Source organism: Pseudomonas sp. GB2N2 (assembly GCF_054897705.1).
In genome coordinates this window covers 1,205,971-1,261,678 of record NZ_CM142701.1, presented here as the reverse complement: position 1 = coordinate 1,261,678, position 55,708 = coordinate 1,205,971, and the positions used below count along the sequence as shown (strand labels likewise).

Below are 55,708 nucleotides of genomic sequence, written 5' to 3'. Positions count from 1 at the left end.
CATATACCTGTGGCGCTGGTCTCGGCGACGTCTTCCCAAGGCGTGGATTTCGACTGGCTGGACAGTCGGAGCATGGACCCGGTGGGCTACAAACGCGTCAACAAAGTCACCGGTAAAGAGGTGACCAAGGAAAACATCGTCAAAGGTGTGCAGTACGAAAAGGGTCGCTATGTGGTACTCAGCGAGGAGGAAATCAAATCGGCGCACCCGCTGTCGACGCAGACCATCGACATTTTCTCCTTTGTCGACAGCGATCAAATCCCTCTGCAAAACATCGACACGCCCTACTACCTGGCGCCGGACAAACGCGGCGGCAAAGTGTATGCACTGCTGCGCGAAACGCTGAGCAAAACCAACAAGGTCGCCCTCGCCCACGTGGTTTTGCATACCCGCCAGCATCTGGCGGCGCTGATGCCGCTGGATTCGGCGATGGTCTTGGTGATGCTGCGCTGGCCGGCCGAAGTGCGGAGTCTGGAGACGCTGGAATTAGGCGCCGAGGTGACCAAACCGGAATTGGCCAAGGGCGAACTGGACATGGCCAAGCGTCTGGTGCAGGACATGAGCGGCGACTGGAACCCCGATGATTATCGCGACAGTTTTGAAGACAAGATCATGGCGTTGGTCGAGAAGAAGGCCAATGAAGGCAAGATTGAGGATGTCGAGTCGGCGACGGGTGAGGAAGAGCGCAAGACAGCGGATGTGATCGATTTGACCGAGCTGCTGAAGCGCAGTCTGGGGGGTAAAGCGGGTGGGAAGTCGCCGGCTAAACCGAAGGCAGCGGAGAAACCGGCCGCAAAAAAAGCGACCAAACGGTCGAGTGGTTGATGAAGTTTTTCGGTGAATTCGGAGCCCCCATCGCGAGCAGCCTCACTCCTACAGGTTGGAATGTATTTCCATGTAGGAGTGAGCCTGCTCGCGAAGGCAATTCAAGCCTCAACAGACCATTCAAATCCAGACAATCACTGCCAGCAACCCGACAAAAATCGCCCACTTCTCCAGATAGTAGAGATTACGATTGCGCTTCTTCAGCGCCTTCCCGCGCAAACGAATCTTGTAGATCCTGGCAAACAGCCGATTGATGGCTCCGGTCTTGTCGCCCACATCATTCGGCGCGCCCGCCGCCGACATCACGTTACGGCTGAACCAGCCGTTGAACGCCGCCGCCCAGCGATACTTCATCGGCCGCTCAATGTCGCAGAACAGAATGATGCGATTCTGATCGGTGGTATTTTCCGCGTAATGAATGAACGTCTCGTCGAACATCACCGCCTCTCCGTCGCACCAGTGATAGTGCTCGCCATCGACGTTGATGTAGCAACCGGCGTCGTTAGGTGTCTCCAGCCCAAGGTGATAACGATAAGAGCCGGCGTACGGATCACGATGGCGCACCAGTCTGGAACCCGGTGGCAACTCGGCGAACATTGCGGCTTTGATCGAGCCGATGCTCTGCACCAGTTCGGTGGTGCGCGGGCAGAGTCTCATCGCCGACGGATGGCTGTCGCCGTACCACTTCAGGTAGAAGCGCTTCCAGCCGGTTTTGAAAAACGAGTTGAAGCCCACATCGTCGTACTGGTTCGAACGCTTGATCTCACCTGCCAGCAGCAAATTCCGGCCTTCTTCGCGAATTTCCTGCCAATGCGCCTGCAACGGATTCAGGTCCGGGAAATCGGCAGGATCGAGATAAGGCCTGCTGGGGATTTTCGAGAACAGGTAAAGGAAGCAATTGACCGGTGCCAGAAACGACGAGTGATCACTCAGTTGACGGCCCAGTTTGTGGCGCACACGACCCCGCAGGTGAACGTACGCAATGCATACAACATAAACAGCGGCAAAGATGAGTTTCACGGAAATCGTCACACGTCAGAATTGAACAGACTACGTCCATGCCTGTCGGCATCACATCGGAAGATGGCAGTTTAGCCACGATTTGTAACCAATAGTTCACCTGCAAATGTGAAAATCTGTCCGCTGATACTGCCAAAGCGCCCGCGTGGCCTCAACGCCCTATCGTTTAAGGTGCCAGACCAGTACAATCGCCGCCAAACATTACGCGCCCCCCTTGGTTGATGACGGGAATGACCCCCGCCTCAGCGCACTTCGACTCGGGCCAAGCGCTCCATATGCTGCTGTCCACTTATTGCCAGATGGACCTTCCGCTTCTGACCGGGATGCATTTCCCGTGGTTCAAATACGGAAACGGGTACTGAATCGGTACTGCCGCAACCCTAGCTACTCTGAATGCTTCGCAGGAAAAACCTTTGATCTCTACAGCTAACATCACGATGCAGTTCGGCGCCAAGCCGCTATTCGAAAACGTTTCGGTCAAATTCGCCGCGGGCAACCGTTACGGCCTGATCGGCGCCAACGGCTGCGGCAAGTCGACCTTCATGAAAATCCTCGGTGACGACCTTGAGCCGTCCGGTGGCCAGGTCATGCTCGAGCCGAACGTGCGCCTGGGTAAATTGCGCCAGGACCAGTTCGCCTACGAAGAATTCACCGTGATCGACACCGTGATCATGGGTCACGAAGAGCTGTGGAAGGTCAAGGCCGAGCGCGACCGCATCTACTCGCTGCCGGAAATGACCGAAGAAGACGGCATGGCCGTGGCCGAGCTGGAAACCGAGTTCGCCGAAATGGACGGCTACACCGCCGAATCCCGCGCTGGCGAACTGTTGCTGGGCCTGGGTATCGGCATCGAGCAGCACTTTGGCCCGATGAGCGAAGTTTCCCCTGGCTGGAAACTGCGCGTATTGCTGGCGCAGGCGCTGTTCTCCGATCCTGAAGTGCTGTTGCTCGACGAACCGACCAACCACCTGGACATCAACACCATTCGCTGGCTGGAAAACATCCTGACCCAGCGCTCCAGTCTGATGATCATCATCTCTCACGACCGTCACTTCCTGAACAGCGTGTGCACCCACATGGCTGACCTGGATTACGGCGAGCTGCGCCTGTTCCCGGGCAACTACGACGAGTACATGACCGTGGCGACCCAGTCCCGCGAGCAATTGCTGTCGGACAACGCCAAGAAGAAAGCGCAGATCTCGGAACTGCAATCGTTCGTCAGCCGCTTCTCGGCCAACGCCTCGAAAGCCAAGCAGGCCACTTCCCGCGCCAAGGCGATCGACAAGATCCAGCTGGCCGAGGTCAAGCCGTCGAGCCGTGTCAGCCCATTCATCCGTTTCGAGCAAACCAAGAAGCTGCACCGTCAGGCGGTCATCGTCGAGCGCATGGCCAAAGGCTTCGACGGCAAGCCGCTGTTCAAGGACTTCAGCTTCCAGGTTGAAGCCGGCGAGCGCGTGGCGATCATCGGCCCGAACGGTATCGGTAAAACCACCCTGCTGCGCACCCTGGTCAATGAACTGACCCCGGACGCCGGCACCGTGAAGTGGACCGACGCCGCGGAACTGGGCTACTACGCCCAGGACCACGCGCACGATTTCGAAGACGACTGCAACCTGTTCGACTGGATGGGCCAGTGGACCCAGGGCGGCGAGCAAATCGTTCGCGGTACCCTCGGCCGCATGCTGTTCTCCAACGACGAAATTCTGAAGTCGGTCAAGGTGATTTCCGGTGGTGAGCAAGGTCGCATGCTGTTCGGCAAACTGATCCTGCAAAAACCAAACGTGCTGATCATGGACGAACCGACCAACCACTTGGACATGGAATCCATCGAGGCGCTGAACCTGGCACTGGAAAACTACCCGGGCACGCTGATCTTCGTCAGCCACGACCGTGAGTTCGTCTCGTCGCTGGCGACCCGTATCATCGAGCTGAGCCCGAGCGGCGTGATCGACTTCAGCGGTACGTATGACGACTACCTGCGTAGTCAGGGTGTTGTGTTTTAAGTAAGCCTTGCTGCAACTGAAAGCCCTGTCCTGGTGACGGGGCTTTTTGCATTTCAGCATCAATAAACATAAGCCTGCGGTACCCGGATTCTGTAGGCGCCGGCTTGCCGACGATAGCGTCCGCGAGATCGCCATCGCCGGCAACCCGGCTTCTAAACTAGGCCGTATTCCAAGGCCGGAACGCCGGGCATTTGATCGTTAGCCTGCTTTCTTTTATCAAGCGACCGCGCCATGATGCAGGTCTCCCACCGCCGCCCGCGAACGAGCTCCCATGTCTGCGCAGCAACTGCCTCTGCCAAGCTCCACGGCGATCACCTTGCAGATCGTCTCCATCGTTTTCTATACCTTTATCGCCTTCCTCTGCATCGGCTTGCCGATTGCGGTGCTGCCGGGTTACGTGCATGAGCAGCTGGGTTTCAGTGCGGTCGTGGCGGGGCTGACCATTGGCTCGCAGTACCTTGCCACGCTGCTCAGCCGTCCGATGGCCGGGCGCATGTCGGATAACATCGGCACCAAGCGTGCGATTGTTTACGGGTTGTCGGGGATCGTCCTCAGCGGCGCGCTGACGTTGCTGTCGACGCTGCTGCAAAGCTTTCCACTGACCAGTTTATTGATTCTGATCGCCGGCCGTTTGTTGCTGGGGATCGCCCAAGGCTTGATCGGCGTCGGCACCATCAGTTGGTGCATGGGCCAGGTCGGCGCCGAACACACCGCGCGTTCGATCTCGTGGAACGGCATCGCGTCCTATGGCGCCATTGCCATTGGTGCACCACTGGGCGTAGTGATGGTGGCCGAATACGGTTTTGCCAGCCTCGGGATCGCGCTGTCGGCGCTGGCTGCGCTGGCGCTGGTGCTGATCCGCAACAAACCCTCGGTGCCGGTGGTGCGCGGTGAGCGTCTGCCCTTCTGGGCGGTGTTCGGGCGCATTGCGCCATTCGGCGCGAGTTTGAGCCTGGCCTCAATCGGTTACGGCACGCTGACTACTTTTATCACCCTGTATTACGTCAACCGTGGCTGGACCGGCGCCGCGTACTGCCTGACGGTGTTTGGGGTGTGCTTCATTCTGGCGCGTTTGTTGTTCATTTCAAGCATCAGCCGTTTTGGCGGATTCACCTCGGCGATTGCTTGCATGAGCATCGAAACGGCGGGCCTGGTATTGCTGTGGCTCGCGCCTTCGACCGGTTACGCCCTGATCGGCGCGGGCCTCGCCGGGTTCGGATTGTCGCTGGTGTACCCGGCGCTGGGCGTGGAGGCGATCAAACAGGTACCCAATTCCAGTCGCGGTGCGGGACTGAGTGCTTATGCGGTGTTTTTCGATCTGGCGCTGGCAATTGCCGGGCCGTTGATGGGCGCGGTGGCGCTGAATTTGGGGTACTCGTGGATTTTCTTCTTCGCCGCGATGCTGTCGATCACCGGGCTGGGGCTGACCCTGCTGCTGAAACGCCGCTCAATCACCTGACAACACTACCTTTGTAGGAGTGGTGTTTATTGATCGGCAGTTTGCATGCCCGCGCGGGTTGGCTTGCCCAGGGCATGGGAGAAGAAGCGCCCCGCTTCGGAAATCATGTTGCGGTGAATGTCCTCGCGGTCGACGCCATCTGCGTCAGTGCACAACGCCGGCATGGCCGCGATTTGCTCTTCGTTGCACGGCGCCATGAAGACGAAGTGCCCTGCCCCGGCCAGCAATTTGAAGTCCGGCGCGGTCGGCAGTTTGCGCGCCAGTGCCGCGGCGTTTTTATCGAAGGCCACCAGTTTGTCGCCGTCGCCGCTGTAGAGCAGCACCGGCACATGCACATCGGCCAGGGTATGACGGCCGAACTTCAGGCTCAACGGCGCCATCAGCAACAACGCGTGAACCCGAGGATCAGCCACCGGTTGCAGGTCATCACGGTCGACGATCAGCTCGCCGTGGGTATTGCAGGCATCGCGGTCGTCCGGACGCTCTTCGCAATAGCGGCGCAGGCGATCCAGGTCAGGCGTGGCGCCGGACAGGATCAACGCGGTCTCGCCGCCGGCTGAATACCCGATCACGCCCACCTGATCGGCATTGACGAACGGCGAGAGCATGGGGTCGCCCAGGGTCGCGGTAATGGCTTCGGAAATCTGGATCGGCCGACCGTACAGGTTGCTCAAGGTGCCAAGGCGGCTGTGGTCTTTGGAGTTGTCGCCGGGATGAATCACCGCCACCACCACAAAACCTTTACGCGCCAGCGAGGTGGCAAGGTCGTGCAGGGCCAGCGGGGTTCCGGTGTTGCCGTGGGATAGCATCAACATCGGGAAACGGCCGATGGCGACGCGGGTATCTTCGCCCGCCTCGACGGCGTAGCCCTCGAGTTTGCTCGTGTGTTCCCGGTCGCTGGAGGGATAGAACGCGATGGCGCGCATCGGCTGCAAATCCAGCGGATCAAGAAAGCTCAGCTCGTGGTAGCCGACGCTCCAGTGCGGATGTGGCGCAGGGGCTGCGTGCACTGAATTCAGGCTGCCGAGCAGGCAAATCAGTAACGTTGCACAAAGACGCACCATGGGATGCCCCACCTTTGTTACTGGACCGGGAAGCCCGTTCTCCTGCGACACATCGAGGAAGCGGCCTTGTACCAGCAAATGCGGCCACCAAGGTCGATACAGAACGGGGACGTTAACCCTCGACTGCATAACCTGGGCCACAACATGAACTGCGCATCAAAAAACTTGCAATGATCAGAAATAAAAAACTCCGCATCTGACACTTGCGTGATCAGAATACAGAGTTTTTTGGGGTGTTGCCCGAGCTCATTTACATCTTTACGCAAGCCTTACGCAGCGGCGAACAGTTGCTCGCTGATTTTGGTGCGAGCGTCACTCATGGCTTTGGTGCGCACTTCGTCACCGTACGCCAGGCCTTCAGCACGGACGAATTCGATGTCGGTGATGCCGAGGAAACCGAACAGCAACTTCAAGTACTCTTCGTGGGCAACGCCAGACGCCTGACCGGCATGCAAACCGCCGGAAGTCGAGACGATCACGAGTTTCTTGCCACCGCACAGGCCTTCAGGACCGGCTTCGGTGTAATGGAAGGTCTTGCCGGCAACGGCGATGCGGTCGATCCAAGCCTTGAGTTGGGTCGGGATGGTGAAGTTGTACATTGGCGCGGCGATGACAATGGCATCGGCGGCGAGGAATTCGGCCAGCGTCGAGGCGCTCAGTTCAGCTTCGTGCTGCTGTGCGGCGTTGCGCAGTTCAGCCGTGGTGCCGGCGGCGACCAGGGTGGTGGCGGAGAAGTGGCTGATGGCATCGCTGGCCAGGTCGCGGTAAGTGACGACGGCAGCCGGCTCGGCGGTTTGCCAGGCTTTGACGACTTCGCCGCTCAACTGACGGGAAGCCGAGTTGTCACCAAGAATGCTCGAATCGATGTGCAGAAGTTTCATGTGGGATCTCCAGGTGAGGACCGCCACGGGGCGATCTGATGGAAACAATCCTACAGACGAAACGAATAGGTGATTAGACTGCAACAATGCGATAGTTCGTCTCACTGATAGAACAGTCGAGCACACAAAGCCATGCAAGACCTGAATGACCTTTATTACTTCGCCAAAGTGGTCGAAGCCGGCGGTTTCGCCGCCGCCGGGCGTTTGTTGGGTATTCCCAAGTCGCGGCTGTCACGGCGGATCGCCGAACTTGAGGAACGACTGGGCGCGCGCCTGCTGCAACGCACCACGCGGCAGCTCAAGTTGACGGCGGTGGGTGAACGCTATTTGCGGCATTGCCAGGCCATGCTGCTGGAAGCCGAGATGGCCGATGAAGCCGTGGCCAGCATGTCCAGCGAGCCTCGCGGACGCTTGCGCGTATCTGCTCCTGTCGGGCTGGCCCATGAAATGCTGCCCACAGTGATCAGCCGGTTTCTCGAGAAATACCCGCATGTTCAGCTGGAAGTCATGCTGGTCAACCGCCGGGTCGATCTGGTGACCGAGGGCGTAGACGTGGCGCTGCGGGTTCGCGAGCCGGGTGACGAAGACCCGTTGCTGGTCACTCGACGCCTGCGTCAGGCGCAGATGCTGTTGGTCGCCAGTCCGGACTTTCTCCATGGCCGGCCGATCAATCATCCCGAGGACCTGAAGGGTTTGCCGGTGCTCGGCGCACTTGAGGCAGACCGCATGGTGCACATCCGCATGCTCGATCAGCAAGGCAAGAGCCATGAGTTCGCACTCGAAGCGCGACTGGGCATCGACGATTTCATCGTGCGCAGGGCCTGCACCCTCTCAGGCCTTGGCTTTACCATGTTGCCAATGATGTATTGCGAGCAGGAGCTCGAAAGTGGCGCGCTGGTGCAGTTGCTGCCCGACTGGTCGTTGCCGGGCGGCTGGCTGCAAGCGGTCTACCCTCACCGGCGCGGCGTAATGCCGGCCGTGCGCGCCTGGCTCGACCATTTGATCGAATCATTCAATGCCTGTGGGGACCGTTTGATATGAAGGCTGGACGCATGAGCGAAGAGGACGTCGCGCAATTCTGCCTTGCACTACCGGGTGCGCGGGAAGACTACAAGTGGGGCGGCGTGCGGGTGTTTTCGATCGCCGGCAACAAGATGTTCGCCCTGCAAAACCTTAGGGGCGACTCCCTTGCCTTCAAGGTCGACAAGGATCTGTTCCTGGGCCATTGCGACCGCCCGGGCATTCACCCGGCGCCGTATCTGGCGCGAGCCCAGTGGATCATCATGCAGACGCCCTACCCACTCGGCGCCGAAGAACTGCACAACCTGCTGCAACGCTCGCATCAATTGGTGGTAAGCAAGTTGCCCAAGCGCACTCAGGTCGGATTGCTGCTTTAAAGCGTTTTTAAAATAACGCCAGCAGGTTCGACCCGATGAACAGTTGATCGATCCAGAACACCTGGTGCAGCAGCACGATCATCCAGAACAACAGTTGAAAGGACACCTTGCGCGTCTTGTGCCGGAACACTTGTTGCGCCACCAGGGCGCCGGGCCAGCCGCCCGCGAGTTCGACCGCATGCAATACGTTTTCGGGCGTGCGCCAGCGATCGGTGCGGGCCTTGCGCTTGTCGCTCCAATACAGGAAGAACGCCAACACGCTGACGATGCCGTAGGCCGCCAGCGGAATCAGCGAAATCCCTCGCAGCCAGAACGACACCGACCCAATCAGCGGCAGCGCGCACACGATGGCGAACACCAGCAATTTCAGCCTTGGATTCTGAATCTGCCCACCGGAGTTGCGTCCGGGAATGTTGCGCGCGCTGGCCTCATTCATGCCTTGGCCGCGCTCCAGTCGATCCAGCCAAACTGCCAGGTCGCCAGAATGACCAGGCCGAAAGCAATGCGATACCAGGCGAAAGCCGCATAGCTGTGGCTGGCAATAAACTTCAGCAACGCTTTGACTGCAATCATCGCGAAGATGAACGCGGTGACAAAACCGACCGCAAACACCGGGAAATCAGCCGCCACGAACAGGTGCCGATATTTGAAGCCCGAGTACACCGCCGCCGCGACCATGGTCGGCATCGCCAGGAAGAACGAGAACTCGGTGGCCGTCTTGCGCGACAGGCCGAACAGCAGGCCACCAATGATGGTCGAGCCCGAACGCGAGGTGCCGGGAATCATCGCCAGGCATTGGGCGAAACCGACTTTCAGTGCGTCTTGCCAGGTGATCTCGTCAACGGTTTCGGCGTGCACCTCATGCTGACGTTTTTCCGCCCACAACATGATGATCCCGCCCACGACCAATGCCGCTGCCACCGTTATCGGGTTGAACAGGTAATGGTGGATCAGATCGGAAAAAATCACCCCCAATACCACGGCTGGAATGAAGGCAATCAGCAGGTTGGCGGTAAAGCGCCGGGCACTGGGTTGTGTCGGCAAGCCAGTCACTACATCGAGGATCTTGCGGCGAAACTCCCACACCACGGCCAGAATCGCGCCCAACTGGATAATGATGTTGAACGCGATAGCGCGCTCACCGCCGAAATCGAGCAAGTCGGCCACAATAATCTGGTGTCCGGTACTGGAAATCGGTAAAAACTCCGTCAGCCCTTCTACAACCCCAAGTATCAATGCCTGCACAGCGGTCCAAAGATCCATCAATCCCCCAGGAAGCGATGCGCGACGGCATGCCCCGTTAATATTTTTTCAAGTCGTTCGCTGCAACCAGCGTAGCTAAAAGTCCCGCGCACAGAATCCGGACGGAACGGTAAAAATTCCGTGAAACGTCGACATGGATTCAGGTTTTTCCGTGCGGGGCCGAAATCCTATCAGACAAGCCCGATTTACGCTGCCACGTTGTTGGACTTGGGTCGGGTAGGCCCGATCAGCAAAATGTGATCGGATGCTGGCGATCATTTATTACAAGAATAAGACACCGGAGTGACCGCGTTATGAACAGCTTGCGCAATATGTCAATCAGCCGCCGTTTGTGGCTCATTCTGATCGTGGCCGTCATGATGCTTTTGACCTTGGGCGCGTTGATGCTCAAGCAGATTAACGAAGACCTGTATCGCGCCAAGGCGCAGAAAACCCAGCATGTGGTGCAGACTGCCAGCGGCATCCTCGCCTATTTCCACGACCTGGAAACGGCCGGCACGCTGACGCGCGACGCGGCGCAGAAGCAGGCACTGACTGCTGTTCGCGGTCTGCGCTATGACCAGAACGACTACTTCTGGATCAATGACCTGACGCCGGTGATGATCATGCACCCGGCCAACCCGAAACTCGATGGCCAGAACCTCTCGGCGATTCGCGATCCGGACGGCTTTGCGGTGTTCAATGAAATGGTGGCCATCGCCAAATCCAAGGGCGCCGGGGCGATCAATTACCGCTGGCCGAAACCGGGTGCCAGCGATCCGGTGGGGAAAACCTCCTACGTCAAACTGTTCGAACCCTGGGGCTGGGTGATCGGTTCAGGTGTGTACATCGATGACGTGCAGGCCGAGTTCACGGGCCAGGTCTGGAAAGCCACCGGCGTCGGCCTGGTGATTGCGGCGATCATGGCGCTGCTGGTGATTCTGATTGCCCGCAGCATCGTGCGTCCGCTCCAGGACACCGTGAACGCCATGGCCAACATTGCCAGCGGCGAAAGCGACCTGACCCGCAGCCTCGACACCCATGGCCAGGATGAAGTCACGCAACTGGCGCGCCACTTCAATGCGTTTACCGCCAAGTTGCGGGGGGTGATCGGTGAGTTGCAGGTGTCCGCCAGCGCCCTTGGCCAGTCGTCCAGCGAGTTGGGCAACGACGCCGCCCAGGCCCAGCAACGCAGCCAGCAGCAATCCCAGCAGATGGAACTGGTGGCCACGGCTATTAATGAGGTGACCTACGGCGTGCAGGATGTGGCGAAGAACGCCGAGCACGCGGCCAGCGAAATGCGCAATGCCGAATCCCAGGCGCAACAAGGTCAGGTCAACATTGACAGCAGCCTGCAGCAGATAGACAAATTGTCTTCGACGATTGATCAGGCCGTGGAAGTCATCCGCACCCTGGCGACCGAAAGCACGCAGATTGGCAGTGTGCTGGAAGTGATCCGCTCCATCGCCGAGCAGACCAATCTGCTGGCACTCAATGCCGCCATCGAGGCCGCCCGTGCCGGCGAGCAGGGTCGTGGATTTGCCGTGGTGGCCGATGAAGTTCGCTTGCTGGCCCAGCGTACACAGAAGTCCACCGCCGAAATTCAGTCGATGATCGAGCGCCTGCAATCCCACTCCGAGGCTGCGGTCAAGGTCATCAGCGACAGCAGCCGCGCCTCCCAGCTGACCATCGAACAGGCCGGCCTCGCCGGTGCCAGCCTGAACGCCATCGCCCAAGCCCTGCGCAACCTCAACGGGCTGAACGCCTCCATCGCCAGTGCGACGCTGCAACAGGCCCATGTGGTCGAGGACATCAACCAGAACGTCACCCAGGCAGCGGGGTTGTCCCACCACACGGCGCTGGCGGCGGAGCAGTCGAGCGTGGCGAGCGTGCGGTTGAAAGCATTGAGCGAGCAGTTGAATGGGTTGCTGAAGCAGTTCCGGGTGTAGGCACCTTCACGGCCTCGTAGCAGCTGTCGAGCAGCGCGAGGCTGCGCAGCAGTCGTAAAATCCTGCACCCCGGTTTGCCAGACATTCCGCGGCGCCTGATTGACGACTGCTCCGCAGCCTCGCAGGCCCGACAGCTGCTACAAATACCGCGCATGGCGGCTTGCCTACCCGGTACAATCTGCCCCCCTTTTCCGCAACTCCCCAAGGAACCTCCATGTCCGGGCTTGAACTGTTTGCCGCCGCCCTCGGTGTCATTGCCGTCTGGTTGACGGTCAAACAGAATCCTTGGTGCTGGCCGATCGGTCTGGTGATGGTGCTGGTTTACAGCGGGGTGTTTTTTGAGGTGAAGCTGTATTCGGACATGCTGTTGCAAGTGGTCTATGCCGCGTTGCAGGTTTATGGTTGGTGGCAGTGGACGCGCGCGGGGAAGGCACGGCAAGGGCGGCAGGTCAGTCAACTCACGGGGCAATCGATCGCGGCAGGCCTGGCCATCGGCGCCCTCGGCAGTTTGTTGCTCGGCGCGGCGATGGCGCTCTGGACCGATGCCGCCCAACCCTGGCTCGATGCCGCGTTGACCGGCTTCAGCCTGGTGGCGCAGGTCTGGATGGCGCAAAAGCGCGTTCAGTGCTGGCCACTGTGGATCACCCTGGATGTGATCTTCGTCGGGCTCTTCATCTATAAGGGCATGTACCTGACGGCAGGACTCTACGCATTGTTTACCGTGATTGCCGTGGAAGGCTGGCGAGAATGGCGTGCTGATCCGGCGCTGCGCACATGAAAGTCCTGGTGCTGACCGGTCCCGAATCCAGCGGCAAGAGCTGGCTCGCGAGTGAGATTCACGCCAACTTCGGCGGCATAGTGGTCGGCGAATATGTTCGGCATTTCATCGACACTGAGGCGCGTGTAACTTGCTATGAAGACATCACGCCCATAGCCGATGGCCAGCTCGGGTGGGAAGACACGGCACGGAACGAACAGTCCTCACTGCTAATTCTCGACACGCACCTGCTAAGCAATATCCTGTGGAGTCGCACGTTGTTCGGTGATTGCCCGGACTGGATTGAGCAGGCCTTGCTCGCCAGGCACTACGACCTGCATTTATTGCTGAGCCCTGACGCCGTGGGCTGGCATGACGACGGACAGCGTTGCCAACCGCAACTGGCAGAACGCCAGGCGTTTTTCCAGGCCAGCCACCAGTGGCTTGACCTCCACCGCCAGCCCTATCAGGTGGTGCAAGGTGACTGGAAACAACGCAAGCAGGCGGCGTTCGAGGCTGTCGCTCGCTTGCTAATTGCCTGACAGGCGCCCACCGGCCTGGCGAAATGTCCATTCCTGAAACACTCCCCCTTGGCAAAACCCCCGGACTAAAGCGGCCCGGGTCCTCTAACAAGAATTTGTTAAACCACTGATACAAACTTCCTTCGGGACCTCTAGCCCGCTAGTACGCCCGCGTGGACGGCGATTCAGCGCAGCCGTGTCTCAGCGGCGTTACAAAATTTTTTGACTATTTCGACAATAAATTCCAACCCGTTGTTTTTTCGACAAAAACCAAAACCGGCACACCTTCTGCTCTCTTCACTCGCAACGCTGATCAGGGCCAGCGTTCCACTTACAGAAGGAATTGCTGCCGTGGGGACATTCAACAACAAAATCTATAGCCTCGTGCTCAGCGGATGTGCACTCGGATCACTCGTGTGCCTGCCCGTACAGGCTGACAACGGCATCATCATTATCAAACGTGATGTCCAGGTACGAAACGCCGTGCAACCGCCGTTGACCCCCGATCCTAATCCCACCACCGTCAACGCCAACCCATCCAGACAAATTCTCAGTCAAACCAGCGAACTGAGCGATGGCGATTTTGCCAACGTCGCCAGTGGCGCGGGCATCTCGCGCCTGGTCGTTCAGAACAACAATCTGGGCGGAAATATCAGCACGCAGAATCAGCTGTCCAACCAATCCGCCGGACGCTCGGGAAATTCAGGCGGCGGCATTGCCAACATGGTCAATTCAAACGTCCAGCAAGGCTTGGGCGCTCTGAAAATCATAACGGGAGACCGTTAAGATGAATCGTTCACTGCTGATTATCGCCATGTTTTTCAGTGCATCGACCTTGGCTCAATCTCTCGTTCCCGTGATTAACAACGCCGATATCGACAATTCAGGTGCGCAGTACGACGGCAACGTCAGCGTCAACCAGGCGGCCGGCGATCAACAGCAACAGGCCAACGCCCGGGCGATCGCCAATGGCCCTGGCGCCAGCGCGACCACGCAGATTCGCCAACGGTTGAATACGGTGGCCGACCCCAGGATGGATGCCAAAGCCAGCATCCAGGGCAACTCCTTCAGTAACGGCAACGGCGCCCTGGGCGTGAATCAGAGCGCGGGTGCCAATACCCAGCAAGCCAATGCGCTGCGGATAAGCATCAGCACACAGCCGCAAAGTATCGACGACAGCGTCCTCATGCAACAGAACGTGGCGCTGCTCAACAACTCCGATCCGACTGATTCTGCGCCGGGCTTTCGCCAGGTCACTACCAGCGACCAGGCCTTCACCGGGAGCCGTGGGGTAATTCAGTTGAATCAGAGTGCAGGGGTGGGAAACCGAATGGGCAACACCCTGAGCATACGGGTCGCGGATTGACCCAAACAGGAAGTACAAACGGGTAATAACAACACTTAACCTAAAATAAGTACGGAGAATCACCATGAAACCTTCGATGGCACTAAAGCCTCTGGTTTTCGCAATTGCTGCGCTCATGGCTGTAGCTGTACAAGCTAACGGAAACGATAACGATGACCACCACAATGGTCATCACCATAACGGAGGCAATCAAACGCCTCCTCCAAAAATGATACCTATCAGCGCAACTGCCAACGCGAACGACAAGCAAAGCAGTACCGGCAACCGTATCTACAACCAGGGAACTGAGAACTCAGCCGAGATGAGCAGTTCTGCAGCAGGTGCCAGCGGCAACGTCGGCGTCAACGTGGCGGCCGGCTCCGGCAACCAGCAGGACAACGCCGCCGCCATCGCAAACGCTGCTTCCGACAACGCTTCCATCGATAACAGCTTCGTGTTTGGCACTGCCAGCGCAACATCCAAAGTTACGCAAGTCAGCAACAACAACCGGGTCGAAAACTACTCCACCACTAACTCTGCTGTGATGAGCGGTTCGGGTGGTGGTGCCAGCGGCAACATGGGCATCAACATTGCTGGTGGCGACCTTAACCAACAGAAAAATACCATGGCAATTGCCAACTCCAGTGCGCCACTCGGTAATGCTTCTGCCACCGCCTCTGCCGATCAAAGCGGCCCTGGCCTGACCGTGGTTAACGGCGCCGACAGGACTTACAGCCTCGACACGCTGTCGTTCACCACAACTCACACCGGCAGCGCCTCTTTCAACAAAGATTCCAATTTGAGCGTTGATAAGAGCAAGTCGAGCAACTGGGCTGCGAGCGGTTCTAACAGCTGGGATGCCAGTGGTTCGAAATCTTCCAGTGCGAGCGGTTCCGCAAGCACGGATTCGAGCGCCAGCAGCAGTGCGTCTATAAACGCTACTCTGGCCGCATCGGCGGATGCTGCCGTCAGCTTTACTCGCAATAACGGCAATGGTGATCGCACTCGCAGTGCGAGTGGTAACGCGTCGTTGAACGCATCGCTCGATGCCTCTGTCAACACGTCAAACCAGAGTTCAACCGATTCTTCGTACGAAAAAGCGCATGCGTCTGAATTCGCGAAATCGTTTGACTCGTCCTACGATAAATCTGGCGAAAAATCGTCCTCGTCGTCGAAGGACGTAACGAAAAGCTTCAGCGAAAGCAGTTCATTTGATCTGAGCAACACCTACTCTTATCAAGTGCTGACTCCAACTGGCTGGGCCAACCCTGTGACCAACACTGCAACCCTGAGCGGTTCGGTGAATGGCGGCAGTGGCAACCTCGGCGTCAACGTAGCCGCCGGTGTGGGCAACCAACAAAGCAACTCGTTGGCCATTTCCAACCAATCGTTCTGATTGCTGGCTCTGGAGGCCCCCTTACGGGGGCCTTTTTCCACACCACCAGAAGGCATCCCACCATGCGCATGATCGCTTTGGCATTTCTGCTTTGCGTAGCCAGCGTGAGCGAGGCTGCACAAATGCCGCTTTCCGTCCTGCCGGGCGGTGCAGTGGTTTACAAGCCGATCCAGAGCCTACGTGAGCGTAAATTCGCCGACCTGGTGCAGCAGAAAACCGACTTCAGTTGCGGCGCAGCGGCGCTGGCAACTATTTTGCGTCAGGCCTATTGGCTGGACGTGAATGAAGAACAGATCATCGAGGGCATGCTGGCTCACTCGGACCAAAACCTCGTCCGGACCCAGGGCTTTTCCATGCTCGACATGAAGCGTTATGTGGAAAGTATCGGCATGCGAGCCCGTGGCTATCGGGTCGCGCCGGAAACGCTGAATGACATCAAGATTCCGGTTGTTGTGCTCATGGATATCCGCGGCTACAAGCATTTTGTGGTCATGCAGAAAGTCGATAAGGGCTGGGTCTATATCGGAGATCCGGTACTCGGTCACAAACGCTACAAAGTCGAAGACTTCGTCAAAGGCTGGAACGGCATCATCTTTGCCATCATCGGCCAGGGCTACGACAAAACCAATGCGTTGATCGACCCGCCTCTGCCACTGACCGCCAAGAGCCGCATCAACAACTTCACACCTGTGCAGGACGCAGAGCTGATGGATTTCGGATTCATTCGAAGCGACTTCTTCTAATAACAAAAGGAGCACGACGCTCCGGGAGCATTCAATGAAGACTTCAACCTGGCTGGCCCTGGTTTGCCTGACCGCCAGCCTGCCGACCCAGGCAGAGATATTCAAACCCATTGAACTGAGGGATTCGGAGTTGGCGACCCTGCGCGGACGCTATGTCATGCCGGGGAGGATCGTCAGTTTCGGCATTGTCATGACCAGCACCTGGCAAAACGCCAAGGGTGATGTGATCGGGGCCACGTCCTCGATGCAGGTTCAGCAGTCGACCATCAAGCCACAGTTCTATGTGTCGTTGATCGACCAATCGGGCGCAAGCTCAACCATCAAGCAAGGTGCCAGCTCCCAGCAAGCAACTCAGCAAGTCGCCCAGCAAGGTACCGGCGTCGTCTCCGGCGGCAACGGTCTGAACAGCACCGAAGGCGTCACTCAAGTCGTGCGTGCGGCTGGCGACAACAACACTGCCTATAACAACGTCGATATCAATGTCGCCAAGGGCAATGAGGCTCCGACAGTTCAGCCACAGGGCCAGGCACTGGTCGACGGCTCAACGGTTGTCGGCGCCAATGGCGCGGGCTCGATGAGCGTTTCCTCGACCGGAGCTGGCGTGCAACTCAACGTCCTCGCCAATAATAACCAGGGCAGCTCGGTACAGCGCCTGGCCCAGGGCGGACTGATGCAGAACACGACATTGCTGGGTGCCGGCAATCAGGTGCGCAACCTCACATCACTCAATGTGGTGCTGCGTGACAACGTGCCGACAGCCGGGGCGCTGAGTGGCAACCTGGACCAACTTAAAGGCATTCGCGCTCTCGGATTCTGATCTACGCTCAGTCTCATCAGATGTTGTCAGAAGGGACGGCTAACCCATGCACCGATCTACAACGTTCAAAGTAATCGTTTGTTTGAGTAGTCTGGCTCCGGCCTCTTTGCTTTACGCGGCACCGGACCCCCAGGTCGAAGCACTAAAACAAGAACTCATGGAGCTAAAAACGCGTTACGAAGCACAACAGAACGCGCTGATGGTACTTGAGCAGCGCGTTCGCCAAGTCGAAGAAGCACCTGCGAGCCCCGCGCCCAAGCGCCTGACCAAATCCCCTGCCGAAGCCCCCAAGGGTGGTCAGACGGTGGCCGGGGCTGCGGCGGGAGCCAGCGGCAGTTCTTATGGCCAATCGCTCAAAGATGATTCCGAGCCGGCGCAAAGCGTTTCCAATCTGTATGACGAAGCCAGCGGATTCTTCGGTGGTGGCAAGTTCAGTGTCGAAACCGGCCTGACTTACACGCACTACGATACCCGGGCATTAACGCTCAATGGCTTTCTGGCACTGGACTCGATTTTTCTCGGCAATATCAACCTCGACCGCATCAAGGCCGACAACTGGACCCTGGACCTGACCGCGCGCTACAACGTGGCACAGCGCTGGCAGTTCGACATCAACGTGCCGATTGTTTACCGCGAATCGACGTATTCCTCCGGTGGCGCCGGTGGCGGCGCTTCGGTAACGTCTGATGCAACCGTGACCCGTGATCCCACCATCGGCGATGTCAACGTTGGCGTTGCTTACAAGTTTCTGGATGAATCGGCCAACCTGCCCGACGCCGTCGTCACCCTGCGCGTCAAGGCACCCACCGGCAAAGACCCTTACGGTATCAAGCTGGTCGAAGACCCGAACAACAGCAGCCTCGCGGTCCCCGAGGACTTGCCTACCGGTAACGGTATCTGGTCGATCACTCCGGGCCTCTCGCTGGTCAAGACCTTCGACCCCGCCGTGCTGTTTGGCACCCTGGCCTACACCTACAACGTGCAGGATTCTTTCAGCGACATCGACCCTCGGGTAGGCACCAAGGTCAAAGGCGACGTGAAACTGGGCGATTCATGGCAGGTCGGCGCCGGCATTGCATTCGCCTTGAACGAGAAGATGAGTATGTCGTTCTCGTTCACCGATCAGTTCGCCCGCAAGAGCAAGATCAGGCCTGACGGCGGCGATTGGCAGTCAATCTCCAACAGCGATTACAACGCGGCCAACTTCAACATCGGTATGACCCTGGCAGCCTCCGACAACCTGACGATTGTTCCCAACCTGGCCATCGGCCTCACCGACGACGCGCCAGATTTTTCCTTCAGCCTGAAATTCCCTTACTACTTCTGATCCACGCACAAAAGCCCCGCTGCGATTTGATCGAAGCGGGGCTTTTCATTGCTTGAAGATCAACGGATCTGATGTTTGTGCAACAACCGGTAGAAGGTTGGCCGGGAAATGCCCAGCACTTTGGCGGCGTTGCTCAAGTTATCGCTGTGACGGTTCAGCACATCGCACAACGCCTGGCGCTCTGCCCGATGCTTGTAGTCTTCGAGCGTGCCCATTGGCGCGGCGACGGCCTGATGGCTGATCAGCCCCAGGTCCCGCGCTTCGATCTGCCGGCCCTCGGCCAGGACCAGGCCGCGCCGTACCCGGTTCGCCAGCTCGCGAACATTGCCCGGCCAGTCATGCTTGCCCATGGCAATCAAGGCGTCTTCACTGAAGCTGCGCGGACGGCGGCCGGTTTCGTGGCTGTAGAAATGGGAAAAGTGGTTGGCCAGCATCGACAGATCCCCATTGCGTTCACGCAGGGGCGCGGTCGAAACCTGCAAGACGTTCAGGCGGTAATACAAATCTTCGCGAAAGCGTTTTTTCTCGATCGCAGCCTCGAGATCGACGTGGGTCGCGGCCAGCACCCGCACATCCACGGGAATCGGCTGGCTGCCGCCCACCCGCTCGATGTGCTTCTCCTGAAGAAAACGCAGCAGGTTCGCCTGCAGTTCCAAGGGTAGATCACCGATCTCGTCGAGAAACAGTGTGCCGCCGTGAGCCGCCTCGATCCGTCCGACCTTGCGTTGATGGGCGCCAGTAAAGGCACCCTTCTCGTGGCCGAACAGCTCGGACTGGATCAGGTGCTCGGGGATCGCGCCGCAATTGATCGCAACGAAAGGTTTGCTGTGGCGCAAGGATTGCCGATGCAGCGTTCGAGCCACCAGTTCTTTGCCGGTGCCGCTTTCGCCGCGAATCAACACTGGCGACTCGGTGGGCGCCAGTTTGCTCAACAGCTTGCGCAGTTCGCGGATCGGCTTGCTGTCGCCCAGCAGTTCATGTTCGGGCTGATCGATGTGCAGCGTGCCCTGCCCGCGCAGGCGCGCCATGCCGAAGGCCCGACCCAGTGTGACCTGAACCCTGGAGACATCGAACGGCAAGGTGTGAAAATCGAAAAACCACTCGCAGACAAAGTCCCCGGCGTTCTGTAGTCGCAGGACTTCCTGGTTCAGAACGGCGATCCACTCGGTCCCGCTACGGCTGATCACCTCTTTGACGGCATCCGGGTGCTCGAGATGCCAGGGCTGTAAACGCAGCAAACCCACATCACAGTTGCGGTCTGCGGCGTTCTCCAATGAACAGCTATCAACGTCCCAACCTACCGAGCGCAGTCCCGGCAACAGGCGATAGCAGTCGTCGCAGGGGTCAACCACTAATAGACGGCGTAATGCAGGCGCTTCGCTCATGACTGTTCCTTGGCGCCAAATTTTAAGAAATATTATCAAAAACAGTAATTTGGCAGACCTGGCTGTAACGTTAGCAATAATTTGACGCGTGCTTGTACCGTTTGACTATAGCCGTTGCACTCAAGCAGTTATAAGACGCCAGTTTGATAGTTAACTATCGATCCGAATCTTTCATTCAGCTTTCAGAAACCGTCAGAACCCTGAACGAGCAAAAGAATATTGAAATTTCTTTTAATTGTATGTGACCCACCCCGGGGTTGCGGGCATCAGTACAAGTAACCAGCCGAACGGTAAGCCCAACCGACGGCACATCACTTGATTGGGCATACAGAGAGAAGACCCCATGACCGCCCCGCTCCGTATCAACGAAGCTCTTTTGATTGCCGACCGCGCGTTCAAGCCATTTCAATGCGTGGCCTGGGCCCCACAGGACGGCAATGGCGAACTCTGCCTGAGCGTCATCGACCGTACCAATAACCGTATTGGCCGCACGCAAATTCCGAGCAGCGCTTATACCGACCCCGCGCAACTTGAGCATGTTCTGGAAGAAGCCCGCAAAGAGCTGAGCCAGGAAGGCTACACACTGCAATCGTGGTCCATGCCGCACTAAGCGTTTGCGGATTACCTCAAGGTAATCCGCAACTTCCCTTTATCGTTAGTTCGCTGGCGTTGACAGCCAGCGACACTTTCGATATTCACTTATTCGAACTTCCACCCCGCCGATTAATTGGCTGGCTTTCCAGTGGTTCGAAAAGTCATTGTTCTGGCACATAACGACCCTCCACCTGATAGCTTTGACAGTTGTGCGCACAGTCATTCAGGCGTTGAATGACTCCCCAGTCGCCACCCCTGCTTATCCTGGATCACGACGACTCGCAAGGAGATGCGTGCATGTCAATCCAGACAATTCTTGCCTCACCGGTAGCGCTTGCTGGCGCTGGCGAACTCGACGAGTCCTTTGCCGGCACCGGCAAAACCCAAGTGTATTTCGCCGGCAGCACCTCCAGCATGGCCAATGACGTCGCGATTGATCCGGCAGGCCGGTTGTTGATCGCGGCAAAAGTCGGCACCCAGGGTGGCAGTCGGCTTGGCCTTGCCCGCCTGCGCGAAGACGGCTCGGCGGATCTTGAATTCGGCCAGCAAGGCAGCGTCATCACCCAGTTCGAACGCGGCTTCGAGGCCATGGCGGGCAAAGTCCAGCTGCTTGCCGACGGCCACATTCTGGTGGCCGGCCTGCAGTATGAAAATGCCCACCGCACACTCCCCGCCCTCGCACTGTTCGATCAGCTTGGCAAACCGGTCCCCTCATTCGGCGAACACGGGCGCTGTGTCGTGCGCCTGCCGGGCAATCTTTCCCAAGGCGTACGCGACACGTGGTTGCCGCCCGGCGTACCGGGTGCCGAAGCCTGTGACGTTTATGTGCAGGACGATGGCAAGATCCTGGTGCTGGCCAATCATCATTTTGAGCTGGCGGATCACGTCGGCGTCATCATGCGGCTCAACCCGGACGGCTCCCTGGACGACACCTTCAACGGACGTGGCTTTGTGCTGGTCAGGCATTTGCTGATGAACACCTGGCTGAGCAACCTGCTGGTCCAAGGTGACGGGCGGATTCTGGTGGGTGGTTCGATCAATTTCCCGGAAGAAGGCCTGCTCGCGCGTTATCACGGCGATGGCAGCCTCGACAAAAGTTTCGCCGTGGACGGCTTCATGAGTTTCATGGCGCAGGGACGGCCTGCTCAAGTCAGCCGGATCGTTCAGCAAGATAACGGCGATTTGCAGAGTTTTGGCAGCAGCCGCGACCCGATGCACTGCATGTCACTTAAGGTCCATGGCAACGGGCGCCCGCACAATCATTGCAACGGCGGCCACCCGCAGTTACTGGACATCGGCCACAGCGGTTGCCAGTGGACCGCCGCCCAAAGCCTCGCGGACGGGCGCGTGCTGACCGTGGGCACCACGGCTGGAGGTGTCGAAGCTGATTTCATTGTGGCTCGGCATCTGCCCGGCGGGCAGCTCGACCGCAGTTTTGCCAACGGCATCGGCTGGGTCCGCACCCGCCTTAGTCGCAGCCCAAACGCTGCAACATCGGTGGCCGTGCAGGCCGATGGCAACATCGTCGTCGCAGGCCATTCGCTGGAGGGTAACTATCGGGCAATCGTCGCGCGTTATCTGGGCTAAGCGCGTCCATATTTCCTACGCTTGATCTTGCCTTCGTCTTACGGCAACTTGCGCGCTTCTTAATACAAGGAGTAGCCGATGTCCGGTTCCATGGCTCAGGCGTTCGCGAGTAATTTTCTAGGCCACTCGCCCCGCTGGTACAAGGCCAGCATCGTCGGCTTCCTGATTCTCAACGCGCTGGTGCTGTGGACCTTGGGCCCGGTAGCGGCGGGTTGGTTGCTGGTTCTGGAGTTCATTTTCACCCTGGCCATGGCGCTTAACTGCTATCCACTGGCTCCCGGCGGCTTGTTGCTGATCGAAGCGCTGTTGTTGAAGATGACCACGCCCCAGGCGCTCTACGACGAACTGCTGCACAACTTCCCGGTGATCCTGCTGCTGATGTTCATGGTGGCCGGCATCTACTTCATGAAAGACCTGCTGCTGTTTCTGTTCTCGCGCCTGCTGCTCGGGGTTCGCTCGAAGGCGATGCTGGCGCTGATGTTCTGCTTTCTCTCGGCGTTTCTCTCGGCGTTCCTCGATGCCTTGACCGTAACGGCCGTGATCATCAGCGCGGCCGTAGGATTTTATTCGGTGTATCACCGGGTCGCTTCCGGCAACGATCCACGCCAGGACAGCGAGTTCAACGATGACCGGCACCTGCCCACGCTCCACCATACCGACCTTGAGCAATTTCGCGCTTTCCTGCGCAGCCTGCTGATGCACGGCGCGGTGGGCACTGCACTGGGCGGCGTCTGCACCTTGGTCGGCGAGCCGCAGAATTTGCTGATCGGCCACGAGATGGGTTGGCACTTCGCTGAATTCTTTTTGAAGATCGCGCCGGTGTCATTGCCGGTAATGGTGGCTGGCCTGATGACGTGTGTACTGCTGGAAAAATTGCGCTGGTTCGGTTATGGCACACGGCTGCCGGACAAGGTGCGCGCCGTGCTGGCCAGCTATGCTGCCGAGGACACCGCCGAGCGCACCTCACGCCAACGCGCGGCATTGATTGTTCAGGGGCTGGCAGCGCTGATTCTGATCGCCGGGCTGGCCTTCCACATCGCCGAGGTCGGCCTGATCGGCCTGATGGTGATCGTGTTGATCACCGCCTTCACCGGCATCACTGACGAGCACCGGATCGGCAACGCGTTCAAGGATGCCATGCCATTCACGGCGCTGCTGGTGGTGTTTTTTGCGGTGGTGGCGGTGATTCACGATCAACAGCTGTTCACGCCGCTGATCCAGTGGGTGCTGGCGCTGCCGGCGGAGCAACAACCGGGCATGCTGTTTATTGCCAACGGCGTGTTGTCGGCCATCAGCGACAACGTGTTTGTCGCGACCATTTATATCACCGAGGTGAAACAGGCTTTCATTGCTGGCCATATGAGCCGTGAACACTTCGAGACCCTGGCGATTGCGATCAACACCGGGACCAACCTGCCGAGCGTGGCGACGCCCAATGGCCAGGCGGCATTTCTGTTTCTGCTGACGTCGGCGATTGCGCCACTGATTCGCCTGTCGTATGGGCGGATGGTGTGGATGGCGTTGCCGTATACGGTGGTGATGGGGGTGCTGGGCTGGTATGCCGTGAGTTTCTGGCTATAAACGCCGGATAAAAATGTGGGAGTGAACTAGCGAGGGAGGATATACCGCTCGATCGCCTGCGCCGCGCCGTCTTCGGTGTTGGCGCCGGTCACGACGTCGGCCTGGCGCTTCACCGCCTCCTCCGCCTGCCCCATGGCAATCGACAACCCGGCGCGATGGAACATCGCCGGGTCATTGCCGCCATCACCCATTGCCGCCGTCTGCTCCAGTGGCACCCCTAGGAACTCGGCGAGTGTCGCCAGCGCCGCGCCCTTGTTGGCTTGCATCGCGGTCACGTCCAGATAAATTGGCTGCGAGCGCGAGACTTGCGCCTGGCCTTCGACCTTGGGCAGCAATTGCGCCTCCAGCTCGATCAGCAATTGCGTGTTGTTGCTGGTCGCGACAATCTTGTCGATGTATTGCAGGTACGGCTCAAAACTCTCCACCACCACCGGCGGATAACCCAAGCCATGCTGCTCACGGGGAACCATCGGCCCGTTCGAGTCCTTCAGCAGCCAGTCGCCACCGCTAAACACCCACACCTCGATGTCGGCGCGGTCGGCAAACAGGGCGAGCGCGGTCAACGCGGCCGTGGCCGGCAAATAATGCGCAACCAGCAAACTGCCATCGGGATTGACGATCGTACCGCCATTAAACGCCGCCGTCGGCAGATCGACGCCCAAGGCTTCGATTTGCTGCAGCATGGCTTTCGGCGGCCGACCGGTGGCGAGGCTGAACAACACGCCCGCCTCGCGCAAAGAGCGTACGGCGTCGAGGGTGCGCTGACTCAGGCTGTGATCGGGCAGCAGCAACGTGCCGTCCATGTCACTCAGCAGAAAACGGATAGGTTGTTGCGTGGCGTCACTCATCCGAGACCGTGCCAGACGCGACCATCGCGAGTCAGCAGCTCTTCGCCAGCCTTCGGCCCGTCTTCACCCGCCGGGTAGCTCTGCACGCTCGCATCCTGCTGCCAGGCATCAAGGAACGGTTGCACGGCGCGCCAGCCGTTCTCGATGTTGTCCGCGCGCTGGAACAGCGTTTGATCGCCGGTCAGGCAATCGTAGATCAGGGTTTCGTAGCCGGTGGACGGCTGCATTTCAAAGAAATCCTTGTAGGCAAAACCCAATTCGATATTGGCCATCTTCAACGCCGGGCCAGGCCGTTTGGCCAACAGGTCGAACCACATGCCTTCGTTGGGCTGAATCTGGATCCGCAGATAGGTCGGTTGCAGCTCGTCGACCTCGGTATCGCGAAACTGTGCGTAAGGCGCCGGTTTGAAGCAGATGACAATCTCAGTGTCGCGCACGCTCATGCGCTTGCCGGTTCGCAGGTAAAACGGCACGCCGACCCAGCGCCAGTTGTCGATCATGACTTTGAGGGCCACGTAGGTTTCAGTGGTGCTGTCGGGCGAAACGTTGTTTTCCTCGCGATAGCCAGTCAATAGCTTGCCGTCGAATTCGCCGGCGACGTATTGGCCGCGCACCGAATTGGCCCGCGCCTCCTCGGTGGTCCAGGGACGAATCGCCCCCACCACTTTGGCTTTCTCGCCACGCACCGCATCCGCGCCAAAAGCGGCCGGCGGTTCCATGGCCACCATCGCCAGTAACTGGAACAGGTGATTGGGCACCATATCCCGCAGGGCGCCAGTGTGTTCATAAAAACTGCCACGGGTTTCCACGCCAACGGTTTCGGCGGCGGTGATCTGCACGTGGTCGATGTAATGGTTGTTCCAGAACGCTTCGAACAGGCTGTTGGAGAACCGGCTGATCAGAATGTTCTGCACGGTTTCCTTGCCCAGATAGTGGTCGATCCGGTAAATCTGGTTTTCCGACATCACCTTCAGCAGGCAGGCGTTCAAGGCTTCAGCGGTGTGCAGATCGGAGCCGAACGGCTTTTCGATCACCACCCTTCTGAAGGCTTCCGGATTCTCTTGCAGCAAACCGGCGGCGCCGAGACGGCGCACCACTTCGCTGAAGAAACGCGGCGCGGTGGCCAGATAGAACACCGCGTTACCGGTGCCGCTGGCGGCAATTTTTGCCGCCAGCGCCTGATAGGTGCTGTCGTCCAGGAAGTCGCCCTGGACATAGCTGATGCCTTTGGCCAGTTTGGCCCACAGTTCCGGGTCAAGGGCCTGATCACCGTTACCCACCTTGCTCGCCACTTCGGCCCGAATGAAATCTTCGAGCTTCTGCGCAAAGGCTTCATCGGTGATCGCGTTGTGGTCAACGCCGACGATCCGCAATCCATCCCCCAGCAGACCGTCGCGACTCAGGTTGTACAACGCCGGCATCAGCAAACGCTTGACCAGGTCACCATGGGCACCGAACAGGAACAGCGTGGTCGGTGGTGCGGGTTCTGCCTTGGATTTATTGCGCATCAATTGGGTCATTTTTTTGAAGTCTCCACGTGGCCGCCGAAGCCGAAACGCTGGGCCGATAAGACCTTGTCGCCAAAGGTGCCCTGCCCGCGCGAACGGTAGCGCGAGAACAGCGAGTTCGACAGCACCGGAACCGGCACCGATTGCTCCATGGCGGCTTCGATGGTCCAGCGACCTTCACCGCTGTCAGCCACCGAGCCGGAGTAACCGTCGAGTTTCGGATCGCTGGCGAGGGCGTCAGCCGTCAGGTCCAGCAGCCAAGAAGAGACCACGCTGCCACGACGCCAGACTTCGGCAATGTCAGCGACGTTCAGGTCGAAGCGCTGGTCTTCCGGCAAGTTTTCGCTGCCCTTGGTCTTGAGGATGTCGAAGCCTTCCGCGAACGCCTGCATCATTCCGTATTCAATGCCGTTGTGGATCATCTTCACGAAATGCCCCGCACCTGCCGGACCGGCGTGGATGTAGCCGTGCTCCGCGCGGTCGTCGTCGGACGTGCGATCCTTGGTGCGGGGGATGTTGCCCAGGCCAGGCGCCAGGCTTTGGAACAGCGGGTCCAGGCGTTTGACCACCTCGGCTTCGCCGCCGATCATCATGCAGTAACCGCGCTCCAGGCCCCACACGCCGCCGGAGGTGCCGACGTCGATGTAGTGCAGGCCTTTTTCCGACAAGGTCTTGGCCCGGCGGATGTCATCCTTATAGAAGGTGTTGCCGCCATCAATAATGGTATCGCCGGATTCAAGCAAGGTGCTCAGGGTGGCAATGGTGTCTTCGGTCGGGCCGCCGGCTGGCAGCATGACCCAGATCGCGCGTGGTTTGGCCAGGCCAGCCACGAGGGCCGGCAGGTCGATAACGCCCTTGGCGCCTTCAGCGGCCAGGGTGTCGACGAAGGCGGTATTGCGGTCGTAGACAACGGTGGAATGCCCGTTGAGCATCAGACGCCGCGCAATATTGCCGCCCATGCGGCCCAGTCCAATAATCCCGAGTTGCATGTGCTGATGCTCCCTACTACAAATAAAGTGTGTCAATGGTTATAGCCCAACGCGACTAATTTGGGTTAGTTGCGGATAAATGTGGGTTAGATGGGGGTTAGTCCAGAGCGCTGGCTTGAAGTTTCCGGGCATTGTGCCCGATCCTGATGGATAACGTCGGCAATCGCGCCGAAGACACAGCGACCATGAAAAATAAAAAAGTTCCCTTCCGGGGCAAAAGAAATCAAAATTGGCGCCGATAGTAAATCAGCACCGATGTCGGGGCTGATTTACAGTTGATACCGCCATTTGCGAGGTGAGCAATGGGCACAGTCCAAGCAGCACGGCCAGCACAAACCCTTTACGTCACGATCCGTCGTGATGAATTGCGCCAGTTGAAAGACGAGCGCGACCAGCTGAAGCAGGAGGTCGAGCAGTTGCGCCTGTTGACGCAAGGAATCCAGGCTCCGCCAATGCCCGTTACACTGCGCGCTCCCCACGCCTGATCCCCTCGCCTGATTCGGAAGCAGCCCTGCGCTGTTTCCGATACGCTCTGCTGATTCGTCAGCACCCGCAACTCACAAAACTTTCACACTTCCTTGTTGATAATCCGGTTCATTAATGGCCGCACGATATCCGCGCGGCACCCGTTCGTCGGCGACATTCAGTTGCGGGCGGTGAAAGTGATTCAGGCTGGAGCGCAAAATGGCTTTGTTTAAACGCAGCGGCAATTCGACTGCGAAAGGTTTTGATTGGCCAGGATTACTCTGGCTGTTCCTGTTCTTCTGGTACTTCTCCGGCATCACCCAACTACTGATCCAGTTGACCGGCACCTCCGGATTCTCCGGGTTCCGCCAGGCCTTTATCATGAGCGCCATCTGGCTGGCGCCGATGCTGCTGTTTCCCCGGCGAACCCGTGTCATGGCCGCCGTCATCGGCGTTGTGCTGTGGGCCTGCTCCATGGCCAGCCTGGGCTACTTCTTCATCTACCAGCAGGAATTTTCGCAAAGCGTCATCTTCATCATGTTCGAGTCGAACATCTCTGAAGCCGGCGAGTACATGACCCAGTATTTCGCCTGGTGGATGGTCGCGGCGTTCCTCGCCCACACCCTGTTCGCGTATTTCCTGTGGACACGCTTGCGTCCGGTGTACATGCCTCGTGGTCGTGCACTGGTGGCGGCAACGGCGATTGTGGTGGCCGTGGTCGGCTATCCGTTGATCAAACAGACCGCTCGCATGGGCAGTCTGGCCGACGGTTTCGAAAAATTCGAGACCCGCATCGAGCCAGCAGTGCCATGGCAGATGGCCGTGGCCTATCACCGTTACCTCGACACCCTGGCTGGCATGCAGGACATGCTCGACAGCGCGAGCAAGATTCCACCGCTGCACAACCTCAAGGACACGATGGCCAACCAGCCGGCCACCTTGGTGCTGGTGATCGGTGAGTCCACCAACCGTCAGCGCATGAGCCTCTACGGCTACCCGCGTGAAACCACGCCGGAACTGGACAAGCTCAAGGATCAGATGGCGGTTTTCGATAACGTCATTACTCCGCGCCCCTACACCATCGAGGCGTTGCAGCAAGTACTGACGTTTGCCGACGAAGAAAACCCGGACCTGTACCTGTCGACGCCATCGCTGGTCAGCATGATGAAACAGGCCGGTTATAAAACCTTCTGGATTACCAACCAGCAGACCATGACCAAGCGCAACACCATGCTCACCACATTTTCCGAGCAGGCCGACGAGCAGGTGTACCTGAACAACAACCGCAACCAGAACGCAGCGCAATACGACGGCGATGTGATCGAACCGTTCAACAAGGCCCTGACCGACGCTGCGCCGCGCAAGTTGATCGTCGTGCATTTGCTCGGCACGCACATGAGCTACCAGTACCGCTACCCGTCGACCTTCGACAAGTTCCAGGACCGCAAGGGCGTTCCGGACGGTGTGAGTGACGCTCAACTGCCTACATACAACAGCTACGACAACGCGGTGCTGTACAACGACTTCGTGGTCTCGAGCCTGATCAAGGATTACGCCAAGTCCGATCCGAACGGCTTTCTGTTGTATCTTTCCGACCACGGCGAAGACGTCTTCGACTCTGCCGGCCACAACACCCTGGGCCGCAACGAAGCCAAGCCGACCGCGCCGATGTACACCATTCCGTTCATGGCATGGGCTTCGCCGAAATGGCGCGACAGCCATAACTGGAGCTTTGCCGGGGACCTGGGGCGGCCGTACAGCAGCTCGCAGTTGATCCATACCTGGGCCGATCTGGCGGGATTGAGTTTCGATGAACTGGATCGCAGCAAGAGCCTGGTCAGCGACAGCTTCAAGCCACGTCCGCTGCTGATCGGCAACCCTTATGAACGCGAGCAAAAGGCGCTGATCGACTTCAGTCTGATCAAACCCAAAGTGAAGCCGGACGTGGTACAGCAGTAATCCTTCCAGGGGCCTTTTCAGGCCCCTTTTCTTGCTCACAGATTGGGAATGGAACCCGAGGCGCGGTAACCCCATTTAACGGAATCGGCAGATAATGCCCTCGCGACATTGCTTGATGGATGGAAGGCACCCGATAACCGTTATGGGAGGCGAACCATGAAACCTACACCGTTGATCATTGCGGGCCTGATGACATTCGTTTCGGCCAGCGCATTTGCCGAAGGTGGCGCAGAACGCATGCGCTATTACTACGAAAGCCTGCGGCTCAGCCAACAGGAGAATCACCGCCAGCACACCGCCGAGGTCCGGGTTCCGGACGATCAGACGGCGCAGTTGACGGAGCAGTACAAACGCTGATGGGCTGATGCCTATCCATTGTAGGAACGAGCCTGCTCGCGATGGACGTCAACGAAAACGCGTGTTTCCTGTTTAAACGCAGAGGCTTGAAGTCCATCGCGAGCAGGCTCGCTCCTACCGTTTTTCCTGCGACGCCTACAGCGCTTTGGTCCAGAACAGCATCCGCCCATGCGCCGGATCGAACATGCCAGCAGCGAAACCGAATTTGGTATAGGACGACTGGGCCACGTCATTCCCTTCCAGCACTTCCAGGGTGATTTTGCAGCAACCCCGCTGACGGGCGATTTCCTCGACCTTTTGCAGCATCTTCTGGCTCAGGCCCAACCCGCGAAACGCCTTCATCACCACGACGTCATGCACATTGACCAACGGCCGACAGGCAAACGTTGAAAAGCCTTCGAAACAATTGACCAGCCCGGCTGGCTCGCCGCCGACAAACGCCAGCACGCTGAACGCATGGGGACGCTTGGCGAGTTCTCCTGGCAGGTGCTGCAGCACCTCTGCCGGCAGAGTATGACCGCCACCCATCGGGTCCTCGGCGTAATGACTCAACACCACACGCAATGCCTCGGCATGCACCAGGTTGGTGTAGCTGGCCTGAAGTACCAGTATTTCTGCGGATTCCATTTCCATCCTCGATCACACGGGAAAAAAGCACCGCGACCCTATCGCGAACGGAGGGAATGGCGCAACGCAAGATCAAACCGTCAGTCAAATCTCGGCGAAGCGTTGCAGCTGCATTTCCTGTAACCGGCTGAGGGTGCGGCGGAACGGGAACTCCAGATAGCCCTCGGTGTACAGCGACTCCATCGGCACCTGCGCCTCAAGGTACAACGGCACTTTGCGGTCATAGCACTCGTCCACCAGCGCGATGAAACGCCGCACGCCGTCGTCATGCACCGACAGTTGTGGCAACTCGCGATCGCCCGCAACCACCCGTTCGACACCATCTTCGGTGCCACGAGCGATGCGCCCTGTGCGGGTTTGCGCGCTGAGGTTGGGAACGTCACTCAACAGAATAGCCTTGTAGGTGTCGCACAGGGTCATGAAGTCCATGGCGGCGAAAGGCTGTTCGCAGAGGTCGGCGTAACGGCACCAGAGCACGGTTTCACTCGCCTGCACGACATTCAGAGAACGGTAACCGACCTTGACCGGTTCGCTGGAGACCGACTGTCCTGCGGCCAATGCCTTGAACACGGCGTCCAGCGCCCCGGGCTGCCCGGACTCGGCGATCCAATAGCGTTGCAAGCCCACACCCGGATGCAGGCGATGATCTTCGCCGCCGTCCACCGCAATCACCTGCATGTGCCGCTTGATCGCCTCGATGGCCGGGACGAAACGATTACGGTTGAAGCCATCGGCGTAGAGCATGTCGGGCGGCTGATTGGAGGTGCAGACCACCACCACGCCCTCGTCGAACATCACCTGAAACAAGCGCCCGAGAATAATCGCGTCGCCGATATCGTTGACGAACAGTTCGTCGAAACAGAGTACGCGGACTTCTTCGCTCAACTCCCACGCCAGTGCTTTCAGCGGGTCGGCAGTACCGGTCAACTGAAACGACCGCTGGTGCACCCAGCCCATGAAGTGATGAAAGTGCTGGCGCCGGGCCGGGACCTGCAAGCCTTGGTAGAACTGGTCCATCAACCAGGTCTTGCCCCGCCCGACCGGTCCCCACAGATAAACGCCTGTGACTGGCGTGCGCCCTTCATGAAGCGCCTCGAAGCATTTTTGCAGCGCCCAGACAGCGTGTTCCTGAGCCTCGTCCTGGACGAAGCCTTTCTGTTCGATGGCGCGTTGCCAGGCGCTTAATGGCGAGTCTGCATTCATGCGTGGCAGTATGCCATCGCCCGGTTGTCAGCGCTTTCGTCCCCCATAAAAAAGCATCTTGACGAAATACATGTTTTGGATCATTTTTAATACATGTTTATCGAAATTTAAAACTACAACACCGTTTCTTCAGGAGTCATCCCATGCATTACAAAGTGTTCGGCCGAAAAACCGGCTTGCGTGTCTCTGAACTGGCGCTGGGCGCCGGTAACTTTGGCACGGGTTGGGGCCATGGCGCCGAACGCGACGAGGCCAAGCGCATCTTCGACGGTTACCTGGAGGCCGGTGGCAATTTCATCGACACCGCCAACGGTTATCAGGGTGGCCAGTCGGAAGGCATGCTCAGCGAGTTCATTGCCACCGAGCGCGATCGCCTGGTTATCGCCACCAAATACACCTTGGGGACTACGCCGGCTGCGGGCATTTCCCACACCGGCAACAACCGCAAGAACATGGTTCGCGCCGTGGAAGAAAGCCTGACCCGGCTCAAGACCGATCACATCGACCTGTTCTGGGCGCACATGAGCGACGGCGTCACGCCGATGGAAGAGATCCTGCGGGGTTTTGATGATCTGGTGCGTGCCGGCAAGATTCATTACGCCGGGCTGTCGAACTTCCCGGCCTGGCGCATCGCCCGGGCTGACCTGCTGGCGGAGGTTCGCGGTTTTGCGCCGATTGCCGCGATTCAGGTCGAATACAGCCTCGCAGAGCGCACGGCTGAGCGTGAACAACTGCCGATGGCTGAAGCGTTGGGCCTGGCTGCAACCTTGTGGTCGCCGCTGGGTGGCGGGTTCCTCACGGGCAAATACCGCAACACCGATGGCGACAATCGCGCAGCCAAACTCGGCATGCTGATTCACGCCGAAAAAACTGCCCGTGAAACCGCCCTCCTCGACACCTTGCTCGCGGTCGCGGCTGAGGTAAATGCCAGTCCGACCCATGTGGCCATTGCCTGGTTGCGCGAAAAAGCCAAACGTTCAACGACGGCGCTGATTCCGATTCTGGGTTCACGTACCCGTGAGCAGCTGGATGCAACGCTGGGTGCGTTGAATGTGCAGTTGAGTGTGGAGCATTTGGCGCGACTGGAGGGAGTCAGTGACGTGGCGAAGGGTGTGCCGCATGAATCGATTGCCGGTTCTGCTGCGCGGTTTAGCGGGGGCGTGACCCTGGATCAGCCGATTATTCCCGTCGCCTGAAAAAGCATCGCGGGCAAGCCCGCTCCCACAGGTTCTGTGCAAATCCTGTGGGAGCGGGCTTGCCCGTGATTGCGTCGGTGGCATCAGTGCAATTCGTGTTACTGATCGACCTTATGCTTCGCCGCATACAGACACAGCATTTCCATCGCCAATGTCGCCGCCGCCAGTGAGGTAATGTCCGCACTGTCGTAGGCCGGCGCCACTTCCACCACATCCATTCCCACCAGATTGATCCCGCGTAACCCCCCGAGGATTTCCAGCGCCTGCACCGTGCTCAGGCCACCGCACACCGGCGTTCCAGTGCCGGGAGCGAAGGCGGGGTCGAGGCAATCGATGTCGAACGTCAGATAAACCGGGTTATCGCCAACGCGCTCGCGAATTGCCTCGACGATCGAATCCACCCCACGGCGATGCACTTGCCGCGCATCCAGCACCTGAAAGCCCTGATGATCGTCATTGGTCGTGCGCAAGCCGATCTGCACCGAGCGCGACGGGTCCACCAGCCCTTCCTTGGCCGCGTGCCAGAACATCGTGCCGTGATCGACGCGCTTGCCCTCCTCGTCCGGCCAGGTGTCGCTGTGCGCATCGAAGTGGATCAGCGACAGCGCGCCATGTTTGCGCGCGTGGGCCTTGAGTAGCGGGTAGCTGACGAAGTGATCGCCGCCGAACGTGAGCATCGCGCAACCGGCGTTCAGGATGTGCTCGGCGTGGGCTTCAATGCTTTCCGGCACCGACTGCGGGGAGCCGTAGTCAAAGTCGCAATCGCCGTAGTCGATCACCGCCAGATGGTCGAACGGGTCGAATGTCCATGGCCAGTGGCGTTCCCAGGCAATCCCGGTGGACGCGGCACGAATACCGCGGGGGCCGAAACGCGCGCCCGGACGGTTGCTGGTGGCGGTGTCGAACGGCACGCCGCTGACGGCCACGTCGACACCGCGCAGGTCGCGACTGTAACGACGACGCATGAAACTGGTGATGCCGGCGTAGGTACTTTCGGCGGCAGTTCCGTAGAGGCTGTCGCGGGTCATGGCCTGATCGTTTTGCACTGAGACGTCCATCGGGTGCTCCTTTTTATTATTTATGGGCATTGTTTACTGGCGGCTACGGAAAGTGGTCCACAGGCGGGTGCGCTGGCGCATGTCCTTGAGGCTCATGCTGCGGTCGGCATACAAGCGCTCGCGCACATCGGCGAGGGGGTAGATATCCGGGTCGGTGCGCACGGCCTCATCCACCAATGGCGTGGCGGCCTGGTTGGCTGTGGCGAAGAACAGGGTGTTGGTCAGCGCCGCAACGGACTCGGGGCGCAACATGAATTCAATAAACGCGCGGGCGGCCTCAGGGTGCGGCGCATCCTTGGGAATGGCCAGGTTGTCCTGCCACACCAGCGTGCCTTCCTTGGGAATCCGGTACGCCACTTCGTATGGCTTGCTGGCCTTGCGTGCCTGATCCGCCGCCATGCTCGCGTCACCGTTGTAGGTCAATGCCAGGCAAACGCCGCCATTCGCCAGATCGCTGATCTGCCGGCCGGTCGCGACGTACAGCACATTCGGCTGTAGCTGATGCAACAGCGCCTCGGCGGCTGTCAGGTCCGACTTGTCGGTGCTGTAGGGATCTTTACCGAGATAGTGAAGTGCCAGGCCGATCACTTCTTGCGGCGAATCGAGAATGGCAATGCCGCAGTCCTTCAGCTTGCTGGCGTATTCAGGCTTGAACAGCAAATCCAGACTGTTGAGCGGCACATCCGGCAGGCGTTGTTTGACTGCCTCGACGTTCATACCCAGGCCCAAGGTGCCCCAGGTATAAGGCACGCCATAGCGATTACCGGGGTCTGCCGCAGCGAGTTTTTCCAGCAGGTCCGGGTCGAGGTTGGCGTAACCCTTGAGGCCTTCGTGGGGGATCGCCTTCAACGCCCCCGCCGCCAGCCCGCGCGCCAGAACGCTGGACGACGGCACCACCACGTCATAACCGCTGCCGCCAGTGAGCAGCTTGGTTTCCAGGACCTCCGAGGAGTCGAACGTGTCGTAGCGCACGTGGATGCCGGTTTCCTGCTCAAATCTCTGCAGGGTTTCCGGTGCCACGTAATCGGCCCAACTGTAGAGATTGACCACTTTGTCCTCGGCATGGGCCGACACGGAGGCGGCCAGGAACAGCGCGGGTAAACACAGCTTGCAGAGGGGAACCATGACGAACACCTGACCAGAGGAAGTGGCCCCAGCATGCGTCGTCGGATACATTGGAAAAATACCAAGTCAGTTACCCTGACTTTATCCAGGAGTAATGTTTGATGCTCGGCCAGCTTCACGATGTGGATCTGCAATTGCTGCGTCTGTTCGTCAGCGTGGTGGAATGCGGCGGTTTCAGCGCCGCGCAGGGCGAACTGGGCTTGAGCCAGTCGAGCATCAGCCAGCAAATGGCCCGGCTCGAAACCCGGCTCGGCTATCGGCTGTGCAGTCGCGGCAAGGGCGGATTCAAGGTCACCGCCAAAGGCGAGCAACTGCTGACCGCAACCCGAGGACTGTTTGAATCCATTGAAGCGTTCCGTCATCAATCCAATGGCGTTGCCGGTCGCCTGATCGGCGAGGTGCGCCTGGGGCTGTCCGAAGCCCTGGACCAATCAGTGCTGCAAAAGGTCGCCGAGGCGATCCGCCGTTTTCGCGAACGCGATCAGTCGGTGCGTATCGAGTTAATGAGTGCCATGCCCGGCGACATGGAGCGCTTGCTGCTACAGCAACGGCTGGACCTGGCGATCGGCTATTTCTCACAGGTGCAGAGCGCGTTCGACTACTGCGAACTGTTCAGCGAAACCCAGCATTTGTACTGCGCCCCCGGCCATCCGCTGTTTAACGACGAGGCGCCGGACGATCAAGCGTTGCAGGCCTGCGACCGGGTGGATCATCCCTATCGCTTTCTGCGCAGCGATGAGCCGTTTCAGGGCAAGTTGTGCTCAGCGCGTTCTGAACAGGTCGAAGGCACCCTGACCTTCATTCTCTCTGGCAAGCATGTCGGCTATTTGCCCAGCCACTTCGCGCGAAGCTGGGAGGACAAAGGGCTGCTCCGGGCGGTGCGGCGCAGCGACATGAGTTTCGACGTGGCGTTCCATCTGGCCCGCCACCGGGCGCAGGTGCCGGGGGATGCGCAAAAAGCCTTTGAAGAAGACTTGCTCGCAGCGTTCACCCCTCTCTGATCGTAATCCGGCTTGCTCGCCGACGGCCTGAACTTGGCTATGGCGGCGGTGTTCAACAGCATGCCGATGGTGACGTTCGCGATTACCGTGGGCGCGTTGTGCGCTATCGTGCTGAACATCTTCCTGCCCGAAGAGTTCATCGAACTGCAGCAAGACGATTTCGATCCGGAAGCGTCGATTTTCCAGGTCACGGAAAACCCGGATGTCCCGGTTAAAGGCGAACCCGCCTCGCCAACGGTTTTTTAAGAGAGTATGTCGATGCGCAGAGTCCACGCCGCTGTCCTGTCCTTGCTTTTGCTGTCGCTGAACGCCTGCGCCCTGTTTCCCAATCGCGACCCGCTGAACATCAACGTGGTCGGCTTCGAGCCGCTGCAAAGCCAGGACATGGAAGTGCGTTTCGCGGTGAAGATCCGCGTGCAGAATCCCAACGAAACGCCCATCGACTACAACGGTGTGGCCCTGGACCTGGAAGTCAACGGCCAGCCCCTCGCCTCGGGCGTCAGCGACCAGTCGGGCTCGATTGCGCGCTTTTCCGAAACGGTGTTGACGGTGCCAGTGAGCGTTTCAGCGTTCTCGGTGTTGCGCCAGACACTGGGCCTGAGCCAGACCCAAACCCTGAACAACCTGCCTTATGTGCTGCGCGGCAAACTGGCGGGGGGCCTGTTCGGCACGATGCGTTTCACCGACAGCGGCAAACTCAGTTTGCCGGGTTCAACCGCTGGCACGTGGTAATGCCCAAGGACGCTGAAGGTTTAGTGTGGGCGGGCGGGCGCACCAGCACCCAGCTTGATCCGGTGGTGTTGAAAGTCCGCGAGCGATTGTTGCGATTTTTGCGTGAAGCCGGGCTTACTTGGCCGCCATCAACCGATTGACTTCACTGCGCACCATGTTCGCGAATTCCGGCGGCGACATGCCGTCGAGTTCGGAACGGACCCATTCGGCCCATTTGCCCTTGCGCTTGGCGCGCTCGGCGAACAAGCGTGCAGCTTCGCCCTTGGATTTGCCCAGGTTGTTTTGCCAGAGCTCGAACAGGCGGGATTTCTCGTCTTCCAGCGCCGCGCGCTCGGCTAGGGGTTTGTCGGCCAGATTGAAGCTCATGGGGAATTCCCTGCTGCGTAAATTGGCGACATCTTACACTGAAGGAAGAAATGTCCTGCGCTGGATTTTTCTACAGGATGACGTTTGCGGGAAAAATCGCTGCAACTTTTTCCGTCACCGCAGACTCCATTGATCACTGTCCATTCACCTGCAAGGAGTCACCCAATGGCCCGGAAAACCGCCGCCCAAGTCGCCGAAGAACAAATCAAGGATCAGGCATTCAGCGAGCTTCAAGCGCTGATCGAAGAGTCGGAAAAGCTGCTCAAGAGCAGTGCCTCACTGGTGGGTGAGGAAGCCGACACGCTGCGCGGGCAAATCGCCCAGAAACTCAATCAGGCGCGCGAGTCGGTGACCAGCGTCCGTGACCGCACCCTGCCCGCCGTCGAAGCCACTGAAACCTATATTGGTGGCCACCCGTGGCAAACCGTGGCGATTTCCGCCGGGTTTGGCCTAGTGGTGGGGTTGCTGTTGGGTCGTCGCTAAGTCCCCCAATACCCGATATGAAATGCGATTCCCGTGGGAGCGGGTTTGCCCGCTCCCACAGGGCCCGAATTTCAAACCCTAGATTTCTGCCAACTCTCGCAAATTCGCCAGCGTATCCGCATCCAGATCAATACCACCCGCCTTTGATTTAGCCCGCTGAGAATGACGCCGATCCCCCGGCAACCGCTTCAACCCCACGCCATGCATCTGCCGCACCAGTTCCTGGCTGCGCTCGGCAAAGCTCTGCCCCGCTGCTTTGCTCGGATCGATCACGATCAGCAATTGCCCCGTCCACGGGGTCCTCGCGCCCGGATGGTTTTTCCAGTCGAACTCGAACGAGAAATTGCCGCCGGTCAACGCCGCCGCCAACAGCTCGACCATCATCGACAGCGCCGAGCCTTTGTGCCCGCCAAACGGCAGCAGCGCGCCCCCTTCGAGGATGGCTTTCGGGTCCTGGGTCGGCTGGCCGAGGCTGTCCACGCCCATGCCGGCGGGCAAGCGCTCGCCCTTGCGCGCGGCGATCTGCACATCGCCATGGGCAATGGCGCTGGTGGCCAGGTCGAAGACAATCGGATCACCGTCGGCCCGTGGCGCGGCGAAAGCAATCGGGTTGGTGCCGAACAGCGGACGATCCGCACCGTGCGGCACCACACAGGTCATGCTGTTAACCACACTGAGCGCCACCAGCCCTTCGTAGGCAAACGGCTCGACGTCCGGCCACAGCGCCGCGAAATGGTGGGAATTACGAATCGCCAGCACTGCAATCCCGGCACTGCGGGCCTTTTCCACCAGCAAGGCGCGCGCGGCCGCCAGGGCGGGTTGGGCGAAACCATTCCCGGCATCGACCCGGACAAACCCCGACGCAACGTCCTCGACTACTGGCACGGCCTTACCGTTGACCCAACCGCTCTTGAGCGTCGACACGTAACCGGGAATGCGGAACACCCCATGACTGTGAGCGCCATCGCGCTCGGCGCCGGCGCAGTTTTCAGCCAGCACCCGGGCGACATCGGACGAGGTGCCATGGCGCAGGAAAATCTTCTCAAGCAACGCCGTCAACTCTTCGAGGGACAGGTTTTGCGAGACAACAGGAGACACTGGATCGTGTGGCGCAGACATCTGAAGCTCCAGACTAATTATTGGAGGGGGCAACAGCGTACGAAGACCGCTGATTAATCGCGCGCGACCGGCAGCCTGTCAACCTTTCGGATGAACCCGCGCGCACGGGTACCGGCAGACCGTGCGTTAACTATCTACCACCTTCGACGTTCCCGCGGCTTTTAGTCTCGAATCTCAACTTCCCGGCGCGGTTGCTGGCGCCCAGCACGAGATTCAACAATGTCGAGACCCACCGCTCCGCTGTTATTCCCCCAAGCCCTGAACGCTCCCGGCCAATGGTCTGAGCTTGGCAAAACCCACGGGCTGACGCGCAAGGATTTCGAATGGTTCAAGGAACTGAAACTGGCCACTCATATCGCGCGCAATCAACAGAACCCGCCGATGCTCGCCGAAATAATCATGATCGGCGCGGGCGCCTTGTCCTTTCCCCTGGCCGGCTGCTTCTTGTTAAGCGCCACGCCGGATGACCAAGGCGTGATTCTCTACACGCCGTACGCAGGGATCAAAAAATTCCACAGTCGCACGGCCGTGTCCGAGCTGATCGAAGGCCAACTCGACGGTGCTGCCGAAGATGACGACTTGGTGGCCCTCCTCTCCCTGTCCGCGCGCAAAACCCTGGCGGCCGCCTCCGACATCAAGGTGACCTTCGAAACGATCGAAGGCGACGTGTTTGACGACCAGCGCGCCATCATCCACATCAACCAGCAGGTCAACGACCAGGCCATGGTTGATGAACTGCAAGAACTGCCGACCCTGACGGCGCTGCTCGACTCGGTGCTTGAAGGCTTGCTGAAAACGGCCTTTCCAGCGCTGGATCAGCGCAAAACACGTGTGGTTTTTTACGCCGACACACAGGCCAGCGCGGCGGACCCGAAAAATCCCGGCGCCCGCCACTGGCTCGACTCCCTGTCGTTGAACCAGGCGCTGCTCTCGTATTACCGGCATAAAGGCTGGCCTGCCGGACAGCGACCGGAATTCTCCCACCCACAACGAACGTCGCAGTCCACCGACCAGACAACCTGGGAAACTGCGATCAAGACGGCGGCCGACAGCCTGGGCCGCCAAGTCGGCGAGCAGCTGCAAAAGTTCTGGAACGCGGCGAGCATCGACGGTGCCACGCGCCGGTCATTGTTCACCGGAGCGATCCGCGAAAAAGTGCGCGCCGAGCTGCTGCTCAAGCGCGAGGCCGAGATCATCACCCCGGAACAGAGCAGTGCCTTGCACGCGCTCCTAGCGCCATCGACGGCGAGCGCCCCGGCACTGACGGTCGAAAGCGTGCGCCTGTGGGAGTATCAACCCGACTACGTGGAGCTCGCCGGCTCTTTGATGATCAGCCAGGCCAGCGCCAATGCCTTTCTCTACACACCGGCCAAAGGGTTGCAGGTCCTGAATGACTACGAGGACCTGAAAGCCACGCTGGAACAAAAATCCACTGAGGCGGGGCATGACGACGAGCTCTATGACCTGATGAGCCTGGAGGAACGTGACCGCTTTATCGGTTTCCATGAGCCGCAAGTGTCTGGCGCCGTGATCAGCGGATCGGTGTTTAAAACGCTCTTTGAAGCAATCATCAGCAAACAACTGCAAAACCTCGAATACGCCTTGCAGGTGTTCCGTTTCAGCGATGGCGCGGTGGATATCCATGCGTTTTTCGACAAGGCACTGGACATTCGCTCGCTGATTGGCGAAACGCTGCTGGAGCTGGACGTACAAGGTCGCTGGAGTACCCGCCCCGTATTATCGGGAAAGCATCCTTCCAGGATGCTGGCCGATACCGCCGCGGGTTACGTAAAAACGTTCAGCGCGGTTGAACTACCCTTGCACAGTGAATTTTTAGCGCAACCGCTGACTACTCAAGCGTTACAGCGAGTTTATCTGGAAGGTATGAAAGCGAATCTGGCCCACGCCTTTTCTGTAGGTCTGCGTGGCGAAGCCAGTCTTCGAGAGCTTGGCGGCTCTTTGAAAAACATTGATTGGCAAATAGTCGATACGGTGTTCAACCCGGACAAAGCGGATCGCAAAAGTCGGGTGGCCGTCCGGGGGTTCCACCCGGACGCCTACTCGCTGGTCCTCGAACGCTCCGGCGAAGCTGCCGTCTTGCCGTTGGCCAACTGCGTGTTGTTGACCGAACGCGGCGGCGTCGACGTCCAGCATTCCGGGCGTGCGATTCTATGGACGCCCGTAGCCGGGCTGGAGGTCTTTGCAACGGTCGCGGTTGCGCGGCAACAGTTGAACCTGCGCCTGGCCGATCCTCACCAACGCCTGGTGCTGCTGGAGAACCTGACCCCGGCTCAGCGCAAACTTCATGGACGCCACTCGCTCAGCAGGCTGCAGTTGATTGAAGGCAATGTGTTGCAGCATCTGGCGCAATCGGCCATTGACCTGTTCCTGGCTCGCTGCGAGCACGTACGCTCGCGGCAGTTGAAAGCTGGCCAACAACACAAGGCCCTTGAAGCGCTGAGGCAAACCGTCATCGATCCCAACTTGCGCAGAGCCAGCTGGATCGCCAAGGCCACCAGCCACCGCCAATCCCTGCCCGCCTGGCTGGGCATGGCGCGCGTCGACGAGCAGCAATTGCACATCGAATTGCTGGAGCAGTACCACAACAGTGTCACCGACGATAAAGACTACTTGCACGGCATACAGACACTTGAGGATTACGTTCGGGAAAAACTCAAGTCGCTGCTGACTGCCAGATTCCCGGGTACGTCCGTAGACCCTGACCTGATCGACATCACACCCAACCTGACACTGGCAGGGCCGGCGCAAAGCCTGACCCGATTCGCGTTGAACCACGTCAACATCGCCCAGGGCACGGGCTTCAAGATCGCCGCGGCTACTCGACAAAAGCTGCCTGAAGGTCTGGACCAGACCGCCATCAGACAGCTTTTACTGTCGCTGAACATTCAGCAGGACTTTGGCAAGAAGGTGACCGAGGCTCTGTCCGGCACCGGCGCCGCAGCACGAAAGTTGCGCTTCGCTCAACAGCTGCCCTGGCAACTGCTGCAACACGCGCATGGCCTGAAATTGCAGCAACACCTGTCCGATGGCGCCTTCGACTTGATCACACAGGTACTGGACATGCCGGACGCCCTCGCCCGCGCTACGGTGGCAGGCGCCTACGCCATCGTCAGGCCGCTTGAGTTGATCAAGACCACCGGAGCCACCGACGTTCAGGCTTCAGGCCTGTACCTGATCAGTCCGGGGCCCGGAAAACAGGGGCCGCACGTTCTTTATGCGCCCTATCACAGCGGCGAAATTTTCACCGAGTTCGCCGATGAGGCCAGCCTTGTCGCGGCCATCAATTCACCCGGCGCTCTGCAAGACCTGATCATTCGCCGATTGCCAGACAGTGAACAAGCGACTTTCAGTAGTTTGCTCAAGTCGAGCACGGGTCAGCGCAGCGAAATAACCCTGACGAACAGCGCGATTGGCGGCCATTTACTTACACGACTGTTCAGCGACAACGCCAGCCAGATATCGCGAATGCTCGGCAGTCAGAATAAGGCCTCGCATCAACCGGACTGGGACGCCATCAAGTGGCTGTTCAGCGCCGGCATCAAAGTGATTTCCGGACTCCTTCCGGGCAAGCTCGCCTACGGCCGGTTTCTGTGGCAAGCCCTCAAGGACTTCGAAGGCTCCGCCGAAGCACTGCAGGATCACCATTGGAAGCGCGCCTTGCGGTCCTTCATTGCCGGCGGTGCGCAAATGGTCACGCTGGGCAGACTGTCGCTGGAAGCTTCGCCGCTGTCCGAGCAGGCAGCTCCCACGGCCGAGCCTGTCGTGACGCCTGTGGTCAACCCGAAATGGTCAGACGTGCGCACGACCGAGCCGACGCGCACGTCGCTCCAGCGCCTGGAAACGACAACCATGGCGTTGCAGGACCTGAATAAGAGCGCCCTCACGGGGACTTACCTCGACTCGGTGAGCAATACGCGTTACGCACCGATCACTGGAAAAGTTTTCCCCGTCGCGAAACCCGGTGCGGTGTGGCACATCCTGGACGGCAAGAAACATGGCCCTTCGTTGCTGAGCACACCCTCCCGACAGTTGATCCTCGACCCCGACGTGCACACCGTGCATTTCGCCAGAACGATGTCGACCCTGCGCAATCGGTATCTGTACCACTCCCGATCCCGCTGGGTGATCAACGTCCAGGCCAGGGGCATGCAGCAAATCCGCAATTTTTTCCCGTTCCGGGCCTTGATGATCGAGGAGTCCATTACTCAGGCGCGCGAGTATGCGGTCAACTGCCTGCACAATCTGGTGCAACTCGGCCAAGGGGCTCCCGGCACGCGAGCCGATACCTTCCTGAGGCGTTTTTTTGGTGTCGGGAGTGTCGACGCAACCCTTCGGGCAGAACTCAGGAGGGTCATTCTTCCGGTCTGCAACGCCTTGGCGGATCCAGCCGATGAGTTGCTCGATTCAAATCGCTTTATCGTGGGCTCAAATCGCGATCCCGCGTCCGGAATCATTGCGTTTGTACTGGACGAAGACAACCGTAGAAACGTGCATTTCACCGAAGATTTTTTCAACCACCAACTTGATCACTACCTACCGATTCTCACTACCCCTTTTAATATTGGCGGTCACAGCCGGGCCGCGACCCTCATTCACGAGTTCTCGCACAGTTTCTCAGATAGCCTGGATATCGAATCGCTCGAATCAAGGCGGCCGTTCATTGATCTCGTCACCACCCTCACGCCATTCGGGGCGACGGTCCGATTCGAACAGTTGGAACTGCAACGTCAGGCCTTATCGCTGTTAACCCCAGCAGCGGAGCTGTTCGCGCGCTGGGACGCTGGCGAGGACGATTGGGTCGACGTGGACCAGTTTTATGGTATGGAACACGTCAGCCAGGCCATCCTCGACTTGACGGGAACCCGGACAATAGCTGACGCGAGGATCGCTTTTCTGGATCCAATGAACGCCAGCGCCCGCATCAAGGTCATCTTGCGCAATGCCGATTCGGTTGCCTTTCTGATCTGTGAATTGGGGCGAGTGCTGGATCCGGTCGCAGAACCTACGGCCCACAGATAAAAATAAACAGCCGTTTGATGGGTAATTGCCATGACGTCTGTTCTCGCGACTTCCTCTGAAGGTTAGAATGCGGAAAATCAGGATGAGTCAATGACCGACAACCCGCTCTCGCAAGCCGATTACGACGCCATCACCGATGCCGCTGCGCACTGGTGCATGCGTTTGCACGCCACCGACTGCACGGTGCAGGAGCGGCAAGCCTTCGAGCAGTGGTTCAACGCTGATCCGCTGCACGCGTTCGAGTACGAGGCGATGCAGGAGATCTGGGATGTGGCGGAAGATTTGCCGCGCCTTGAAACGGTCGCCCCGCTGGTTCGTGCCAAACCCACAACGCCTTGGCGCACCTTTGGCCTTGCCGCCGCCGTGTGCGCTCTGGCATTGCCACTGGCGGCCTACAGCGGCTGGAGCCTCGGTTGGCTGCCCAATTCGTACCAGCATTTCGAAGCCGGCAATGCGATCCGCCAGGTCACCCTCAGCGATGGCAGCCAGGTCGAGCTGAACCTGGGAACCGAGCTGACCTTCAGCAATTACAAGGATCAGCGTCGGGTCACGTTTGCAAAAGGTGAAGCCTTTTTCAGCGTCAGTCACGACGCCACCCACCCATTTGTCGTCAAGGCGGGGGATGGACGGATTCGGGTCACCGGGACCCAGTTCAACGTCTGGATATATGAGGATCAGGTTCGCGTAAACCTGATTGAAGGGTCGGTGCTGGTCAGCAGCAATAATGATTTGCCGGGTGATGGCTTGCGTCTCGAACCGTCGATGCAGGCGCGCTATAAACACGGCGATTTCACCCCACAGATCAGCCAGACTTATGCCAACGACACGTCGCTCGCCTGGCGCCACGGCAAGCTTGTGCTGGATGATTTGGCGTTGTCCGAAGCCCTGCCCCTGATCAATCGTTACCTGACCAACCCGGTGATGGTTGCCGACAACAGCACCGGTGCGATCCGCCTCGGCGGCATCTACAACATCAAGGAATTGAACAACCTGGTGGCGACGTTGCCGCGAGTGCTGCCGGTTTATCTGACCCGCAACAAGGACGGCAACCCGGTCCTCAACTCGATTCCGCGCCAACCGCCAAAAAGCTGAAGGCCGCAACCCGCGCGGGGTGCGGCCTTGTTTTATCGCGTCAACACGCTTGGTTTACTGTTTGGCCACGTTCCCGGCTTTTTCATCCTGCTCGCGGATCGTCTGCACCTGATAGTGCGGATCGGCAGTGATCTGCTGTTCGGTAAACGGCATCACACTCAGCTGTTTCTTCGAAAACGCCCGGGTCTGGTCATTGGCATATTGTGATGCCGGGTCGCTGGACAGCGAGAACGCCAGCAGCCCTTTGGCCTGCGGCCCCTGGTCATCGAACGTCACTATTTGCAGGTAGCTGGTGCCACTGACCACTTCACGTTTGCCATCAGTCCTGGGCACGCTCTGAATGGCGTTGTAAACGCCCAGTGTGCCCGGTCCACCGTGAATCGGCGTCTGTTGGCCACCGCTGCTGACCACCTGGATATCGCCCCAGCGGCTGTCCTTATTGAGCCCCGACTGGCTGACCTTCTGCACCGAAGCCAGCATCGCCTCGCGCAGCGCCTTGGCAACGTCCGGTCGATCAATGGCCAGACCGTTTGGCGTGTGTTGCGGATCGTTCTGATCGAACGCGATACGCCAGACATCCGGCGTCTCCTGCAGCGATTCCATGATGTTCTGGAAATGCACGAAGCCCAGACCGCTGTCCAGATTCGCGTTACGATCCCAAGCCTTCAGGCTGGCACACAACGGTGCCAGCGTCGGCACATCGGCGCCCAGATCCGTTGCGCAGAATTGCACAAGGTCAGGCATCACCTGCGACGCTTGGTACACCAGATCGTCCATCACCATGCGTTGCAGATCCGCCGCCGCAATCGGCCCGGCCTTGCTCAAGACGTCGAGTCGGTCCAGCGCAAAGCGAGAACGCAGGCCCAGTGGCTGGCCGTCCTGGCTGATCAGCGGCGAGAAGCCGGTCAGCGGTTGTGCCGGGTTGGCCATCCACGCCGAATCGTTGGAGTGCTGCACAAAATCCTTGCGCAACAATTGCGGCAGCTTATCCGACGCATAAATGCCTTGTTGCGCCGCCGCTGGATCTATATCCCAGGCACAGGCGCTATTGGAACCGTCGAGCACGATCATCTGCAAGCCGGCCCGTGGATCGCTGCATTTGGCCAGTTTTTGCGCATCGACGTTTGGCACCACCGACAGGTTCATGTACAGCGTATTGCCCTGATCATCCGCCGCCAACGTGTTGACCCACGGGATGCCCTGGATCTTGTGCACCGACGCTTGCAATTCTTCAAGACTGACCGCGCGGTTCATCGCGTACCACTGCTGCAAAACGCGGTCGTTATCGAGGTTGGCGTCGCGCAGGCTGTAGGCGAACTGATTGTCCCAATCCAGCTTTCCGGGCCACTGCACGATCGGGCCGAACAGCGAGCTGTAGACCACATGGGACACCTTTCGGATGCGCCCGTCTGACTGTTTCAGGTTGACGGTGACGGTCTGCTGTTTCATCGGTAACGACTGCCCGTCAAGCAGGTAGCGCGTCGGATCCTTGGGATCGAGCTGCAACCTATAGAGAGTGAAATGCTTGGACGAATCCACGGTGTGGGTCCAGGCCAGGTGCTGATTGAAACCGATGTTGATCATTGGCAGACCGGGCAATGCGGCGCCCATCACGTCGAGTTTGCCGGGAATGGTCAGGTGCATTTGATAGAAACGCATCCCGCCGACCCACGGGAAATGCGGATTGGCCAGCAACATGCCACGGCCATTGAACGAACGTTCGCCGCCCACTGCGACGGCATTGCTGCCACGATCAAGGGCGAAGCGCTGGATGCGCCCTTCTGCCACCTGGAACGCTGCTGCCGCGCCGGTGTTTTGAGTGACGGCCTTAGGCGGTGTCGCGACGGCCAACGCTTCGGCAAACTGGCCGACGCCACCTTCGACCAGCAGGCGGCGGGTCAGCTTGACCAGGTCGTGCGCCGTGATGTCCCGCACCCATTCGCCTTGGCATTGCTGGGGCAAACCTTGCACGCGGCGTTCTGCCAGCGAACGGTTGAAGCCCGCCACATAACCCTCGATGAGGTCGCGCACTTCCGGGGTTTGTGCCTGCCAGAACGCGGCGACTGTCTGCGGTGTATTGAGCCAGTTGAAAAACACGTCGCTGACCTGATTTTTGCGCTCTTCGACCGTGAACTGCTCAGGGCCGAAATACCGTGAACGTTCACCATTCACCGTGGTGATCTCGTTTGCCAGCAGGCACAGATTGTCCTGCGCGTAGGCGTAACCAATGCCGTAGCCAAGGCCGCGTTCGTTGTCGGCGCGAATGTGCGGCACGCCGAAGCTGGTCCGGCGAATATCGACCATCGCCTGTTCGGGCTGGCTGCGCGCGTTTGCCGCAAGGCTCAATCCCGCCAACACGGCGGCAAGGCTCAATCGGGTTAACTGCCTGTTAATAATCACGCTCGCTCCGAAATCGAATAAACCTGTAGAAACGAGCTTGCTCGCGATGGACGGTAGGAAGGACGCCGCGGGGTGTCAGGCTTTGAGCGTTATCGTTAACGACCATCGCGAGCAAGCTCGCTCCTACAGGGAACGAGATACGGGAGAAAAATTTAAGGAGGATTTACGGGTTTGTGACGCGGTGGCGACAAAATTTCTACATCCGGGGCTTCATGATTTGCCGGGCTCGTACGTCTTACAAACTAAGAGCAACCAACACATTTTCCCGGTTCAGGCTCTGAATAAGGAGTTTTTGCATGCACAACTCGCAACTGCCAACGGACGGCAGCACCGCACCACTGGGCACTTCCATGGGCTCGGGCCTGTTCAATGAACGGACCGAATGTCATGGCAACGAAAGGATCAGGGTGCTGCTCAAGAGCTTTGGCCTGCGCACCAGCCTGATTCGCCTGAAAGTCATTGATGCGCTGCTGAATGCCGCCGACAACGACCGCAGCCTGGGCGTGCGCGGCGTGCACACCCACCTGCTGGACCTGGATATTCCCCTGTCCTTCCTCAGTGTGCGTGAAGTGTTGAAACGCCTGTGCAGCGAAGGCGTGATTACTTTGAACCCGGACAAGAGCTACAGCCTGCACTCGCAAGCTGTCGCTATTTTGCACGGCGAATAAGCCTGCCCGCCGGCGTCGCTCAGGGCTTGACCTTGCGGCGCATCACGCCGTTGACTACCACCACGATCACCGCCACGCCAATAGCGATGTACTGGAACAGCTTCTCGCTGATGACCCCGGTATTTTGCAAATACGACAGGCCAAACATGATCCCCAGAACCACCAGGGAGATCAGAATCGAATATTTCAAACGTTGTGACTGGGTCATTGCCCTTCCTTTTAACAAAAAGCTTAATCAAAAACTTACATGTAAGCCTGAAACTGCAAGATGTATCCGCTGTGTATCCGGATGCATGCCAAGCCCCTACCGTTCTCCGGGGATGAGACGCTGCAAACGGGGTCTCATGTTACAGCCGATGAAGAAATTTGGCTTCATAGCGGCGATAACCATGAGGATTTTGAAATGTTCCGTCGAATCACACTGCTGATTCCCCTGCTTGCCATTCTGTCCCTGAGCGGCTGCATTATTTTCCCCCACGGTGGCTGGCACGGCGACCGCCATTACGATGGCCGAGGCGGACCCGGCTACTACCAGCATCGTTAAGGTTTTTTCAGCGACCTGACTGATCACTGAAAAAGTCATGAAGTTGCTCGGCCGATAAGCTTCACCTCTCCCATCTTTCCCACCTATCCTAGTTCTTGCACAAACGTACCTAAAGCTCGACTCATGCGGGCCGATAGTCCTTTTGAAGCGCCGAATTCCACACCGATCACCACAATAAGAACGCTGCTAAAAAGGACCCGGCTCCATGCCCGCATTCCGTACCATTCAGGCTCGCTACACGCTGTTTCTGGTCCTGTTCATTCTGTTGCTGTCGATCCTCACGGTGGTCGGCATCAGCCAGCTGGTTGCACCGAAGCTGCGCCACACCGAAGAACAAGTGGCGCTCAACCGCATCGCCGAAGTTGCCGAACAAATCCAGGGCGAACTGAACAAGGTTCAGGCGCAACAACGCAGCATTACGCAAACCATTCCCCTGCTCGACAGCGCCGCTATCGACAGCGTGTTGCCGGGCCTGGTCGATCAGTACGGCGAGCTGAAAGTTTTCGGCGGCGGCATCTGGCCCCTGCCCGGCCAGCGTGAAGCCGGACGCAACAAATTCAGTACCTTCTGGCACCGCGATGCCTCGGGCAAACTGGCAGTGAACACCTTCTGGAACAGCGACGCCGCCCCCAACTATTACGACCAGACCTGGTACAAGGGCGGCATGCAAACGCCACGCGGGCAATGCGCCTGGGCAGCGGCCTATAAAGATGACGCGAGCGCCGAGCCGCGCACCAACTGCGCCATGGCCATCCAGAAAAACGGCGCGGCGTACGGCGTGTCGACCATCGACGTGACCCTCGGTTTTTTCAACGACCTGGTGGCGCGCAAGGAAAAAGACCTCGGCGCCGAAATGCTGATCGTCGAGGCCGACGGCAAGATCATCAGCAACAGCTCGCGCATCAGCGGGCCGATCGTGCTGAAAAACATCAGCGATCTGGCGGGCAACTCGCCCTTCGCCAGTCAGGTAAAAGCCGGCCTGCAAAACCGTGATCACGCGCAGCGGGTCGAGTTCGACAACAACGGCGAAGCCAGCACCTTCTTCATGCGTCCGATCCAGGGCAGCCCTTGGTTCCTCGCGACCGCCCTGCCGACCAAACTGATCACCGCCCAGCGTGACGACGTACTCAGTACCCTGAGCCTGCTGCAGATTCCGTTGGTGATCCTGCTGGTGCTGCTGCAAATTTACGCGATCCGCCAGCTGGTCCAGCGTTTGAAAACCCTCAAAGCCAACATTGACGCGCTGTCCGCCGGCGACGCCGACCTGACAAAACGCATCACCATCCGCGCCGAAGATGAACTGGGCGCCATCGGCCACTCGGTCAACGCCTTCATCGCTTACCTGCAAAGCATGATCGGCGAAGTCACCCAGGCCACAGGGGCCATGGCGTCCAGCCTCGACAACCTGCAACGCACGTCAGCGCACACCAGCCAGATTCTGGTGCGCCACGCTTCGGAAACCGATCAGACCGTTACCGCAATCACAGAAATGAGTTCGACCGCCGAAAGCGTGGCGCAGAACGCCGCCGAAACCGCGGCTTTCACCAAACGCGCCAATGAAAATGCTGACCGCTCACGGGTGGTTGTGGGCGAAGCGTCCAACAGCGTCATCGCGCTGATCGAAGAAGTGGCCAGCGCCACCCACAAAGTCGAAAGCATGCAACAGGACGCCCAGCGCATTACCGAGATCCTCGGGGTGATCGGCGCCATTGCCGGGCAAACCAACTTGCTGGCGCTCAACGCCGCCATCGAAGCCGCCCGGGCCGGCGAGCAAGGTCGAGGTTTTGCGGTGGTGGCCGACGAAGTCCGCGCCCTCGCCGCCCGTACTCAGGCTAGCACCTCGGAAATCAACGAAATGCTCACCCGCCTCACCCAAGGCGTGAGCTCCTCGGTAAGCGCCATGGAAAACACCCAAGCCAGCTGCCAGTCGGCAGCCGACGCCACGGCGCGGGTCAATACGGGACTGGACGAAATGGCCGGCTCCGTCAGCCACATCAACAGCCTCAGCACCCAGATCGCCACCGCCGCCGAACAGCAAAGTGCGGTGACGGAAGAGATCAATCGCAGCATGGTGCAAATCCGCCACATGGTGGATGAACTGGTGAAAAGCGGCCAGGCGAGTGAACTCAATACCCGGCAATTGCTGGAAGCCAACGCACGCGTCAGCGCGATCATGGGGCGGTTTAAAGTCCGGTGAGCCGGGATTACTTGACCCGTTCAGCTTGCTGGCGATGGCGTCCGTTCAAGCGATAAACATGTCGACTGACACTTCGCCATCGCCAGCAACCAGCCTCCTACGGGGGAGCGTCAGCCCGGAGGATGTGCACGGTCAAACAAGCGCAGCGCGCCCGCTTGAAGCCCCGGTCGGCCCAGAGGCTGCCGAGGTTTTGTTTTTGATTGGAGGCGCCCCATTAACCACGCCGGCCGAACGCAGGCATCCCCAAACTCAGCATCAATTGGAAACAATCTCCCCGCTCTTGACCGAATAAAGCAGTCAAAATGCCTGTCCTTGCGACCTCCACCCCAGCCGAGATCCTGCCATGCCAACCCACCTGCGCCTGATCGCCCTGAGCGCCCTGTTCATCTCCTCCCTGGCCCAGGCCGCCGACCTGATCCCGATCGAAGTCCACCGCGATGCCAACTGCGGCTGCTGCAAAAAATGGATCAGCCACCTGGAAGCCAACGGCTTCAAGGTCGAAGATCACGTCGAAACCGACATGAGCGCCTTCAAACAACAGCACGGCGTCCCGCCACGCCTGGCGTCCTGCCACACCGGCTTGATCAACGGCAAATTCGTCGAAGGTCACGTCCCGGCCGATCAAGTAGTTGCTTTGAGCAAGCGCAGTGACCTTATGGGCGTCGCCGCACCCGGCATGCCTATGGGTTCACCGGGCATGGAGATGGATGGCATGGGCGATGCTTATCAAGTGATCGGCCTGAAAAAGGACGGCACTGATGTGGTGGTAGCGGACTACCCTGCTACCCAGTGATGTTCGGTGCATACATCGGCCTGTTTTTCGCCGCATTTGGGGCCGCGACCCTGCTGCCGCTGCAATCTGAAGCAGTGCTGGTGGGGTTGTTGCTCAGCGAGCAGTATTGGCTCTGGTCGCTGCTGGCAGTCGCGACCGTGGGCAATGTCCTCGGATCGCTGCTGAACTGGTGGCTGGGCCGTGGCGTTGAACGGTTCCGCGCGCGGCGCTGGTTTCCAGTCAGCGCCGCCCACCTCGAAAAAGCCCGCCGGCATTATCAGCGCTACGGCCATTGGTCGCTGTTGCTGAGTTGGGTGCCGATCATTGGTGATCCGCTGACATTGGTGGCCGGGGTCATGCGCGAGCCGCTCGGGCGTTTCCTGTTGATCGTGACCCTGGCCAAAGGCATGCGTTACGGCGTAGTTGCCTTGGCGACGACCGGATGGATGGGTTGAACGATCGTCCCCCGCGACTGCCTGTGCTTAATGTCGTCCTAATCATGCCGATCCAGCATCGGCCGATTTCCCGTGGAGTTAACCCATGTCCCTCGCCCGCTCTCGCTGGCTGCCCTGCCTGCTGCTGACCGCCGCACTGCCCGTCGTCGCTGCCGAAGGCCCGGAATACGGGCCGCAGCTGCAAGGTTTCAACTATCCCTACACGGTCAAACATTTCGCCTTTCAGTCCCAGGGCAAATCCCTGCAAATGGGCTACATGGACGTCGCCGCCCACGGCAAGGCCAACGGGCGCAGCATCGTGCTGATGCACGGCAAGAATTTCTGCGGCGCCACCTGGGACACCTCGATCAAAGCGTTGAGCGACGCCGGTTACCGGGTCATTGCCCCGGACCAGATCGGCTTCTGTACCTCCAGCAAACCGGACAATTATCAGTACAGCTTCCAGCAACTGGCGACCAACACCCAGCAACTGCTCAAAGCCCTCGGGATCCAGAAGGCCAGCGTGCTCGGGCACTCCACCGGTGGCATGCTCGCGACACGCTACGCCCTGCAATACCCCGAGCAGGTCGAACACCTGGCGCTGGTCAACCCGATTGGCCTCGAAGACTGGAAAGCCCTCGGCGTGCCCTATCGCACCGTGGATCAATGGTACGAACGCGAACTGAAAACCACCGCCGATGGCATCCGTAACTACGAACGCAACACTTACTACGCCGGGCGTTGGAAGCCAGAGTTCGATCGTTGGGTGGACATGCTCGCCGGCCTTAACAAAGGCCCGGGGCATACACAAGTCGCGTGGAATTCGGCGCTGATCTACGACATGATTTTCACTCAACCGGTGTATTACGAGTTCAAGGACCTGAAGATGCCGACCCTCTTGCTGATCGGTACGTCCGACACCACCGCCATCGGCAGCGACATTGCACCGCCCGAGGTCAAGGCGAAAATCGGTCACTACGACGTACTCGGCAAACAGGTGGCAAAATTGATTCCGCAGTCGACGCTGGTCGAATTCGCCGGCATGGGGCACGCGCCGCAAATGGAAGAACCGGAACAATTTCACCAGGCCCTGCTCGCCTGGCTGAGCAAAACCAACCCTGTTCGTTGATGAGGTAAGGCTGATGGCTGTGCAGATTGCGGTGATCGATGACTGGCAGGATGTCGCGCGGAATGTGGTGGACTGGTCGGCGCTGGACGCCATTGGCCAGGTGAGTTTCATCCACGACTATCCGGCCGGCAATGACACGCTGGCAGAACGTCTGGCTGATTTTGAAGTGATCTGCGTGATGCGCGAGCGCACCCGTTTCGACGAAGACCTGCTGCGGCGGCTGCCGAAACTCAAACTGCTGGTCACCGGCGGCATGCGCAACGCCGCGCTGGACTTGAAAGCGGCGGCTGCGCTGGGCATTCAGGTCACTGGCACCGACAGCTACAAGCACGCCGCGCCGGAGCTGACCTGGGCACTGATCATGGCCGCCACGCGCAACCTTGTCATGGAAGCCAACGCCCTGCGCACCGGGAAATGGCAGCACGGTCTGGGTGGCGATCTGCATGGCAAGACCCTGGCGATCCTCGGCCTGGGCAGTATTGGTCAACGGGTCGCCCAGTTCGGGCAGGTGTTCGGCATGCGGGTGATCGCCTGGAGCGAGAACCTGACCGCCGAGCGCGCCGCCGAGGTCGGGGTGACTTACGTCAGCAAGCAGCAACTGTTCGAACAGGCTGACGTGCTGTCGGTGCATCTGGTGCTCAGCGACCGAAGCCGTGGACTGGTCGACGCTCAGGCGCTGGACTGGATGAAGCCGACTGCGCTGCTGGTCAACACCGCGCGCGGGCCGATTGTTGATGAAGCGGCGCTGATCAAGGCACTCCAGAAGCAACGGCTGGGCGGTGCGGCTCTGGATGTGTTTGCCGAAGAACCATTGCCAGCGAATCACCCGTTCAGGACACTGGAAAATGTGCTGGCAACGCCGCATGTCGGCTATGTCAGCCATCAGAATTATCATCTGTTCTTTGCGCAGATGATCGAAGCTATTCAGGCCTGGTCTGCCGGAACGCCCATCCGGTTACTCAACTAAGACACCTTCTTGCAGGAACGAGCTTGCTCGCGATGGACGTTAACGATCACGCGTGATTCCTGAATCAGCGCGGCGCTTTCACGTTCATCGCGAGCAAGCTCGCTCTTACAACGATTGGCAAGGACCTTCCCTACTCCGTTTCGATCTTTATCAGACCCTCGACAACGGGCGGCTCTCCACTCGCCTGTTCAATCACGGTGTAGGCCACCTTGTCGCCCACACAAAAAAACGCCTCGCCTTCGGCGTCGATGTTGCTACCGATCCGGATGGCTCGTCGGCAAGCCCAGCCATCACGTGTAACCATGGCAAAGGTCGTGGCAAGGCTGCAGACCTCGACCTGAGTAAATGCGCAAATCGTACCCTTGTCGGTTGTTATGGAAACGGGTTCTCTCATTGGCCGCACTCCTTGCCGCAGGATCCTGCCGTTACGGCATGACTGCGCAAAGCCATTGAATCGCGACAATGGTCGAAATGGCTACTGTCAGGTCTGACAGGTATAACTACGAATCACAGAATAAAACCGCCCGTTGGTCGTTTTCCTCCGTTGAGGCAACCCGTCTTGGGACGCTGTCGAGCATCGCGCCTCGAATTGCGCTTTCCTCGAAAACAGCCTGAGAAAGAAATGAATAAATGTTTACGCCGAAGTGTTCATTTGCCATCGCCCAAGAGGATTGCCCGTGAGCATGAAGTCGGTGTTTGGAGGCCTGCACGAACAGGTGGCATGGTCATCGTGATTCTCGCCGGACGGCATGCGGTGATGGCGCTGGTGCATCATTACGGTCTGCGAGATAACATCTTGCGCCGGATGTTGCCGCACGGTTCAAACTGAAACGAGTCAACCTGGAGCCTTTTCATGAATATCCGTCTTGCTGTTTTTACTACCCAGCTAGTGCTCGCCGCCGTATTGACCACCACCTTGGCGATGGCCAATGGTGAGGATGATGCGCCCGCCAGACCCAACTGCCCGAAAGGCCAGGTCTTCGACACCAAGTCGCAGAAGTGCGTCTTGCGCACCAGCAGCCTGGTGCCCGACGCCGACCGCGCCGATTACGCCTATCGCCTGGCCAAGGACGGGCAATATGAAGAAGCCCTGGCGCTGCTTGATACGCTGAAAAATCCCAATACTGCGAAGGCACTCAACTATCGTGGCTATGCCACGCGTAAACTGGGGCGCACCGACGAGGGCATCGGTTATTACCTGCAGTCGGTCAAACTCGATCCGCAGTACGCGCAAGTCCGCGAATACCTTGGCGAGGCTTACGTGATCAAGGGTCGACTGGATCTCGCGCAGGAACAGTTGCAGCAGATCAAATCCATCTGTGGCAGTCACTGCGAGGAATACCAGGACCTGGCCGAAGCCATCGAAGCTTCATCGAAAACCTGACAGGACGGAGGTCGCCATCGCCAGCGATCAGGCAATACGAGCAGAGTTGGGCCAGCATCTGGCGCGTTTGTGGCGCTACGGTCTGCTGCTGTCCCGGCAACGGCATGTTGCCGAAGACTTGGTGCAGGCGACTTGCGTGCGCGCGCTGGAAC

The 55,708-nt window shown here is 59.1% G+C and carries 53 protein-coding genes and 1 pseudogene (2 of these 54 running past the window's edge); 35 read left to right on the top strand and 19 right to left on the bottom strand.

The window, feature by feature from the left end; genetic code table 11:
- Positions 1-825: the 3' portion of a non-homologous end joining protein Ku gene (ku, locus tag ACYZT4_RS05835; protein ID WP_461986006.1), read on the top strand. Its footprint begins 45 nt before the window's first position; 825 of the gene's 870 nt are visible here — the last part of the coding sequence; its start codon lies beyond the left edge, outside the window; the stop codon is at positions 823-825.
- A gap of 120 nt (positions 826-945) precedes the next feature.
- On the opposite strand, the gene lpxO is transcribed toward ku, so the two are convergent.
- Complete coding sequence (lpxO, locus tag ACYZT4_RS05830; protein ID WP_461986004.1) at positions 946-1,845, bottom strand: lipid A hydroxylase LpxO; 900 nt, start codon at positions 1,843-1,845, stop codon at positions 946-948.
- Between the two features lie 413 nt (positions 1,846-2,258).
- Here lpxO and ACYZT4_RS05825 point away from each other — a divergent pair, with 413 nt between their 5' ends.
- Both ACYZT4_RS05825 and ACYZT4_RS05820 read left to right on the top strand, forming a co-directional pair.
- The gene (locus ACYZT4_RS05825; RefSeq protein WP_082356619.1) at positions 2,259-3,848 is read left to right on the top strand and encodes an ABC-F family ATPase; all 1,590 of its coding nucleotides are present in this window, start codon (positions 2,259-2,261) and stop codon (positions 3,846-3,848) included.
- Between the two features lie 271 nt (positions 3,849-4,119).
- Positions 4,120-5,307 carry an MFS transporter gene (locus ACYZT4_RS05820; protein WP_461986002.1) on the top strand — a complete coding sequence of 396 codons (1,188 nt, stop codon included), beginning with the start codon at positions 4,120-4,122 and terminating at the stop codon, positions 5,305-5,307.
- A 26-nt stretch (positions 5,308-5,333) separates the two neighbouring features.
- Here ACYZT4_RS05820 and ACYZT4_RS05815 read toward each other — a convergent pair whose 3' ends face one another.
- Positions 5,334-6,371: an alpha/beta hydrolase family protein gene (locus ACYZT4_RS05815; protein WP_461986000.1), complete on the bottom strand. Its 1,038-nt coding sequence runs from the start codon at positions 6,369-6,371 to the stop codon at positions 5,334-5,336.
- Positions 6,372-6,640: 269 nt separating this feature from the next.
- A complete protein-coding gene (locus tag ACYZT4_RS05810; RefSeq protein WP_461985998.1) occupies positions 6,641-7,252 on the bottom strand; it encodes an FMN-dependent NADH-azoreductase in 612 nt (203 codons plus the stop codon).
- 132 nt (positions 7,253-7,384) lie between these two features.
- Here ACYZT4_RS05810 and ACYZT4_RS05805 point away from each other — a divergent pair, with 132 nt between their 5' ends.
- A complete protein-coding gene (locus ACYZT4_RS05805) occupies positions 7,385-8,293 on the top strand; it encodes a LysR substrate-binding domain-containing protein (RefSeq protein ID WP_461985996.1) in 909 nt (302 codons plus the stop codon).
- Entirely contained in the window at positions 8,290-8,649 is a 360-nt protein-coding gene (locus tag ACYZT4_RS05800; RefSeq protein WP_461985994.1) for an MmcQ/YjbR family DNA-binding protein, read from the top strand. The genes ACYZT4_RS05805 and ACYZT4_RS05800 overlap by 4 nt, the downstream gene beginning before the upstream one ends.
- Positions 8,650-8,656: 7 nt before the next feature.
- On the opposite strand, the gene ACYZT4_RS05795 is transcribed toward ACYZT4_RS05800, so the two are convergent.
- Both ACYZT4_RS05795 and ACYZT4_RS05790 read right to left on the bottom strand, forming a co-directional pair.
- Positions 8,657-9,085 (bottom strand): DUF1294 domain-containing protein, encoded by a 429-nt coding sequence (locus ACYZT4_RS05795; RefSeq protein ID WP_461985992.1) that lies wholly within the window; start codon positions 9,083-9,085, stop codon positions 8,657-8,659.
- Positions 9,082-9,912 (bottom strand): undecaprenyl-diphosphate phosphatase, encoded by an 831-nt coding sequence (locus ACYZT4_RS05790; RefSeq protein WP_461985990.1) that lies wholly within the window; start codon positions 9,910-9,912, stop codon positions 9,082-9,084. The genes ACYZT4_RS05795 and ACYZT4_RS05790 overlap by 4 nt, the downstream gene beginning before the upstream one ends.
- A gap of 293 nt (positions 9,913-10,205) precedes the next feature.
- Here ACYZT4_RS05790 and ACYZT4_RS05785 point away from each other — a divergent pair, with 293 nt between their 5' ends.
- From ACYZT4_RS05785 to ACYZT4_RS05745, 9 genes are all read left to right on the top strand, one after another.
- Positions 10,206-11,840 carry a methyl-accepting chemotaxis protein gene (locus ACYZT4_RS05785; protein ID WP_461985988.1) on the top strand — a complete coding sequence of 545 codons (1,635 nt, stop codon included), beginning with the start codon at positions 10,206-10,208 and terminating at the stop codon, positions 11,838-11,840.
- Positions 11,841-12,054: 214 nt separating this feature from the next.
- Positions 12,055-12,618, top strand: coding sequence for a nicotinamide riboside transporter PnuC (gene pnuC / locus ACYZT4_RS05780; protein WP_461985986.1), 564 nt, complete (start codon positions 12,055-12,057; stop codon positions 12,616-12,618).
- Entirely contained in the window at positions 12,615-13,139 is a 525-nt protein-coding gene (locus ACYZT4_RS05775; RefSeq protein WP_461985984.1) for an AAA family ATPase, read from the top strand. The genes pnuC and ACYZT4_RS05775 overlap by 4 nt, the downstream gene beginning before the upstream one ends.
- 330 nt (positions 13,140-13,469) lie before the next feature.
- The gene (locus tag ACYZT4_RS05770; protein WP_461985982.1) at positions 13,470-13,904 is read left to right on the top strand and encodes a hypothetical protein; all 435 of its coding nucleotides are present in this window, start codon (positions 13,470-13,472) and stop codon (positions 13,902-13,904) included.
- A 1-nt stretch (position 13,905) separates the two neighbouring features.
- Positions 13,906-14,484 carry an adhesin gene (locus tag ACYZT4_RS05765; RefSeq protein WP_461985980.1) on the top strand — a complete coding sequence of 193 codons (579 nt, stop codon included), beginning with the start codon at positions 13,906-13,908 and terminating at the stop codon, positions 14,482-14,484.
- Between the two features lie 64 nt (positions 14,485-14,548).
- Entirely contained in the window at positions 14,549-15,859 is a 1,311-nt protein-coding gene (locus ACYZT4_RS05760; protein WP_461985978.1) for a heme utilization protein, read from the top strand.
- 62 nt (positions 15,860-15,921) lie between these two features.
- Positions 15,922-16,602: a C39 family peptidase gene (locus ACYZT4_RS05755; protein ID WP_461985976.1), complete on the top strand. Its 681-nt coding sequence runs from the start codon at positions 15,922-15,924 to the stop codon at positions 16,600-16,602.
- Between the two features lie 34 nt (positions 16,603-16,636).
- Positions 16,637-17,419 carry a hypothetical protein gene (locus ACYZT4_RS05750; RefSeq protein ID WP_461985974.1) on the top strand — a complete coding sequence of 261 codons (783 nt, stop codon included), beginning with the start codon at positions 16,637-16,639 and terminating at the stop codon, positions 17,417-17,419.
- Between the two features lie 46 nt (positions 17,420-17,465).
- On the top strand, positions 17,466-18,746 hold the full coding sequence (locus tag ACYZT4_RS05745) for a hypothetical protein (protein WP_461985972.1): 1,281 nt from the start codon (positions 17,466-17,468) through the stop codon (positions 18,744-18,746).
- A gap of 59 nt (positions 18,747-18,805) precedes the next feature.
- On the opposite strand, the gene ACYZT4_RS05740 is transcribed toward ACYZT4_RS05745, so the two are convergent.
- Positions 18,806-20,131 (bottom strand): sigma-54 dependent transcriptional regulator, encoded by a 1,326-nt coding sequence (locus ACYZT4_RS05740; protein WP_461985970.1) that lies wholly within the window; start codon positions 20,129-20,131, stop codon positions 18,806-18,808.
- 343 nt (positions 20,132-20,474) lie between these two features.
- Between ACYZT4_RS05740 and ACYZT4_RS05735 the strand changes: the two genes are divergently transcribed.
- The 3 genes from ACYZT4_RS05735 (at position 20,475) to nhaB (ending at position 23,893) form a co-directional block, all read left to right on the top strand.
- Positions 20,475-20,741, top strand: a complete 267-nt coding sequence (locus tag ACYZT4_RS05735; protein ID WP_461985968.1) for a hypothetical protein — start codon at positions 20,475-20,477, stop codon at positions 20,739-20,741.
- Between the two features lie 281 nt (positions 20,742-21,022).
- Positions 21,023-22,312, top strand: coding sequence for a hypothetical protein (locus ACYZT4_RS05730; protein WP_461985966.1), 1,290 nt, complete (start codon positions 21,023-21,025; stop codon positions 22,310-22,312).
- Between the two features lie 78 nt (positions 22,313-22,390).
- Positions 22,391-23,893 (top strand): sodium/proton antiporter NhaB, encoded by a 1,503-nt coding sequence (gene nhaB / locus ACYZT4_RS05725; protein WP_461985964.1) that lies wholly within the window; start codon positions 22,391-22,393, stop codon positions 23,891-23,893.
- Between the two features lie 26 nt (positions 23,894-23,919).
- Here nhaB and ACYZT4_RS05720 read toward each other — a convergent pair whose 3' ends face one another.
- From ACYZT4_RS05720 to gnd, 3 genes are read right to left on the bottom strand one after another with little or no spacing between them, the layout of a single operon-like run.
- Positions 23,920-24,741, bottom strand: a complete 822-nt coding sequence (locus ACYZT4_RS05720; RefSeq protein WP_461985962.1) for an HAD family hydrolase — start codon at positions 24,739-24,741, stop codon at positions 23,920-23,922.
- Positions 24,738-26,261: a glucose-6-phosphate dehydrogenase gene (zwf, locus tag ACYZT4_RS05715; RefSeq protein WP_461985960.1), complete on the bottom strand. Its 1,524-nt coding sequence runs from the start codon at positions 26,259-26,261 to the stop codon at positions 24,738-24,740. The genes ACYZT4_RS05720 and zwf overlap by 4 nt, the downstream gene beginning before the upstream one ends.
- Entirely contained in the window at positions 26,258-27,238 is a 981-nt protein-coding gene (gene gnd, locus ACYZT4_RS05710; RefSeq protein ID WP_461985959.1) for a phosphogluconate dehydrogenase (NAD(+)-dependent, decarboxylating), read from the bottom strand. Before gnd ends, zwf begins: the two co-directional genes overlap by 4 nt.
- A gap of 302 nt (positions 27,239-27,540) precedes the next feature.
- Here gnd and ACYZT4_RS05705 point away from each other — a divergent pair, with 302 nt between their 5' ends.
- The 3 genes from ACYZT4_RS05705 (at position 27,541) to ACYZT4_RS05695 (ending at position 30,019) form a co-directional block, all read left to right on the top strand.
- Positions 27,541-27,723 carry a DUF6026 family protein gene (locus ACYZT4_RS05705; RefSeq protein ID WP_461985957.1) on the top strand — a complete coding sequence of 61 codons (183 nt, stop codon included), beginning with the start codon at positions 27,541-27,543 and terminating at the stop codon, positions 27,721-27,723.
- Positions 27,724-27,922: 199 nt separating this feature from the next.
- The gene (locus ACYZT4_RS05700; protein WP_461985955.1) at positions 27,923-29,662 is read left to right on the top strand and encodes a phosphoethanolamine transferase CptA; all 1,740 of its coding nucleotides are present in this window, start codon (positions 27,923-27,925) and stop codon (positions 29,660-29,662) included.
- 156 nt (positions 29,663-29,818) lie between these two features.
- Entirely contained in the window at positions 29,819-30,019 is a 201-nt protein-coding gene (locus ACYZT4_RS05695) for a hypothetical protein (RefSeq protein WP_461985954.1), read from the top strand.
- A 135-nt stretch (positions 30,020-30,154) separates the two neighbouring features.
- Here ACYZT4_RS05695 and ACYZT4_RS05690 read toward each other — a convergent pair whose 3' ends face one another.
- Together ACYZT4_RS05690 and zapE are read right to left on the bottom strand one after the other, a co-directional pair.
- Complete coding sequence (locus ACYZT4_RS05690; RefSeq protein ID WP_461985952.1) at positions 30,155-30,646, bottom strand: GNAT family N-acetyltransferase; 492 nt, start codon at positions 30,644-30,646, stop codon at positions 30,155-30,157.
- An 84-nt stretch (positions 30,647-30,730) separates the two neighbouring features.
- Positions 30,731-31,849, bottom strand: coding sequence for a cell division protein ZapE (gene zapE / locus ACYZT4_RS05685; protein WP_461985950.1), 1,119 nt, complete (start codon positions 31,847-31,849; stop codon positions 30,731-30,733).
- A 143-nt stretch (positions 31,850-31,992) separates the two neighbouring features.
- Here zapE and ACYZT4_RS05680 point away from each other — a divergent pair, with 143 nt between their 5' ends.
- Positions 31,993-33,045, top strand: coding sequence for an aldo/keto reductase (locus ACYZT4_RS05680; RefSeq protein WP_461985948.1), 1,053 nt, complete (start codon positions 31,993-31,995; stop codon positions 33,043-33,045).
- Between the two features lie 98 nt (positions 33,046-33,143).
- On the opposite strand, the gene speB is transcribed toward ACYZT4_RS05680, so the two are convergent.
- Positions 33,144-34,103, bottom strand: coding sequence for an agmatinase (gene speB, locus ACYZT4_RS05675; RefSeq protein ID WP_461985947.1), 960 nt, complete (start codon positions 34,101-34,103; stop codon positions 33,144-33,146).
- Between the two features lie 33 nt (positions 34,104-34,136).
- Positions 34,137-35,228 (bottom strand): polyamine ABC transporter substrate-binding protein, encoded by a 1,092-nt coding sequence (locus tag ACYZT4_RS05670; RefSeq protein ID WP_461985945.1) that lies wholly within the window; start codon positions 35,226-35,228, stop codon positions 34,137-34,139.
- A gap of 101 nt (positions 35,229-35,329) precedes the next feature.
- On the opposite strand from ACYZT4_RS05670, the gene ACYZT4_RS05665 reads away from it, so the two are divergent.
- The 3 genes and pseudogenes from ACYZT4_RS05665 (at position 35,330) to ACYZT4_RS05655 (ending at position 36,961) form a co-directional block, all read left to right on the top strand.
- Positions 35,330-36,229: a LysR family transcriptional regulator gene (locus ACYZT4_RS05665; RefSeq protein ID WP_461985943.1), complete on the top strand. Its 900-nt coding sequence runs from the start codon at positions 35,330-35,332 to the stop codon at positions 36,227-36,229.
- An 81-nt stretch (positions 36,230-36,310) separates the two neighbouring features.
- Positions 36,311-36,475 (top strand): annotated as a pseudogene (locus ACYZT4_RS05660) (xanthine permease XanP); the annotation flags it as partial.
- Positions 36,476-36,487: 12 nt separating this feature from the next.
- Positions 36,488-36,961 carry an LEA/WHy family protein gene (locus ACYZT4_RS05655; protein ID WP_461985941.1) on the top strand — a complete coding sequence of 158 codons (474 nt, stop codon included), beginning with the start codon at positions 36,488-36,490 and terminating at the stop codon, positions 36,959-36,961.
- 114 nt (positions 36,962-37,075) lie between these two features.
- Here ACYZT4_RS05655 and ACYZT4_RS05650 read toward each other — a convergent pair whose 3' ends face one another.
- Positions 37,076-37,327: a hypothetical protein gene (locus tag ACYZT4_RS05650; RefSeq protein ID WP_461985939.1), complete on the bottom strand. Its 252-nt coding sequence runs from the start codon at positions 37,325-37,327 to the stop codon at positions 37,076-37,078.
- Between the two features lie 165 nt (positions 37,328-37,492).
- On the opposite strand from ACYZT4_RS05650, the gene ACYZT4_RS05645 reads away from it, so the two are divergent.
- Entirely contained in the window at positions 37,493-37,810 is a 318-nt protein-coding gene (locus ACYZT4_RS05645; RefSeq protein ID WP_461985937.1) for an ElaB/YgaM/YqjD family protein, read from the top strand.
- A gap of 78 nt (positions 37,811-37,888) precedes the next feature.
- Here the strand turns inward: ACYZT4_RS05645 and ACYZT4_RS05640 are convergent, their stop codons facing one another.
- A complete protein-coding gene (locus tag ACYZT4_RS05640; protein ID WP_461985935.1) occupies positions 37,889-38,929 on the bottom strand; it encodes an Ldh family oxidoreductase in 1,041 nt (346 codons plus the stop codon).
- A 219-nt stretch (positions 38,930-39,148) separates the two neighbouring features.
- Here ACYZT4_RS05640 and ACYZT4_RS05635 point away from each other — a divergent pair, with 219 nt between their 5' ends.
- Both ACYZT4_RS05635 and ACYZT4_RS05630 read left to right on the top strand, forming a co-directional pair.
- Positions 39,149-43,969, top strand: a complete 4,821-nt coding sequence (locus ACYZT4_RS05635; protein WP_461985933.1) for a dermonecrotic toxin domain-containing protein — start codon at positions 39,149-39,151, stop codon at positions 43,967-43,969.
- 90 nt (positions 43,970-44,059) lie between these two features.
- A complete protein-coding gene (locus ACYZT4_RS05630; protein WP_461985931.1) occupies positions 44,060-45,061 on the top strand; it encodes a FecR family protein in 1,002 nt (333 codons plus the stop codon).
- A gap of 54 nt (positions 45,062-45,115) precedes the next feature.
- Here ACYZT4_RS05630 and pvdQ read toward each other — a convergent pair whose 3' ends face one another.
- Positions 45,116-47,461: a bifunctional acylase PvdQ gene (gene pvdQ, locus ACYZT4_RS05625; protein ID WP_461985929.1), complete on the bottom strand. Its 2,346-nt coding sequence runs from the start codon at positions 47,459-47,461 to the stop codon at positions 45,116-45,118.
- Positions 47,462-47,757: 296 nt separating this feature from the next.
- On the opposite strand from pvdQ, the gene ACYZT4_RS05620 reads away from it, so the two are divergent.
- The gene (locus ACYZT4_RS05620) at positions 47,758-48,129 is read left to right on the top strand and encodes a fe2+ zn2+ uptake regulation protein (RefSeq protein WP_461985927.1); all 372 of its coding nucleotides are present in this window, start codon (positions 47,758-47,760) and stop codon (positions 48,127-48,129) included.
- 19 nt (positions 48,130-48,148) lie between these two features.
- Here the strand turns inward: ACYZT4_RS05620 and ACYZT4_RS05615 are convergent, their stop codons facing one another.
- Entirely contained in the window at positions 48,149-48,337 is a 189-nt protein-coding gene (locus ACYZT4_RS05615; protein ID WP_059405111.1) for a hypothetical protein, read from the bottom strand.
- A 96-nt stretch (positions 48,338-48,433) separates the two neighbouring features.
- Complete coding sequence (locus ACYZT4_RS05610) at positions 48,434-48,712, bottom strand: hypothetical protein (protein ID WP_461988829.1); 279 nt, start codon at positions 48,710-48,712, stop codon at positions 48,434-48,436.
- Positions 48,713-48,878: 166 nt separating this feature from the next.
- Between ACYZT4_RS05610 and ACYZT4_RS05605 the strand changes: the two genes are divergently transcribed.
- From ACYZT4_RS05605 to ACYZT4_RS05585, 5 genes are all read left to right on the top strand, one after another.
- A complete protein-coding gene (locus tag ACYZT4_RS05605) occupies positions 48,879-50,870 on the top strand; it encodes a methyl-accepting chemotaxis protein (protein WP_461985925.1) in 1,992 nt (663 codons plus the stop codon).
- 343 nt (positions 50,871-51,213) lie between these two features.
- Complete coding sequence (locus ACYZT4_RS05600) at positions 51,214-51,663, top strand: DUF411 domain-containing protein (RefSeq protein WP_461985923.1); 450 nt, start codon at positions 51,214-51,216, stop codon at positions 51,661-51,663.
- The gene (locus ACYZT4_RS05595; RefSeq protein ID WP_461985922.1) at positions 51,663-52,097 is read left to right on the top strand and encodes a YqaA family protein; all 435 of its coding nucleotides are present in this window, start codon (positions 51,663-51,665) and stop codon (positions 52,095-52,097) included. The genes ACYZT4_RS05600 and ACYZT4_RS05595 overlap by 1 nt, the downstream gene beginning before the upstream one ends.
- A gap of 85 nt (positions 52,098-52,182) precedes the next feature.
- Entirely contained in the window at positions 52,183-53,205 is a 1,023-nt protein-coding gene (locus tag ACYZT4_RS05590; RefSeq protein WP_461985920.1) for an alpha/beta fold hydrolase, read from the top strand.
- Between the two features lie 13 nt (positions 53,206-53,218).
- Positions 53,219-54,172 (top strand): D-2-hydroxyacid dehydrogenase family protein, encoded by a 954-nt coding sequence (locus tag ACYZT4_RS05585; protein WP_461985919.1) that lies wholly within the window; start codon positions 53,219-53,221, stop codon positions 54,170-54,172.
- 130 nt (positions 54,173-54,302) lie between these two features.
- On the opposite strand, the gene ACYZT4_RS05580 is transcribed toward ACYZT4_RS05585, so the two are convergent.
- Positions 54,303-54,566, bottom strand: coding sequence for a hypothetical protein (locus tag ACYZT4_RS05580; protein ID WP_461985917.1), 264 nt, complete (start codon positions 54,564-54,566; stop codon positions 54,303-54,305).
- Positions 54,567-55,025: 459 nt separating this feature from the next.
- On the opposite strand from ACYZT4_RS05580, the gene ACYZT4_RS05575 reads away from it, so the two are divergent.
- Positions 55,026-55,556: a tetratricopeptide repeat protein gene (locus ACYZT4_RS05575; RefSeq protein WP_461985916.1), complete on the top strand. Its 531-nt coding sequence runs from the start codon at positions 55,026-55,028 to the stop codon at positions 55,554-55,556.
- A 46-nt stretch (positions 55,557-55,602) separates the two neighbouring features.
- Positions 55,603-55,708: the start of an RNA polymerase sigma factor gene (locus tag ACYZT4_RS05570; RefSeq protein WP_461985915.1), read on the top strand. 392 nt of this gene lie beyond the right edge of the window; 106 of the gene's 498 nt are visible here — the first part of the coding sequence; its start codon is at positions 55,603-55,605; its stop codon lies off the right edge, out of view.

What these genes read in the sequence shown, in the direction of transcription:
- ACYZT4_RS05820 (WP_461986002.1), top strand. Translation starts at nt 4,120, where the DNA reads ATGTCTGCGCAGCAACTGCCTCTGCCAAGCTCCACGGCGATCACCTTG.
- ACYZT4_RS05815 (WP_461986000.1), bottom strand. Translation starts at nt 6,371, where the DNA reads ATGGTGCGTCTTTGTGCAACGTTACTGATTTGCCTGCTCGGCAGCCTG.
- ACYZT4_RS05810 (WP_461985998.1), bottom strand. Translation starts at nt 7,252, where the DNA reads ATGAAACTTCTGCACATCGATTCGAGCATTCTTGGTGACAACTCGGCT.
- ACYZT4_RS05805 (WP_461985996.1), top strand. Translation starts at nt 7,385, where the DNA reads ATGCAAGACCTGAATGACCTTTATTACTTCGCCAAAGTGGTCGAAGCC.
- ACYZT4_RS05800 (WP_461985994.1), top strand. Translation starts at nt 8,290, where the DNA reads ATGAAGGCTGGACGCATGAGCGAAGAGGACGTCGCGCAATTCTGCCTT.
- ACYZT4_RS05795 (WP_461985992.1), bottom strand. Translation starts at nt 9,085, where the DNA reads ATGAATGAGGCCAGCGCGCGCAACATTCCCGGACGCAACTCCGGTGGG.
- ACYZT4_RS05790 (WP_461985990.1), bottom strand. Translation starts at nt 9,912, where the DNA reads ATGGATCTTTGGACCGCTGTGCAGGCATTGATACTTGGGGTTGTAGAA.
- ACYZT4_RS05785 (WP_461985988.1), top strand. Translation starts at nt 10,206, where the DNA reads ATGAACAGCTTGCGCAATATGTCAATCAGCCGCCGTTTGTGGCTCATT.
- pnuC (WP_461985986.1), top strand. Translation starts at nt 12,055, where the DNA reads ATGTCCGGGCTTGAACTGTTTGCCGCCGCCCTCGGTGTCATTGCCGTC.
- ACYZT4_RS05775 (WP_461985984.1), top strand. Translation starts at nt 12,615, where the DNA reads ATGAAAGTCCTGGTGCTGACCGGTCCCGAATCCAGCGGCAAGAGCTGG.
- ACYZT4_RS05765 (WP_461985980.1), top strand. Translation starts at nt 13,906, where the DNA reads ATGAATCGTTCACTGCTGATTATCGCCATGTTTTTCAGTGCATCGACC.
- ACYZT4_RS05760 (WP_461985978.1), top strand. Translation starts at nt 14,549, where the DNA reads ATGAAACCTTCGATGGCACTAAAGCCTCTGGTTTTCGCAATTGCTGCG.
- ACYZT4_RS05755 (WP_461985976.1), top strand. Translation starts at nt 15,922, where the DNA reads ATGCGCATGATCGCTTTGGCATTTCTGCTTTGCGTAGCCAGCGTGAGC.
- ACYZT4_RS05750 (WP_461985974.1), top strand. Translation starts at nt 16,637, where the DNA reads ATGAAGACTTCAACCTGGCTGGCCCTGGTTTGCCTGACCGCCAGCCTG.
- ACYZT4_RS05745 (WP_461985972.1), top strand. Translation starts at nt 17,466, where the DNA reads ATGCACCGATCTACAACGTTCAAAGTAATCGTTTGTTTGAGTAGTCTG.
- ACYZT4_RS05740 (WP_461985970.1), bottom strand. Translation starts at nt 20,131, where the DNA reads ATGAGCGAAGCGCCTGCATTACGCCGTCTATTAGTGGTTGACCCCTGC.
- ACYZT4_RS05735 (WP_461985968.1), top strand. Translation starts at nt 20,475, where the DNA reads ATGACCGCCCCGCTCCGTATCAACGAAGCTCTTTTGATTGCCGACCGC.
- ACYZT4_RS05730 (WP_461985966.1), top strand. Translation starts at nt 21,023, where the DNA reads ATGTCAATCCAGACAATTCTTGCCTCACCGGTAGCGCTTGCTGGCGCT.
- nhaB (WP_461985964.1), top strand. Translation starts at nt 22,391, where the DNA reads ATGTCCGGTTCCATGGCTCAGGCGTTCGCGAGTAATTTTCTAGGCCAC.
- ACYZT4_RS05720 (WP_461985962.1), bottom strand. Translation starts at nt 24,741, where the DNA reads ATGAGTGACGCCACGCAACAACCTATCCGTTTTCTGCTGAGTGACATG.
- zwf (WP_461985960.1), bottom strand. Translation starts at nt 26,261, where the DNA reads ATGACCCAATTGATGCGCAATAAATCCAAGGCAGAACCCGCACCACCG.
- gnd (WP_461985959.1), bottom strand. Translation starts at nt 27,238, where the DNA reads ATGCAACTCGGGATTATTGGACTGGGCCGCATGGGCGGCAATATTGCG.
- ACYZT4_RS05705 (WP_461985957.1), top strand. Translation starts at nt 27,541, where the DNA reads ATGGGCACAGTCCAAGCAGCACGGCCAGCACAAACCCTTTACGTCACG.
- ACYZT4_RS05700 (WP_461985955.1), top strand. Translation starts at nt 27,923, where the DNA reads ATGGCTTTGTTTAAACGCAGCGGCAATTCGACTGCGAAAGGTTTTGAT.
- ACYZT4_RS05695 (WP_461985954.1), top strand. Translation starts at nt 29,819, where the DNA reads ATGAAACCTACACCGTTGATCATTGCGGGCCTGATGACATTCGTTTCG.
- ACYZT4_RS05690 (WP_461985952.1), bottom strand. Translation starts at nt 30,646, where the DNA reads ATGGAATCCGCAGAAATACTGGTACTTCAGGCCAGCTACACCAACCTG.
- zapE (WP_461985950.1), bottom strand. Translation starts at nt 31,849, where the DNA reads ATGAATGCAGACTCGCCATTAAGCGCCTGGCAACGCGCCATCGAACAG.
- ACYZT4_RS05680 (WP_461985948.1), top strand. Translation starts at nt 31,993, where the DNA reads ATGCATTACAAAGTGTTCGGCCGAAAAACCGGCTTGCGTGTCTCTGAA.
- speB (WP_461985947.1), bottom strand. Translation starts at nt 34,103, where the DNA reads ATGGACGTCTCAGTGCAAAACGATCAGGCCATGACCCGCGACAGCCTC.
- ACYZT4_RS05670 (WP_461985945.1), bottom strand. Translation starts at nt 35,228, where the DNA reads ATGGTTCCCCTCTGCAAGCTGTGTTTACCCGCGCTGTTCCTGGCCGCC.
- ACYZT4_RS05665 (WP_461985943.1), top strand. Translation starts at nt 35,330, where the DNA reads ATGCTCGGCCAGCTTCACGATGTGGATCTGCAATTGCTGCGTCTGTTC.
- ACYZT4_RS05655 (WP_461985941.1), top strand. Translation starts at nt 36,488, where the DNA reads ATGCGCAGAGTCCACGCCGCTGTCCTGTCCTTGCTTTTGCTGTCGCTG.
- ACYZT4_RS05650 (WP_461985939.1), bottom strand. Translation starts at nt 37,327, where the DNA reads ATGAGCTTCAATCTGGCCGACAAACCCCTAGCCGAGCGCGCGGCGCTG.
- ACYZT4_RS05645 (WP_461985937.1), top strand. Translation starts at nt 37,493, where the DNA reads ATGGCCCGGAAAACCGCCGCCCAAGTCGCCGAAGAACAAATCAAGGAT.
- ACYZT4_RS05640 (WP_461985935.1), bottom strand. Translation starts at nt 38,929, where the DNA reads ATGTCTGCGCCACACGATCCAGTGTCTCCTGTTGTCTCGCAAAACCTG.
- ACYZT4_RS05635 (WP_461985933.1), top strand. Translation starts at nt 39,149, where the DNA reads ATGTCGAGACCCACCGCTCCGCTGTTATTCCCCCAAGCCCTGAACGCT.
- ACYZT4_RS05630 (WP_461985931.1), top strand. Translation starts at nt 44,060, where the DNA reads ATGACCGACAACCCGCTCTCGCAAGCCGATTACGACGCCATCACCGAT.
- ACYZT4_RS05620 (WP_461985927.1), top strand. Translation starts at nt 47,758, where the DNA reads ATGCACAACTCGCAACTGCCAACGGACGGCAGCACCGCACCACTGGGC.
- ACYZT4_RS05615 (WP_059405111.1), bottom strand. Translation starts at nt 48,337, where the DNA reads ATGACCCAGTCACAACGTTTGAAATATTCGATTCTGATCTCCCTGGTG.
- ACYZT4_RS05610 (WP_461988829.1), bottom strand. Translation starts at nt 48,712, where the DNA reads ATGACTTTTTCAGTGATCAGTCAGGTCGCTGAAAAAACCTTAACGATG.
- ACYZT4_RS05605 (WP_461985925.1), top strand. Translation starts at nt 48,879, where the DNA reads ATGCCCGCATTCCGTACCATTCAGGCTCGCTACACGCTGTTTCTGGTC.
- ACYZT4_RS05600 (WP_461985923.1), top strand. Translation starts at nt 51,214, where the DNA reads ATGCCAACCCACCTGCGCCTGATCGCCCTGAGCGCCCTGTTCATCTCC.
- ACYZT4_RS05595 (WP_461985922.1), top strand. Translation starts at nt 51,663, where the DNA reads ATGTTCGGTGCATACATCGGCCTGTTTTTCGCCGCATTTGGGGCCGCG.
- ACYZT4_RS05590 (WP_461985920.1), top strand. Translation starts at nt 52,183, where the DNA reads ATGTCCCTCGCCCGCTCTCGCTGGCTGCCCTGCCTGCTGCTGACCGCC.
- ACYZT4_RS05585 (WP_461985919.1), top strand. Translation starts at nt 53,219, where the DNA reads ATGGCTGTGCAGATTGCGGTGATCGATGACTGGCAGGATGTCGCGCGG.
- ACYZT4_RS05580 (WP_461985917.1), bottom strand. Translation starts at nt 54,566, where the DNA reads ATGAGAGAACCCGTTTCCATAACAACCGACAAGGGTACGATTTGCGCA.
- ACYZT4_RS05575 (WP_461985916.1), top strand. Translation starts at nt 55,026, where the DNA reads ATGAATATCCGTCTTGCTGTTTTTACTACCCAGCTAGTGCTCGCCGCC.